The organism is Vreelandella sp. L-25, from assembly GCF_056857535.1.
On the sequence record NZ_JBSXNH010000030.1, the window covers coordinates 1 to 48,692 of the forward strand.

Genomic DNA, 48,692 nt, shown 5'->3' on the forward strand with positions numbered 1-48,692 from the left:
CACCCTTGCTGTTCAGCTAACGGTTCCCGCTATCAGGGTCCGTAGGGGACTTTCACCCCCAAGTCATCCGGCCAACCACCACGGCGGACCGGATAGCGCCTAATTGGCGCTGCGCGCCATGCCTGGCGCACCATAAAAAAACCCCGGCCATGCTTGGCCGGGGTAGTAGTAACTCCTCCGTAATCCTTCTTCACGAGCCTCCAGTTCTCGTGCATCCCTGGTCTTGCAAGCGTTCCGTGCTTGCTCCTGCTCCTTAACACCTCTCCTTGTGTTACTGCCCACCTTGAACCTTATATGTGTCAAATACATTAACCCGAGATAGAAATAGCAGCACTTTGATTATTTTTTTGGTCTGTGCATTTTCAAGGGCTGCGCTGAACCACGCACGCGGATAAAAATGTGCGAAACCGCTAGCCAGCAGCTAGGCTTAAGGCACACTTATTTCTCAGAGGAAGAGAACATGCCGTCTACCACTACCATTGTTGTTGTCGTTGTTGTGATTGCCGTGGCAATTTTTGGCTTTAGCGGTGGGCTACCGTTTTAAAAGTTACCGTTTTAAAGTCAGTAGCTTTACTAACGCGAACGACGCCTTTTCATTCGGTACATTTTCACATCTGCATAATTCAGTAGCGTATCAGCATCTTTGCCGTCTTCTGGGTAGGTGGCCACACCCACACTGCAAGACGGCATGCCGATATCCCGCATATCCGCCCCTGCTACCTCTGCCGCGAGCGGTTCAGAGAGCACCTCCAGTATTTGGGCAGCTTTTTCGATGGCGGCCTCTTTAGAGTGAACGTCGGTTAATATCACCGTAAATTCATCGCCCCCCATACGTGCCACCGTATCAGTCTCACGCACGCAGCCACTCAAACGGCGAGCTACCTCGCAAAGCACCGCATCTCCCACCGCGTGGCCATGCACATCGTTAATTCGTTTGAAGTCGTTTACATCTAAAAACAGCAGCGCAAAACGGTTTTGATAGCGCCTTGCCGTACTTAACGCCGCCTCCAAACGACCGTAAAACAATGAACGATTGGTCAGTTTGGTGAGCGGATCGTGATGTGCAAGAAAGCGCAGGTCGTCTTCCGCTTGCACCTGAGCGGTTACATCTCGAGCAACGCCAATTCTCACCTGCTCTTCATCCGACCAACGGGCCGACCAAAGCACATGCACCACGCTGCCGTTCTTATGTAGGTAGCGGTTACGAAAATCGAGATGGGGCTGCCCATTCATCACCCGCTTAATGGAGGCTTTGGTTATAGCCAAATCTTCCGGGTGCATATAGTGAGTAATTAGCGTGCCTACCAGCTCATCGGCACGGTAGCCCAGCAGCGATTCGCAGGCATCGCTGACAAAAAGAATCTTATGATCCGCATCCACGACGAACACAGCGTCGAGCATCAAATGAATCAGCTTAGGATAAAGTGCCTGCAAATCAACGGACATGGGCAGCCTAGTCGGGTGACTTTTCTCGAGTATAGACGGATCGTGGGTTGTCAGGGCAACTCTTGTGTCGGTGGGGGAGGCATTCTGCACGCTAAGGCATGAGCGCTGTTTGTTTATTCGCGAATAATCTCGGACACAAAGAAAATCTCGGACACAAAAAAGCCCGCTGATTGCTCAGTGGGCTTTTTTAAATTCTGTGGCGGAGAGGGAGGGATTCGAAACCACACTGACCTCCCTTCTACTGCCTAACTGACTGATTCTATTATGACCTATCGCGACTGGCAGCACCAAGGCATTCCCAGTTTGTTCCCGAGCTTTTGGCAGCAACGTCATTATCACGTGCGTGCGCACGTCACATGTGCAGGGTTGGCGGGAATGTTTGGGGGTCTCGGAAAAAGGTAATAAAGGTAATCAACCTCACGAAAAACCCCTAACCTTCTGAAAATAAATGAATTAAAACAGTCGTTCAAAAGGTAATAAAAAGGTGATCAATAGGTAACCACATTACCTTTTATAAAGGTGAATTGTTCATTTATAAAAATCATTAACTATCAACAAGTTACTCAAGAATTACCTTTTACATCACCTTTTATTACCTTTTGGGGGTAATCGATAATCAACATAAAATCAGTGACTTATGATTAAATAAGAGGCAGATCACCCAGGTTACCTTTTTCCGATACCCCCTTGCTTCTATGCCCTACTCCATCTGTGAAATCACACCATCCTCTGTTTGAAGAAATTCGCATGATTCCGCATGAAAATGGGCGTACGGAATTTGGCCGCAGGCCCTAGTAACGGCGCGGTTTAGCGGCATGTGCATGGGTGCATAAAAATACACAGGTTTAGCGCGCAGGCGGGGCGGGGAGTCGACGGCGCGACATCACCATAAATCCCATGAACATCAGTCACTAGCATTATTCCAGGTACCCAAACCGATGCTCGAGCAGGCACACATTTCATGATGGGGATAATTTTGTCTTGAAAAACCACTGAATTGCCTATACAAATGGCAAATCGCAGCACCCATGGCGAAGGCTTGGAGCACCTGAATCCTTCGGATGTGTGGCGAAATGATGCCATTTGGTGTAACGTTAGATATGCAATTCGTTCGTTCAGATCAGATTTTTCGAGATATAGAACAGCGAATTTATAGGCTACACCCCATAGAGAGAGGGAAAAAAATGATTGCAAATATAACTTATTATGCAACCAAGCGAGTCCTAGATGAGAACGATGGCTACTAAAATCTAAATCCGTAGTCGAATCTCTTAATAGTTGACCAACTAATCCCCTCAGACCCTGAAAAGGCGCTTACAGCGCCTTTTCTGCTTTCAATCAAAGGCTTGAGTCGATGGAAGAAGCCGCACAAACTATCTGGACAACACCAGAGGTCGTTCGCACTGGCATAATGCTGTTGGCTGTTTTGGTTGCCGTAATTTCGGTACTAAGCGTGAAAAGCACCGCTAAAAAAAAGCAAACAGCTGATTTGTTATTTGCTATTCGATCAGATGATCGACTAATTCGTGCATCCAGAACTTTGAAAGAACTGCATGAATCTGATAACAACATTCGTTTATGGGCGGCTCCCAGTCATGCATGCAACGTCGATGATAAAGACAGACAGGTAGAAGATATAAGGTATATCCTTAACCACTATGAAAGGCTCAGCGTCGGCCTACAGGCAGGCATATACCACGAAGACATGTTGAAAAAATCACAATTCACTTTGATTACAAAAGCATATGAGCGAGCCAAACCTTTCATGGAAGGCGTAAGAGAACACGGAAGCCCCACCGCTTTCCAAGAATTTGAGTGGCTAGCAAAGCGATGGGAAAGAAAAAGACTTAAAACGAAAACACGTAAATAGATTGAAATCAGGAATCAACCGTCTAGCGGTTGCTGATGATCAGCTCCCCCCGCGGCTCTGTGGCCTTCTGCCCAACAGTGTATCGAATTTCGGTTGTCTGAATGGTTAGCCCTTTGAAGGCGTCGCGCATCTCTGGGGTGTCGTTGACGCTGATCACGAACTGCCCCTGCCCTGTTCGGGCTAGCTCGCCCATCCGGTAGTACTCCTCCAGCGGGAAGTCGCAGCCGTAGCCGGCTGTTCCCCAGTACGGTGGGTCGAGGTAGAACAGCGTGCCTTCCCGATCGTAACGCTTGATGCACTCTGCCCAGTCCAGGTGCTCAACCACTGTACGAGCCAGGCGCAGGTGAGCAGCGCTGAGATCTTCCTCAATTCGCAGCAGGTTCATACGCGGCGGTGACACCGCAGATGTGCCAAACGTCTGGCCGCTGACCTTGCCGCCGAAGGCGAGCTTTTGCAGGTAGAAGAACCGTGCCGCCCGCTGGATATCCGTCAGGTGGCGAGGGTCGATCTCGCGTTGCGTGAGGTACTCTTCCCGGCTGATCAGCCCCCAGCGGAACTGTTTCACCAGCTCATCCGGGTGATGTTTCACTACGCGGTAGAGGTTGACCAGCTCCCCATGGGCGTCGTTGATGACTTCCACTTTGCTGGGGGCTTTCATAAAGAAAAGCGCAGCACCGCCGCAGAAGGGCTCCACGTAAGCGGTGTGCGGTTTGAAGAGCGGTAGGATCTGTTTAGCCAAGCGGCGCTTGCCGCCCATCCAGGGCAAAATCGGTCGATTCATCATCCATGATACCTGTTCAAATATACAGTATTGATATACAGTAGTGGGTATCGCTTGCGGGGCCGGGACGCCTCCACTGCTTTCAGGGATGAAACGAGCGATATGCGCCTGGTCATGCCAGGCGCTTTTTTATTGTGGGTCTAGCGAATACTCCCGAAACCGAATCACCTCCTCCCCCAGTACATCGTTGATCTCACTGAACACCGCCTGCACCGGCTCCAGCTCGTTGGTAACGAACACCTTGGCGGCTTTCTCCACGTCGCCAAAGCCGCCGGTGTTGTTGGGGATGATGCCCATCAGCTGCGGGGGGATGCGGTGGCCTGCCAGCTGGTCGTCGCGGGTGATGTTCTTGATTGCGGCGAAGTCGTCCTTGGCGGCCACCTCAGAGATCGGGATGATCTGGATGCCGTCTTTCTTGCCGTTGGGGCTGTACAGGAACAGGTTGCGGAAGTTGCCCACGCCTTTCGACTCCTTCAGCGCGGTGCGCATGGCGTCGATATCCTCCTGGTTGTGGGCGGCGTCAGAGACGTACATCACAAAGCCCGCGTGGGAACCATTGAGGTAATACTTGCGCCGAAACAGCGTGGCGTTTTCGTTGAGGAAGATCGACTGCAGCGCGCCCAGGTAATCCGGCACGCCGTACACCTCCTGGTTAATGTCCGGTTCTAGCAGGTGAATGATGCTGCCCTCGTCAAACTCGCTGCGCTCCGACCAGTTGGGCACCCAGAAGTAACGCTTCAGATCCGCCCCGCGGCGAACGTACTTCGCCCGCGCAGGCTTCAAGGCCAGCAACCTCCCCAAGCGGCCGAAGATCCGCTCCAGATAACAGTTACCAAACACCAGGTAGTCGGTGGCCAGCGCGCTAAACGCCTGGCGGCTTAACAGCGGGTGGGGAATGAACGAGCGCACCAGAATATTGCGTTTCACCTGAATCGCCGAGCCATGGTGCGCCGTGGCCCGGTAGGTTTGGGCCAGCGCGGGAAAATCCACCGGCGGCTCGTACCACTCATTGCCCAGCATCCAGCAGCCGGTATAGAAAAAATCGTAACCATCAATCACCGGCGTCGGCTCGCCGAAGCTGAACGCCTCCGCTTTGGCAGGCGCGGCGGCGGTCTCGTCGGTGTCTGTCACGTAAGCGGGCACGCGCACCCGTGGCTTTGCTGCCGCGTCGCTCATCCGTACATCTCCATTAGGGAACGGCCCGTGCCATGGTCGGCGGGGCCATCAAGAGGCTCATTGTGTAAGGCGTGCATGGTCGCCCACGCCAGATCAGCGTGGCCGGTCTGGTTATTGCGCCCTGCGGTGTAGGTCATCTGGCGGCCGGAAGCCGTCAGCTCCCGGCGGATCGCCATAAACGACTGGGCGAGATCCACCCAGCCAGCGTCAAATTCAAGCCGCCCCTTGTTGATGATCTGCTGCGCCTGCATCACCAGCCGCGACTTCATTTCCGGGGTATAGCGGTAACGGGTCACGGTGGGGAAGAACTTCGCCACCAGCTGGGCCACGGCTTCACCGAGGCCCGAGGTATCAATGCCGATAAAGGTCACGTTATAGCGGCGGGTCACGCTGCGGATAAATTCCGCCTGGGCTTCATAGTCGCGCCCTTTGAGGCGGTGGCGCTCCAGGATGCGGTGCTTGCTGTCAGCGGTTTTCGGCGGCGCGACCACCACCAACCCTGCCCCATCGCCATCTTCACCATCCCCCGCCGGGTCGTAGCCAATCCACACCGGATGCTCGCCATACGGCCGAGGCGCGAAGGGTTTCAGATCCCGCCAGGCATCCCAGCTATCCACCATGCAGCGCTGCATCATCGCCAGCGGGAAGGCGCTCTGCGTATCGTCCACGAACTCGCACATCAGCAGGTTCGCAAACTCGTCATCGCTGTATTCAAGGCGCAACTGATCGATATCGAACAGGTCACAGCCCCCGGCAATCGCATCCTCAATGGTCACGATCTGCCGCCACTGGCCATCCGGCCCCCGCGCCCCATTCTTCAAGGCCGCGTGGCTGACATCGATCTTCACCCGGTCGGCTTTCTTCTGGCGTTTGTTGAACCGATCACCGGTCCAGAACGGGTACGCCTCATGGGCCACCGAAGAAGGCGTGCTGAAATAGGTCTGCTTCCACTTCTTGTGCATGGCCATACCCGACGTCACCTTGCGGAACGTCTCGAAGCCATGAATCCAGAAGTATTCGTCCAGGTAGGTATCGCCGTGGTAGCCCTGCGCCGTTTTAGCGTTGGTGCCCAGAAAGTGCAGCTCCGCGCCGTTGGCGAGAATGATCGGGTCGCCCTTGAGCTCCACCCCGGTCACTTCCTTCACGAACTGCACGATGTAGTGGCGGAAGATATGCGCCTGGGCCTTACTCGCGCTCATGAAGATCTTGTTCTTACCGGTCTCCATGGCATCGGCAATCGCCTCCCGGGCAAAGTACCAGGTCGCGCCGATCTGGCGGCTTTTGAGCAGGTTACGAATGCGCTCATGCTGCCCCGCCCGGTACCAGCCCCGCTGGTAATCAAACAGCGAGGCCTCGAAGGCCTCGACAATCTGAATCACCCCCTCATCGCCCACATCATTACGGGCGGGCTTCTTCTTCGGCCCCTCGTTGCGGCGCTCGATGTTGGGGTTCAGGTCGGCTTCCTTCCCGCTGCCCTGGTACTTATGCACCCGGGCCAGCCGCTCGATCTGGCGGCCCAGCAGGTCGATCTCCTTAAAATCCTTGCCCTCTTTTTGCTCCTTCCAAATCAGCTGCACCAGGCGCGCTTCCAACGCCCCTTCTACCCGCTGGGTCGGCGTGGCGTCGTCCCAGGCGTCGCGCTTTTTCCAGCTATCAATCGTTGCCCGCGGCAACTCCAGGAACTCGGCAATGCGCGCAATCCGCCACCCCATCCAATAGAGATGGCGGGCAGAAAGGCGGTGCTGGTCGTCGTCAATCGAGGCTTGGGCTGTCATGCCGTCAGCGTACCCGCGCAGGCACGGCCACGATTGCCCCGCCCGATGTAAGTCACGCCACTTACACCCAGCCCTCATTGAGCCACGGCCCCACTGCGGGGAACCTGACCGCAGCCAAACGCCCACCCACTCACCGAGGCCCGCCCATGCCCTGGCACCGTATTGCAAAAGAAGGCGCAACCACCGATGGCCGCACCATCAGCGCCGAATGGCTCACCCAAATGGCCGCCAACTTCGACCCCGCCAAGTACGGCTGCCGGGTCAATATGGAACACATCAAAGGCCTGCTGCCGGATGGCCCCTTCAAAGCCTACGGCGACGTGACCGCGCTCAAAACCGAGGCAGACGACGACGGCAAGCTCGGCCTCTATGCCGAAATCGACCCCACCGACGAACTCAAGGCCATGGTCGAAAAACGCCAGAAGGTCTACACCTCCATGGAGATCGACCTCGACTTTGCCGATACCGGCGAAGCCTACCTGGTCGGGCTGGCAGTCACCGATTCCCCGGCATCGCTGGGCACCTCCATGCTCAAGTTCAGCGCCTCTGAGGGTGAAAACTCCCCGCTGGCCGCCCGCAAACAGCGCCCGGAAAACCTCTTCTCCGAAGCGCTGGAAACCGACCTCTCGTTTAATGATGAACCGCAAGAGCAAGGCCCTTCGCTTGCCGAGCGCGTCAAAGCGCTGTTCAAAAAGCAGGATGCCAAAAGCGCCGCCGGTTTCGAAGCCTTCCGCACCGAGCTGGAAGAGACCCTTGGCCTGTTCGTGGAGAAACACCAAGCACTCAGCGACGCCCTGAAAAAGCGCCCCACGCAAGCCGCCTTCAACGAGCTAAAAAGCGCCCACGAGACCCTGAAAGAAGAGTTCGACGCGCTCTACACCCAGCTCGACGGCACCCCCAACCGCCCGGCCCGCACGCCTGCCACCGGCGGCGACACCGACCTCGAAACCGACTGCTAAGAGACGCCCATGCGCAACGATACCCGCAAGCACTTCAACAACTTCGCCGCCCAGGTGGCGAAGCTTAACGGCGTCCCGGACGCCACCCAGAAATTCGCCGTCGACCCCACCATCCAGCAGCGTCTGGAAAAGCGCATTCAGGAATCCAGCGACTTCCTTTCGCGCATCAACATGGTTGGCGTCGATGAGCTGAAAGGCGAAAAGCTCGCCCTCGGCGTGACCGGCCCCATCGCCGCCCGCACCAACGTCGCCAACCAGGACCGCAAAACCCGCGACCTCACCACGCTGGATGCCCAAGGCTACGAGTGCCGAATGACCGAATTCGACACCCACCTGGGTTACGCCAAGCTGGATGCCTGGGCCAAGTTCCCCAACTTCCAGGCCATGGTGCGCGATGTCATCGTTCGCCAGCAGGCGCTGGACCGCATGATGATCGGCTTCAACGGCACCTCCGCCGCCGCGCAAACCGACCCGGTCGCTAACCCGTACCTGGAAGACGTCAACATCGGCTGGCTGCAGCACTACCGCACCCAGGCTCCCCAGCGAGTAATGAAGGACGGCAAAACCAGCGGCAAGATCCTAATCGACCACACGGCCACAGAAAACGCAGAGGGCAAAAAAACGGGCATCGTCGGTGACTACGCCACCCTCGACGCGCTCGTGCAAGACATGGTCAACAGCCTGATTGACCCCTGGTTCCGCCGCCTGCCCGGTCTAGTGGTCATCCTCGGCCGCAACCTGATGTCGGATAAGTACTTCCCGCTGCTCAACCAGCTACCGCCCAGCGAGCAGCTGGCCGCCGATCTGGTCATCAGCCAGAAGCGCATCGGTGGCCTGCAAGGCATGGATGTGCCCTTCTTCCCCGATAACGCGCTGATGGTCACCACCCTGGATAACCTCTCGGTCTACTGGCAGAACGGCGCCCGCCGCCGCTTCGTCACCGAGAACCCCAAGCGCAACCGCATCGAAAACTACGAATCCTCCAACGACGCCTACGTGGTGGAAGACTTCGGCGCGGGCTGCCTGGTGGAAAACATCGAGCTGTCCCCAGCAGCGCTGAACGGTTAAGGAGACACGATGACCAGCCCAGCCCGCCGCCACTTTGAACGCGTCAGCGCGGCCCTCGCCGCCGCTGACGCGGGCGAAGCCCCCATGCAAGGCGAAGCGTATGAGCTGATGCAAGCCGCGCTGTTTGAAGACTACCGCCTGCTCAAATCCACCCAGTCCATGGAGCGCAAGGCCGAGATCAAGCGCGAGATCCTGCCCAAATACGCCGAGTACGTCTCCGGCGTGCTGGAAGCGGGCCAGGGCGCGCAAGACGACGTGCTGATGCGCGTCATGCTCTGGCGCATCGATGCCGGCGACCTCGCCGGGGCCATTGCCATCGCCAAATATGCCATCAAGCACGGCCTCACCCCGCCGGATCAATTCGAGCGCGGCACCGCCGCCATCATCGCCGAGGAAGTCGCCGACCAGGCGCTGAAACAGTTGGATGAAGAAGGCGCAGACACCACCGCCCTGCTCGTGCACCTAGTGGATGTGGAAGCGCTCACCCGCGGTGCGGATATGCACGACCAGATCCGCGCCAAGCTGCACAAAGCGCTGGGCTACGCCTGCCGAGCCACCGGCCAGCTAGACGACGCCCAGCACCACCTGGAACGCGCCCTCGCGCTCAACGACCGCATTGGCGTGAAGAAAGACCTCGAACGCCTGGAACGCGAACGCAAACAGAACGCTGCCGCTGCGCCCACGGGCTAGCGGCCAACCGAGTCGACCGCCGACGTCAGGGGGCGCGACGTGAGAGCCAGGCGCTTTAACGCCCACGCTCGAACGCCGCCCACCCCCTTTTGATTCATCGCGCCCGACCCCGCGCGAAACACGTTTACCCGCTACCAGGAGCCACGATGAGCAGCTTTATCTCGGCAGGCACACCCAAAAACGGCACCACCGCGCAGCCGCTCGACTGCCCGCTCGAAAACAACGGCTTCTGGCCGGATATCCAGCCCAGCGACTTTCGCGCCACCCACCGGCTAGACAGCACCATTACCCAGCCGCGCATCGAAAGCGCCCTGAAGGCCGCCATGATCACGGTCAACCGCGTGCTGCGCCACTGGCAGCAGGCCAAGGTCGAGGCGGGCTACCCCACCATGGCCTCGCTGCCCATTCCCGTGTGGCAGTCGCCGGAAGTGTTCAACGTGCTCTACCTGCGCGCCGTGTACTCCACCGCCCACGCCAGCCTGCTGGAGCACTACGCCGATTATGACGCCACCAACAGCGCCCGGGAGCGCGGCGAACAGCTCCAAGCCCCCGCCGATGGCTACCGCCGCGACGCCGCCTGGGCCATCAGCGAGATCGAAGGGCGGCCACACAGCACAGTGGAACTGATATGAGCGCGACGACTGTACACGCCCAACAGCACGACACCCTGGATGCCATTTGCTACCGCGTCTACGGCACCACCCGAGGCGTCACCGAGCAGGTGCTGGCCGCCAACCCCGGGCTTGCCGAACTGGGGCCGCTGCTGCCCCACGGCACACCGGTCACGCTGCCTGCGCTGCCCCAGGCCACCCAACGCACCCCCACGGTCAACCTGTGGGATTAACGCTCTAAACCGCCGAGGCCCGAATGAGCCACCACTTTGAAATCACCACCGAAAGCGCCAAAGCCGCGCCCCCGGCCATCGTCTCGCTGCTGCACGTGGGCGGCATGACCCCCGCCGACTGGGTCACGCTGCTCACCCTGCTCTACCTGGCGCTACAAATCGGCCTGCTCGTGCCGCGCTACCTCAAACGCCTACGCGACTACTGGAGATCCCGCCATGGGGCTTAAAACCAAGATCGGCGTCAGCCTGGCCGCCGGGGCCATCAGCATCGCCACCGCCGTCGTCTCCTACTACGAAGGCTACAAGCCCAGTGCCTACCGCGACCCCGTGGGTATCCCCACCATCTGCTACGGCCACACCGCCACGGCACGCATGGGGCAAACCCTTAGCCAGGCCGAATGCACCGCCCTGCTGCAGCAGGATCTCGGCCACGCCTTCGCGGTGGTGGATCGCCGCGCCCAGGTCGAGCTACCCGAACCCACCCGCGCCGCGATGGCCTCGTTCGTTTACAACGTGGGGGAAGGCAACTTCGCCCGCTCCACCCTGCTGCGCAAACTCAACCAGGGCGACCTGCGCGGTGCCTGCCACGAACTCAGCCGCTGGGTTTACGCCGGTGGCCGCAAGTTGAACGGCCTGGTCAGCCGTCGCGCTACCGAGCGGGAACTGTGCCTGGCAGGCTTGGAACAGGAGACCACCCCATGACCCGCCTGCTCGCCGCCCTCGCCATCCTGGTGCTTGTGCTGCTGGTCACCTGGGCGCTGTGGCAGCGCACCCACGCCGCCGAAGCCCGCGCCGAACTGGCCGAACAGCAGCTCGCCCAAGCACAGCAGCGGGAAGCAGAAAGCAAAGTGGTCATCAATGCGCTGTGGGAAAACGCCATGCGCCTGGAGAGCCAGCGCCGCGCCCTCGCTCAGCAGCAGGCCACACTCACCCGCACAGCGGCCAACCGCCTGGCCACCATTGAGGAGTTACACCGTGAAAATGCACAACTTCGCGCCTGGGCTGGCTCTCGCCTGCCTGATGCTGTTATCCGGATGCGCCGCCGCCCCGCCGTCACCGGTGCCGACGCTTATCATCAATCAGTGCGCGACCCCCAGCCCCTGCACGCTCCCCGCGAGTAACCCCGAAACCAACGGCGAACTCGACCTGCAGCTGGAGCGCACCGAAGCCGCCTGGGCACAGTGCGCCGCCGAGGTCGATGCCATCATCGCCTGCCAAGAGGCCCACCATGCAGAAGCTCCATCGGCTACGCGCTCACCTGATTAACGCGGTACCCACCCTGGCGAAAGACCCCGAACGGCTGCTCACCTTCGTGGAAGAAGGCAGCATCGCCTTTCGCCGTGGCCCCAACCTCACCCACGAATACCAGTTCACCGCCCAGCTCGTGCTCACCGACTTCAGCGCGAACCTAGACACCATCATCGTGCCGCTGCTGCAGTGGCTAGCCGAGTACCAGCCCGACGCCGACCCCGCTGAAGCCATCCGCTTCGAAGCTGAGATCCTCAGTCATCAATCGGTGGATGTGGCCCTACGAGTAACGCTCAGCGAACGGGTGCTCGCCAAGGTGGAATGCGCGACTGGGCACATTAAGGTCGACCGCGCCCTGCCCCGGTTTGATGCAACCGGCTGTCCGGATACCCGCTGGCAGCTACTTATCCGCGATAGCGAAGCCCAGGCGGAGTACACCCTGGTAGCTGAATGGGACGGCCCCCATGGCGGATAACATGGAAGCACTAGAGGAGTGGGTCGGCCCGCTGCTCGCCAAGCTGGACGACCAACAGCGCCGCGCCCTGGCCCGCAACGTGGCGCGGGATCTTCGCCGCCGCCAGCGCGAACGCATCCGCGCCCAAACCAACCCAGACGGCACGCCCTACGCCCCGCGTAAGGAACAGCGCCTGCGCGCCCAGCAAGGCAGCATCAAACGCCGCGCCATGTTCAGCAAACTCTCCACCGCCAAATGGCTCAAGGCCACCGCCCAAGGCGACACCGCCGTGGTGGGTTTCTTCGGCAGCGTCGCCCGCATCGCCGCCACCCACCAGCGCGGCCTGAAAGACCGCGTCAGCCGCGACGGCCCCCGCGTGGAGTACGCCCAGCGGGAGTTACTCGGTTTCACCGCGTTGGATCAAGAGCACATTATGGATTCCGTGCTGAGGCACCTCAGCCCCGGCTAAGCGGCTCAGTGTAAACCGCCCCATTCACACCCGCCGCCGCTTCGCCTTCGCTAAACGCCGCCGCAGGATAGCGGCTATGAACATTCCCGAACTCCTCCGCCTGCTGCACAACCTGATCCGCCTCGGCACCATCGCCGAGGTGGACCACCGCGCTGCCCGTGTGCGCGTCAAAACCGGCGAGCTGTTAACCGATTGGCTGCCCTGGTTAGAAGGCCGCGCAGGCACCACGCGAGACTGGGACCCGCCCACCAAAGGCGAGCAAGTCATCCTCTTTTCACCCGGCGGCGACCCTGCCAACGGGGTGGTGCTGTGCGGGCTGTGCTCAAACGCGCACCCCGCCCCGGCGGAGGTCGCCACGCTGTGGCGCAGAATCTTCCCCGATGAAGGGCTGTTCGAGTACGACCACACCAACAGCGTGCTTCGCATTCGCCTGCCCGGTGCCATCGAAATCAGCGCCCCCGGCGGCACCATCTGGCAAGGCAACATCCAGCACACCGGTGAGCTCAACCGGCAAGGCGGCTACCAGCAGCAAGGCGGCGGCCTGACTCACAACGGCAAAAACGTGGGGCACGACCACGCCCATAGCGGAGTACAAGGCGGGCCATCAAACACAGGGGCACCCGTCTAATGTCCGGCATGAACGCACGCACCGGCCGCGCCATGGATTCGCTGGCCCACATCCAGCAATCGGTGGCGGACATTCTCACTACCCCCATCGGCTCCCGCGTCATGCGCCGGGAGTACGGCTCGCTGCTGCCAGAACTGATCGACCAGCCCTTAAACGGCCCCACCGCCCTGCGCGCTTATGCCGCCACGGTGGTGGCCCTAATGAAGTGGGAACCGCGCATTCGCGTGCAGCAAGTCACCCGGCAGGTTTCTACCCAGCGCCCCGGCCGCTTCGATCTCATCATTACTGCTCAGCGCGTGGATAACGGCGAGCGCGTCAGCCTGGCGGTACCGCTCAGGGGGAACCTGTGAACAACGCCATCGACCTCTCCCAACTCCCCGCGCCCAACGTCATTGAGCCGCTGGACTATGAAACCCTGCTGGCCGAGCGAAAAGCCCGGCTAATCGCGCTTCACCCCGAAGAAGAACGGGAAGCCGTGGCCGAGCTGCTCGCGCTGGAATCCGAACCCACGGTCAAGCTGCTGCAGGAGAACGCCTATCGCGAACTGCTGCTACGCCAGCGCATCAATGAAGCCGCCCGCGCGGTGATGATCGCCTTTGCCAACGATGAAGACCTCGACCAGCTCGGGGCCAACCTGAACGTGAAACGCCTGGTGCTGGACGCAGGCGACCCCACCGCCATTCCGCCGGTACCGCCCACCCTGGAAAAAAACCGCGACTACCGCGCTCGTATTCAGCTCGCTTTTGAAGGGTTATCGGTGGCAGGGCCAAGCGGGGCCTATGAATATCAGGCCATCAGCGCCCACCCCAACGTGTTAGATGTCTCGGTCGCCAGCCCAGAGCCGGTAGAGGTCGTGCTCACCATTCTCTCCCGAGAAGCCGGTGGCCAGCCCAGCCAAGCGGTGCTAGAGGCCGTGCGCAAGCGCGTGGATGAACGCCGCCCGTTAACGGATCGCGTCACCGTGCAGGCCGCCACCCTGCTGCCGTTCAACATCACGGCGGTGCTGGCCCTGCGCGCAGGCCCCGATCCCGCCGTGATTCGTGAGCAAGCCCGGCAACAACTTACGGCATACGTGGAAGCCCGCCATCGGCTAGGGGCGTGGATCACCCGCTCAGGCGTTCACGCCGCCCTCACCGTCGAAGGCGTCGAGCGCATCACCCTGGAAGGCTTTAGCGAAATCCTCGCTGCTCAGCACCAGGCCCCACACTGCACCGGCATCACCCTGCAAACGGAGGGCGTATGACCGACCTACTGCCCCCTAACCGCACCGCGCTGGAAACGCGCCTAGCCGCCTCGCACCCGCTCGCGCTGCCGGTACCGCTGCGCACGCTCTGGAACCCGGCCACCTGCCCGGCGCACTGCCTGCCGTTTCTGGCCTGGGCGTTCTCGGTGGACCAGTGGCACGAATCCTGGCCGGAGAGCGTCAAGCGTCGCGTGATCGCCAATAGCGCCGAGCTTCACCGCATCAAAGGCACCCGCCCAGCGGTCGAGCTCGCCATGGAATCCCTCGGGGTAGAAGTCGAGCTCACCGAATGGTTCGAGGCCACGCCCCATCTGCCACGGGGCACCTTCCGCGCCGTGCTCTACGTGAACGAAAACCTCACGCCCGAGGCCCCGGCGCTGCTCAGCGACACGCTCTACACCCAACTACGCCAGGCCATCGACAACGCCAAGAACCAGCGCAGCCACTACACCTTCCAGGTGGGTGCCCGCTACGCGGCGGGCATGGGGGCCGCCAGCGCCGTCAAAAGCGCCGCCGTTCGGCGCGACACCGCCAACGCCATCACACCCCCGCTAAACGCCCAAAGCTCCCTCGGCGCGGCGGCCGTGCAGCGCACGGCGGCCGTCTCCCGCTGGGTGGCCACCGCCACCCAATCCCCCAAATTATCCACCCCGCTTGCCGTGGCCTGCACTTTCCGCGCTACGGCGGTGGCCCGTTACCCCATGGAGGCCCCCGCATGACGGCCCTTGTTCCCACGCTCACCCTCGCCGGGCTAAACGCCGTGTTCAATGCCCAAGGCGATGGCCTGCAAGCCCGCATCACCCATATTGTGCTGGGCGACCAAGGCCGCACGCCCAGCCCATCGCACACCTCACTCGGTAACCAGCGCCGCCGCATCGCCATTGCCGATGGTGAAAAGACCGCCGAGCGGCAGCTTCACGTCACCGGCGTGGTGGATGGCGACGGCCCGGAGTTCTGGGTGCGGGAAGTGGGTTTTGAACTGGAAGACGGCACGCTGCTGGCGATTTGGTCCAACACCCAGCCGCTGGCCTACGTCTCCAACAACGTGCCGTTGCTGCTGGCGTTCGATTTACGCCTGGAGGCGCTACCGGCGGATGCCGTCACCATCGTCACCACCGGGGCCAACCTGTCACTAGCGGCCTGGGGGGAACAGTACACCGCCAACGCGGCGGCCATCGTCGACAACATGGCCCGCCAGGTGGATCTTCTCTACCGCGTTCAAGCCCTAGAGAAGCGCCCATGAGCACCCAGGCCCCCACGATCAGCCTGGTGGCCGGTACCACGTATCGCTTTAGCGCGACCTGGGCCAGCGACGACGCCCACGCCACGCCAATCGACCTCACCGGCTGCGAGGCAGTGTTCGCGGTAGTCAGCTACCAGGGTGAGACACTGCTCACCTGCGAGACGGGTAACGGCATCGACCTGGCACCGGAAGACGGCGGCATCCACCTGCACCTACGCCCTGAGCAAACCGCTGGCCCCGTGGCCCAGCACTGGGCAGGTGCTCGTTACGAGCTGCGCATCACCTTTCCCAATGGCGATGTGTTCAGCCTGCTGCAAGGGCGCTTTCAGCTACAGCCGGGGGTGATTCATGGCTAACGCCACGCGCCTGACTATCACCATGCCCGCCCGCAGCGTCACCGTGCGCTTGCCCGCTTCGCCGCGCTTTCAGGTAGTTAGCCACGGCCTGCAGGGGCCACCCGGCACGCTCTCGGCAGAGATCCTGCAGCAGGTCAGCGAGGCCCGCCACGCCACCCAACAGCTCGGCAGCATGATGGCCGCGCTCACCCAGGAATTTACCTACTACGGCGGCAGCATCAGCGCCCAGGAGGACGACACCCCATGAGTTTTGACAACAACCTCGCCGCGCTACGCCAAGCCGTGACCCACACGCTGGGCGTGATCGACGGCAAGCTGCGCAACAAAGCCAACAAAACCGACGTGATGACGCCGGAACAGGTCGACCAGCGCATTCAAACGCTGATCGGAGCCGCGCCAGAAACCCTCGACACCCTGGCCGAGATCGCCGAGGCGCTGGGCAACAACCCCAACTTCGCCGCCACCATCACCGAGCAGCTAGGCACCAAGGCCACCAAAACCCAACACGCCGCGCTGGAAGCCCAACTCAGCGAGGCCCTCACCGCGCTCACCGACGCCTTCACCCAAGGCGCGGCCACCATCCAAAACGCCACCCAGGAGACACCATGAGCCTAGAAAGCCAAATCGCCGCGCTCGTCAGCGCCGCCAACAGCCTCACCAGCCAGGTGGCTGGGAAGATGGCTCAAATTGACCAGAAAGTGAATCAGGCAACCGCCAGCGTACCAGGCACGCTTCGCGACTTATCCGGTAAGCGTTATCACATCGACAATGAAGTGGGTGACGATAGCAACGACGGCTCAGCAGCTCGCCCATTACGCTCAGCCGAAGAGGCGGCAAAGCGCGCCATACCAGGCGCTTATGTCGAGCTCTATTTTAAAGGTGGTCAGGACCATATTGTCCGATTCAGACAGCGGTGCGGAGTAAGAGTCGTCGGGTGGGAGAACGACACCAGAGGAAAGCCACGCCTCCACCCGGCTGGGTACGATTTCAGCAACGACACGACCCAAAAAATTCTGCAGGGCTTTGTCGATGTCGGCCCGTATATCGTGTTTAGTGGGGTCGATCTGCATTGTGATGATGCCGGTTATAACCCCAATGGCTCTCAATCGGTCAACACATTCTACTCCGCCATGGTGTTTGGTGATGCCTCCATCAAAATATTCATGAATAACGTAGACATTCGGCTGGATCACGTATCACTGACCTCCAACTGGGCAGGATACAGCCAGCGAGACTTGAGCATGAACAACACCACCATCCAACGTGCAGCAGCCTCCGGTGCACGACTGCTGCGTGATCGAAGCGGCTCTACCTCGACACTCCGGCTGGCCTGTAACTCGGTCACGTTGCTGGAAGGGATCACATGGCCTGACCTTATCCCTATCTATAACAACGGTTCCAACGTCTTATCCAACATTGCTATCCAATAAGGAGTACCCATGCTCATTGATAAAGTCGTTCTGGAAAACGAGACGATTTATGGCGTGGATACCGACGCCACGTCGATTCCAGTGAATCGTCTGATCTCCGCTGCGCAATTGCAGCTTTATAACCTCATCGACACCGCCGCCGGTAACGCCCGCGCCTCTTTCGTCTCCCCAGGCAGCTATATCGATCAGGAGTATCTGCTTGCCAAGCAAGAGGCGCAGACCTGGCTGGATGGTGGGAAGGATACGAACGCCATCCCCTCCAGCGTGGAAGACCACATGGCCATGTTTGAGGTAGATGCCGAAGCGGCCGCACAAGAGATCGTCGCCACCGCCGAGGCGTGGGAAACCGCACTGCGCGAAATTCGACAGCTACGGCTGGGGGGCAAAGCGGCGGTGCAGCGAGCGGACACCATCGAGGCGGCGGAGGCAGCGGCCAAGGAAGCGATTGAGCAGTTGAATCGGTATCGGCCGACGGAGGGCTGACCAATCCCACCTAAACGAAGAAGCCCGCCGATAGGCGGGCTTCATTCTGTATTTCTAACTTCACGAACGCAGTCTCAAAAGTAAAAAATTGCCGTGGTGGTGGTTGAAAAGAGTGGAGTAAGACCATTGATACGCCGACCAATCCTCTGGATTGTTTACCGAAGAAAAACGCCAAGCGGTTATCAGTAGCGTTGGCGGTCACGCTAACCACTCTATGCTCTGCAAAATGCTGTCCCCCAAAATGCTTGTAAGCCCCGAAGACTCAACATCTACGCCAAGGTGAAGGACATGGAGGCCTTCATTGAAGCCACGAAGAGTAACATCGACATATCGCTTTACTGATGCCTGAGAAAAAGATGGCCGTTGAAAATATCCTCAACCAAACAGCCTCAGATGCATAGCAAAACGCCCGTGCTTGGTTTTGACGTTTGGCAGCACGCTTACTATCTAAAGCTCCAGAATAGCGCCCCAACTGCATCTGTTTCTTCTTTAGCGTAGTGATAATGGAAAACGTCTAGAGTCGCTAACAAGCCGCAACTGCTTGATTTTTACTCTCGGTGAGGACGGATTAAGCCCTCTACATCGCCTAAAAACGCTTTTTGATCAGGGGGGCGGATTTTTTGTGTCTTCGTACAGCGCTGGGCATGTGCTGTACATAACCTGTGGATGAAAAAATACCATATATGCCTAAATTGATTTTCTCTTGGTCTATATATAGTATGCGTGATGAAATTTTGGATGAGCTAAAAATCTGCCACCAACTTTTCTACAGGCAAGAAAAAGCCCTGGCAAAGACCAGGGCATAAATACGTTACTTTTAAATCACGGGCCTAGCATGCCCATGAACTCCAAAGGAGTAAAGTATGCGCATTCTACACGCCATAATGGCGACGTTCAATCGTTTTTTATCGATGGAGTTATCGTGCTCTATCAGATGGCATTTATCCAAAACACCTATGTGTGTGAGGGACAAATGCCTATGAAAACGATCACCCTCATCTTTGACTTCATAGAAATATCGATCAGGTTTTTAGAACTAGCCTATGCCATATGGCTGAACTGGCCTTTGATCATGTAACACCACAAGCCCGCCTCGGCGGGCTTTTTTGTGCCCGCTCCTGCCCCACCATGTAAACCACCCCACTTACACCCACCACCGCTACCACCCTCCCCCCAGCCCCCGCACGATACCTGCGTGAATTCACCCTTTTCGTTACTCGAACAGTTAACCTGCGCAGGAGCCATCATGGCACTCGATCAATACCACCACGGCGTGCGCGTTGCGGAAGTCAACGACGGCACGCGTACTATCCGCACCGTCTCCACCGCCGTTATTGGCGTGGTTTGCACCGCGCCGGATGCAGACGCCACCACCTTTCCCCTCAACCAGCCCGCGCTGGTCACCAATGTGGATACCGCCATTGGCAAAGCGGGCACCCAAGGCACGCTGAAAGACACCCTCACCGCGATCAGCCAGCAGGCCAAGCCGATCATCGTGGTGGTACGGGTAGAAGAAGGCTTAGACGCCGATGAAACCACTGCCAATGTGATTGGCACCACCACCGAGCTGGGCCAGCGCACCGGGCTGCAGGCGCTACTGACCGCCAAGCAGAAGCTGGGCGTGACGCCGCGCATTATTGGCGTTCCCTACCTGGATACCCAGCCGGTGGCCACCGCCATGGTCTCGGTGCTGCAGCAGTTGCGCGCCTTCGGTTACGTGTACGCCCACGGCTGCGAAACCATTTCCGAGGTCACCGCCTACCGCGACCAGTTCGGCGCTCGTGAGCTGATGGTGATCTGGCCCCAGTGGCAGGCGTTTGATACCGACGACGCTAACACGGTGGATATCAGCCCCGTGGCCATCGCTCTCGGCCTGCGCGCCAAGCTGGACCAAACCGTGGGCTGGCACAAAACCCTGAGTAACGTGGCGGTGAACGGCGTCACCGGCATCAGCAAAGACGTGTTCTGGGATCTGCAAAGCCCCAACACCGATGCCGGGCTGCTCAACGCCGCCGATGTCACCACGCTAGTGAACCAGAACGGCTACCGCTTCTGGGGCTCGCGCACCTGCGCCGGGCCAGAAAGCCTGTTCCCCTTCGAAAACTACACCCGCACCGCCCAGATCCTCGCCGACACCGTGGCCGAAGCGCACCTGTGGGCGGTGGATCTGCCCCTGCACGCCTCCCTAGCGCGAGACATCATCGAAGGCCTGAACGCCAAGTTCCGCGAGCTGAAAACCCTGGGGCTGATTGTCGATGGCAGCGCCTGGCTGAACGAGGAGCTCAACACCCAGACCTCCCTCAAGGGCGGCAAGCTGCGCATCGACTACGACTACACGCCGGTACCGCCGCTGGAAGACCTCGGTTTTCAGCAGCGCATCACCGACTCCTACCTGGCCGACTTCGCCGAGCGCGTCGCGGCCACCGCCTGAACGGATTAGCGAGAGACCCCCATGGCACTCCCCAAAAAGCTCAAAGACCTCAACCTGTTCGGCAACGGCGAAAGCTGGCAGGGCATCGTCCAGTCGATCACCTTGCCGACCCTCACCCGCCAGATCGAAGAGTGGCGCGGCGGCGGCATGGATGGCGCGGTGGGTATCGATATGGGCCAAGACGGCCTGCTCACCGTGCAGTGGACGGTAGGCGGGCTGGTGGAAAGCCTGTTCGACAACTTCGGCACCGCCCGCATCGATGCCGACATGCTGCGCATGACCGGCAGCTATGAGCGCGACGACATCGACGACGCCTCCTCGGTCGAGGTGGTCATGCGCGGCCGCCACACCGAAATCGATATGGGCGACGCCCAAACCGGCGAGAACACCGAGCACCAGGTCACCAGCACGCTCAGCTACTACAAGCTCACCATCGACGGCACCGAGAAAATCGAGATCGACCTGGTGAACGGCGTGTTCAAGGTCAACGGCGTTGACCGCCTGGCAGGCCGCCGCCAGCGCCTGGGTATTTAACACAGGCGCTTAACCCGCTCCTCCTGCTTCCTTTAACCCAACACCAGGAACACCCCCATGACCAAAGCTGCCACCCCCCAAGCTATCGCTGCCACCATCACCCTGGATATGCCGCTCACCCGGGGCGAGACCGAAATCACTGAGCTACGCCTGCGCAAGCCCACCTCCGGCGAGCTGCGCGGCGTCTCGCTGGCCGATGTGCTGCAGATGCAAACCGACGCGCTGATCACCCTGATCCCGCGCCTCTCCACCCCCTCGCTCACCGCCACCGAGGTGCGCCAAATGGACCCGGCCGACCTCGTTCAATGCGGTGGTGAAATCGCCGGTTTTTTGCTGACGAAGCGGGCCAAGGGCGAGAGCGAATAAACCTCCCCAACAAGGTAGAAGACGCGATGGCGGATCTCGCCATCGTCTTCCACTGGACCCCGCAAGACTGCGCCGCCTTCACCCTGCGCGAACTCATGGCCTGGCGAGAACGAGCGCGCAAACGCAGCACCACCACAGACACCAGGAGCCAGCGTGGCAGGTAACAACCTAAAGCTGCAGGTCATTTTAAACGCCGTGGATAGGGCCACCCGCCCGCTGCGGGCCATCGACCGTGCCAGCCAGGCCGCGTCCCAGGCCATGCGTGAAAACCGCGACCGCCTAAAGCAGCTGCAGGCCACGCAGAAGAACGTCAGCTCCTTTCGTACCCTCACCCGGCAATCCTCGGAAACCGCCACCGCCCTGCGGGAACAGCAAGAGCGCATCCGCCGCCTCTCGCAGCAAATGCACACCCACCAGGGCGACACCGCCGCCCTGCGCGCCGAACGGCAAAAGGCCATTACCCAAGCGCGCAGGCTTAGCCAGCGGGTGGATGAAGAACGCCAGCAGCTTCAGCGGCTGCGCAGCACCCTGAACGAAAACGGCGTCAGCACCGCTCACCTCTCCCGCGATCAACGCCGGCTTTCCAGCGACATCCAGCAGGCCAATACCGCCGTGGAAGAGCAGCGGCAGCGGCTCAAGCGGCTGGCCGAACAGCAGCGCAACGCCGCCCAGGCGCGTGGCCGATACGATCGCGCCATGAGCCTGCGCAGCAGCATGGCCGGTACCGGCGCAGGCATGGTAGCCAGCGGCGGTGCCGCGCTGTACGCCGGGGCACGGCTGCTGGCCCCCGGTATTGAATACGGGGAATCGATGTCGCGGGTGCAGGCGCTCACCCGCCTGGAGGGAGACGACGAACGCCTGGCAGCGCTTCGCCAGCAAGCGCGGGAGCTAGGGGCCACCACCGCCTTTAGCGCCGGGCAATCCGCCGATGCCCAAGGCTACCTGGCCATGGCCGGTTTCGACCCCGCCGCCATTCAAGCGGCCATGCCGGATATGCTCAACCTGGCACTGGCCAACCAAACGGATCTCGCCCGCACGGCGGATATCTCCTCCAACATCCTCTCCGGCTTCGGGTTAGACCCCGCCGAGATGGGCCGCGTGGGCGATGTGCTCACCGCCACCACCACGCGGGCCAACGTCGATTTAGAGATGCTCGGCGAATCGATGAAGTACGTCGCCCCGCAAGCGCGGGCGATGAATATGTCGCTGGAGCAATCCGCCGCCATGGCCGGGCTGCTGGGCAACGTGGGTATTCAGGGTAGCCAGGCAGGCACCACCCTGCGCGCCATGGTCACCCGCTTGGCCGCGCCCACCGGAGCCGCCGCCGGGGCGCTGGCCGACCTCGGCGTGAACGCCAAAGACGCCGAAGGCAACCTGCGCGACATTCCCCGTATTCTCACTGATGTGGCAAGAGCCACCGAAGCGATGGGCAACGCCGACCGCGCCGCCTACCTGAAAGACATCTTTGGCGAAGAACCCGGCGCAGGCATGGCCGAACTGATCGCCCAGCAAGGCAGCGAAGGCATCGAGGCGTTTGTCGAGATCCTCGCCAACGCCGCCGGTGAAAACGCCCGGGTGGCGAAAACCATGGCCGACAACATCGGCGGCGACCTCAAATCGCTCAAATCGGCCTGGGATGAAGTGGGCATCTCGATCACCGAGACTAACAACGGCGCGCTGCGCAGCCTGATTCAGAACGTCACGGCCATTACCCGAGGCCTCGGCCGCTGGATCAATGAAAACCCCAAGCTGGCAGGCACCCTTGCCAAAGCCGCCGCCCTGGTCGCGGTGCTGGTCACAGCAGGTGGCGCGCTCACGCTAATGCTCGCCTCCATCCTCGGCCCCTTCGCCATGGTGCGCTTTGGCATGGCAATGCTCGGCCCGCAGGCGCTAATGGTGGGTAAAGCACTTACCTGGTTAGGCGGAGTGATTCGCGCCGTGGGTATGCTGGCCGTGGCTAACCCCATTGGCGCCGCGGTGGCCGCCATTGCCGCCGCCGCGTATCTCATCTATCGCTACTGGGAACCCATCAAAGCCTTTTTCCAAGGCCTGTGGCAGCAGGTGAAAACCGCGTTCGGTGATGGGCTAGGGGCAGTCGCGCAGCTTCTTATGAACTGGTCGCCGTTAGGGCTGTTGTACCGGGGCATCACCACCGCACTTTCCGCGCTGGGCGTCGAGATCCCCGCCCGCTTCACCACGCTAGGCAGCGCGGTAATCGATGGGCTGCTGGCAGGCCTGCGCAACGGTCTTGGCACCGTGCGCCAAGTGATTACCGACCTCGCCAGCAGCATCGCCAACTGGTTCAAAGAGATCCTCGGCATCCACTCCCCCAGCCGCATCTTTTCGGGCTTTGGTATCAACATCATCGAAGGGTTAATCGGCGGGCTGACGGGCAAACTGGCCGACCTGCGCGACCGCGTGATGGGCATTGCCGGCAACGTGCGCAGCTGGTTTGCCGACGTGCTGGATATCAACAGCCCCTCCCGCGTGTTCACCCAGTTAGGCGGCTACACGGTGGACGGCCTGAACCAGGGGCTGGATGCCCAGCGGGATGAACCCGCTAGGCGCGTGCAGGAGATCGCTAGGCGCGTTAATCACGCTGGGCAAAACATCGCCCCGCTGCCAGCAGTGCAGTTAAACACCCCAAGCATGCTCACTATCACTACCGACTTACCTGAGCAGTTTAAAGCGCTGGGTATTGCTATGGCGGAAGGGCTGATTAGTGGGCTAGGCGCTCTCCGCAACGAACCTGCCAGGCGCATTCAACACATAGCCCAACAGGTAGCTCGCGCAGGTGCGGGGTTAACACTGGGTGCCGCGACACTTCCAGCGGTAGCAATGCCCAACATCGAGCAGCAGGCTCCCATTCAGTTCGATAACCGGCCGCCGCTCACTGCTGCCAGTACACAGGCCAGCGGTTTCTCGATGGGCGATATCAATATCAACGTCACACCCGCCCCCGGCATGAACGAACAGCAGCTCGCCCAGTACGTGGCGCAGGAAGTACAGCGCGCCCTACAAAACGCCCAGCGCGACGCCCAGGCGCGGCAGCGTTCGTCATTACGTGATATCGATTAATCCTGATCAGGAAGGCTAAATGCCAGATATGTACCGCAAACCAGTAGCACCATTAAACCGTAAAACATAAGAGCAGCAGAGGTGCCGATTATCAAAAGAATCTCACTGTCCTGCAGCGAGCCTTTCATCCCAGTAAGGAAGAAATCAATCATGGCCATTCCCAAACCAGCAAGAAGCGACATCTGAGCATAACGATGTTTAAAAGGTTGTCCCCTGCTCGTAATGCCTATCACTGCACCAACAAATAAGAATAATCCGTCTAGGTTCGATTCAATGATGATATCCATAGCTAGCGTCCTACTCTCATTCAGAAATGATGCGAGTAATACAAAAATGGCGATACCCACTGTGGCTAAACCGCAGTAATGTCCGAGTGAAAGAGGTCTACTCATGTTAATGGCCCTTGGCATGTTCGTTTTTGAAACCCGTAGCGTGCCTTATCAGGAACTAAAACGCATCACCGAGTGGCGGCACCCCAGCCAATCCCGCGTAGGGCAGCGGCCTGCTTACCAGTTTGCAGGCCCAGGCGCGGACACCATCACCCTAAGCGGCACCCTGTTACCCACCTTCACCGGCGGCCGCTTTAGCCTGGATGAGATCCGCGAGATGGCCGACCAGGGCAACGCCTGGCCGCTGGTCGAAGGCACTGGCCGCCAGTACGGCTTATGGGTGGTCACCCGCGTGGAAGAAACCAGCACGCACTTTTTCCGCGACGGCGCCGCCGAGAAAATCGAGTTCAACCTCACGCTAGAACACGTCGATGATGAGCGCACCGACCTGATTGGCCGCCTAGCACTGCCCGCCGTGGCGCGTTTAGCAGGAGGCTATGTATGAACGCTTACCCCAAGCCCAGCTATCGCATCACGCTGGATGGCACCGACATCACCCCGCGCATCAACGGCCGCCTGATCAGCCTCTCGCTACGCGAACAGCGCGGGCTGGAAGCTGACCAGCTGGATATCACTCTGGCCGACCACGACGGCCAGCTCGCCATTCCCCCACGCGGGGCAGAGCTGCAGGTGGCGTTTGGCTGGCAGGAGGAAGGGCTGGTGGATAAGGGCCGCTTTACGGTGGATGAAGTGCAGCACACCGGCACGCCGGACCAGCTCACCATCCGCGCCCGCTCGGCGGATATGCGCGGCCAACTGCCCGGCAAGCGCACCCAGGGCTGGAACGATGTGACGCTGGGCGAGATCGTCACCACCATTGCAGGCCGCAATAGCCTGGAGCCAGTGGTGGCCGCCGTGCTCAACGGCATCCGCATTGGCCATATCGACCAAACCGACGAATCCGACCTGAATTTTCTCACCCGCCTGGGCGAACGGTACGATGCCATTGCCGCCATCAAAGCCGGGCGCCTGCTGTTCACGGTGGCAGGCCAAGGGCTCACCGCCAGCGGCCGCGCCATGCCCGCCATCACCCTCACCCGCCGCGACGGCGACCAGCACCGCTACAGCGTCACCGACCGCGACGCCTACAGCGGCGTAAAAGCCTACTGGAACGACACCCGAGGCGCCGCGCGCCACACCGTACTGGCAGGCACCGACGAAAACGCCAAACAGCTACGCCCCACCTACGCCACCGAAGACGACGCCCTAGCCGCCGCCCGCGCCGAGTGGCAACGCATCCAACGCGGCCTGGCAGAGTTCGAGCTAACGCTGGCACTAGGCTGCGCCGACCTGCTGCCCGAAACCCCGCTCACGCTCGCGGGCTTCAAGCCCCAGATCGACGCCACGGCTTGGCTGGTGAGCGAGGTCACGCACGCGCTGAATGATGGGGGGTTGGGGACGCAGGTGAGGTGTGAGGTGATGAAAAATTAAGCGGCTATGATTAGATTAGTTGCTTCGAACTGATCAAGCAGGTCTTTATCTATTTTTGCTATTTCTTTCTCAGCATTTGACTTTGAGATGACCTTTTCAAAGGAATCGAAGTACCACATCTGATAACATTTAACTCTATCTTCGTCATGATCACTTAGAAAGATAAAGTTTTTAAAACTGGATTGCTCAAAAAAAACTCGCTTACTGCAGTACGCTTTTGATCGTTCGCAAAGAGGCTCTATTTCTTGCAGCTCTTTATATATTCGCAGCACGACCCTAGCGCCTTCTTTATATCTCACACTCTCCAGATCTTCAATTAATTTTATCTTCTCTTTTACTGAAGAATAAAAAGAAAGCCTGTATTCTTTTTGGAATATCTCAAGACCACTGATCTCTCCAACTTTATGAGTAATTATATTTATATCTCTTTCAACTTCTCCAGTTTTTTCATCCCTCTCCTCTTTGACTATTCGAACATCGACAGTTATATCCTTGCTCACTTTTTTTGACATGCCTTGTAGTTTACGTGAAACCTTAGCTGGCATTGACTTTAAGAATCCAGCAACAAAATGATTCAAATCACTAAGCCGCTCCAACTCAATTCTTAATTTTTCTGATATTCTATCTTTATCTCTAAAGCATTGATTAATATAACTTACTCGCTCAAGGTACCTTTTTTCATTATCGTATTGACTAACTGATTTCCTTAGATCTCCATCAGGATCAAAATCCTTGACACATGTACTGCCCAGTAAAGATTTCTCACCATCTTTTAATTCTACAACATACCCGTTCCTATGACTATGTCTACAAAGCCTCCTCTTTTCTTTCTCACAACAACACTTCAAAGGAGGTTCTGAATCATTCAGATGGTAGTCACCAATTAGCGATAGAAAATTATCAGCATTTACAGCTATGGGGTTTTCGGGACTGACAATTTCTATAACTTCACTTGCTCTTTGATATGAATTAACTTCTGTAATTTTATTCATCTCACCCCCCAGCTAAGGCGTTGCAAGGCTAAAGTCTAAATATAAATCACCACCTAGAATAATTGTATAACAAATTGAAAACCATATGGGGTAAACAAAAACCCCCAGCCATTCCATGGCCGGGGTATCAGTGCCGCAATCTTCTAGCGAAACAATCCTGCAACGCGTGCTTTTAGGCGACACCACCACTATGACAAATCAGCTCAGGCAATGATGTAAGCCATTGACCATAAAGCTTGTAAGCGACCTCCTACAAGGCCCAACACCTCGCCTGCCTGACCACCACCCCACGAAACTGCGTCGCGGTGATGAAGCACCCTTCTCCGCCCGTGGGCGGCAACAAGCGGCAGCGGCTGCCGACGCGCTGGGTTTTGAATAACCGGTACTCGCCCTCTACCTCCGCCACCACCAGATCCGCGTGGCCATACGAGCGCGCTTCGTCTACCACCAGCACGTCGCCTTCCATCCATGGCCCACCGGGGTGCGCCTCTTCACTGATCTCCACCAGAAAGCAGGTCGGCGGAAATTTTCGCCGGTCCATCTCCGCTACCGCCGGGTGCTCCACCCCCACCACGGCAGGCCCCAAGTAGGTCACTCGCATGCTGTTGCCCTGTGCTAGCTCCATATTTAGCGACGTGTCTAAGCATTGGCCGTCGCTTCTCCAACACTTAATACTGTACAAGAAAACAGTATTTAACAAGGGTTATGGAAGGGCACTTTCAGCTAGGTCAGACGGTCGCCATGGACGCCCTGAACGAGAAGATGGGAAAAAGCACGACACGCCTGGGCCTACCATGAAAAGAACGCCTTTTGACACCTATAATCTACACTGAGATGAATTGACAGTGAACAGTAAAACATGCTAGACAACTAAACCCCATTAACTATCGCTTCCGCCTGTAATTATGCTTATGAAACGTTTGCCATTTTCAATCATAGCGAAGCTTTCATTCGCTGCTTTTGCAGCACTCACAAAACTATCAAAAACATCGTTTAACGAATTAAAAAAGGCTGCATTTTGCAACTTATCCAACTCGAAAGCATGCAAACCCACTCTCCCACCTAGAGAAGACACAGCGCTTTCTACTTCATCTATGCCAAAGAGCTCATATTTACTAATTGATTTTTTCAGCGCCACTATATCATCTAACAGCTTAAACCTTAGCCCGGCAGGCAAATCCCCATTAAAGACCTCGCCCCACAATATCTCAACCTTCTCAATCAAGTCATCTAAATATTGATCACCAATTTTACTCTCAATATTACTGGAGCTTGCTTCATAATATGCCTTTCCAAATTCTAGCGAAGTCACTACATCTTTTGAAACCAAACTTTCATAGTTTCGCCACTCACTGCCATAGGGAATCAACGGCGGAATCTTTTTTAACTTCTCAAAGGCCTGACTATACAACCCCAATATCGATTCGTTATCATGACTAACTATAGAGAGAGTGTATTCAACATTTTCTATCAACTTATACAAAGACAAAGAGTATTCGAAAGCTTGAAAAGCATCATTCTTATCAAAACCTAAAACATCTGACCACAACTCTCTTACACTTAAGTTTCGATTTTTAGAACCAGCTAACTCAATTATACTAAGCAACCTAGAAATTGGTGAAAAATCACTCATAAAAAAACTCTCATAGTAGTTAAAATTCTAAAATGGCAGAACGCCGTGCTTCAAAAGCTTATTAAATTCCGTTTCACTAAGCACCGTACAGCCTTGCGCACGCGCCTGCTCTAATTTAGATGAACCTGCACGCGGCCCAGCACAAAGAAAGTCCAGGTTTTGTGTCACGGTTTTACGCACGATCATGCCATACGATTCGGCATCACCTTCCAGCATCTCTCTATCGCTAGCTGAAAACCCTGTAAACAGTATCTCCATAGCGTCTACATCCTGCTTTTTCTGTGCAGGTAAAGGCCCCCTGGATGACAGCAGAAGCTCTCCTTCCAAAAACTCCACAACCCTGTCACGCCGAAAGGTGCGAATGTCCCCAGCTTTGTGGCAGAAGCCCTCTAGATAAACACCGTTATCACGCCAGTTAGAAACTTCACGCGTAGTGATATTTCCCTGCGAGTCCTCGTAAACGAAGCGAAGGTTGTTAGTTGTGGCAGTTGGGCGTGGTGATAAGTACGAAGAGGCACGTTTACCCGTGCGCTGCTGGATGTGAGCACGAACCGCCTGACGGTTATTTTCTAAGGCTTGCTCGAGTGAGTCAGGTGCCACATTAGATTGGGGAGCTTTCGTAGCTGCTTTAGCTGTTTCGTTCGTTACTTTACTGATGGTTTGTCTTTTACTTTTACGCCATGAGAGCCAGAGCGGGATTAGCATAGGCAGAGATACGACTAGCCCCATAGCCGCACCGCTCCAACCGAAGGATTCCCCTTCCTCGTCTGTTACCCCCAGAATGCCTGCAAAAAATAGCGAGAGTCCAGTTGCAGGAAATATGAAAAGCGAAGCACCAACCAAATGTCGTAACCACCACGGTCGACCATTCACTCTCATGCAGCGAACTAGCCAAAACCAGCTAGCAATACCGGTGCCCAGGCCCACTAAAACTGATAAATCATCCATCCCTACCTCCCTGTTTTATCTTTCAGCAGTCTCATAGCTGCCTTTATGTCTTAATGGTTTTACAGTTACACCACCCGCCCAATCCGAACCACACACCGCCCCAAAATCTCCACATCGTGCATATCCTGCGGCTTGATCATCTCCGGCTGGTAGTGGTCGTTATCGCTAATCAGATACAGCGCTCCGCCCGCTAACCGTTGCACCCGTTTAATCCGCCGTTCACCACTCACCAGCAGCAAAAACACCCCTTCCTGCTTCGGATCGCGGTTGCTCCGATCCACCAGCACCCAGTCGCCATCGGCCAGGGTGCCGTCCATCGAATCGCCACGCACTTTGATGCCCACCACCTGGGCAGGGTCTAGCCCCTGCTCGGCCAGCTCGCTGCTGGGAAAGTGCAGGATGGTTTTGACTGGCTCGCCTTCAAAGCTGCGCCCTGCCCCAGCGGCGGCTTCGATGTCGTACATCTTGATGGGTGAAAGCTCTGCCGATGGTTCACTTAACGCAACCCCAAGAGGTTGAGCAGTGGTAGCTCCTGAACGCTGGCCTTTGAGCACGTAAAAGACATCCACGCCCTCATCAGAAACGGCGGAAAGGTAGGAAGAATCAGGGCTGCTAGCACCTTTTTCATATTTGATCTGGGTGGTTTTTCCTACACCCCCAATCTGCGCAAGGGCCGTTTGACTCAACCCAATCCGCTCACGTTCTTCTCTAAGGCGCTCGCCAATGCTCATTTTTATGAACCACCCTTATTGACAGGTTCATTTTTATGAACCATTCTATTCATGTCTTTCACTTCGATACACATGCAAAAGGAGCCACTGCCATGGTCACCGTTATTGCCACGATCTTTGTACCGCCTTCCACAACCACCCTGTTTCGCGGGGTAGAGGTAGAGCTGGACCGTTGTTCGCCACGTACCCGCCGCACCATTGAAACGGCGCTGCGTCAGGGCACGGATAAACCCAACCCGCTGGCCGATCTCGAAGCGCTGGAAGAGCGCACCACCGCCGAAGCCGTGGGCCAACTCGCTGCCACGATGCTGGCCCAAAACGCGCCGTTCGAGCAGGTGGAAGACGCCCTGTGCGAACTGCGCACCCACATGGATGAGCACTTCCTGCAGCGCAAGCTGGTGCGCTTGTACGAGCGCTAATGAGCTGCGGATTAAGTCTTTCACTCTCTAACACATCGTTCGGGAAGCCTAACCCATGACCACGCCCAACGCTATTGCCCCAAAGCCAATTTATGCCCCCAAGGGCTGCAACTGCCCAATCATGGCCCACGTGACCGAAGACGAACGGGAGGAACTCAAGCGCATCGCCGAGCTGGAAATGCGCACCCTCTCGGCCACGGCGCGGATGCTCATGCTGCGCGGCATCGCCGAGTACGACCAAGACACGCTGAATGCCGAATGACCCTGCCTGCATAAGGATGTTTGCCATGTACCAGGACCCCAAACGTGTGCGCACCCGCTACGCCGCTCTCAATTTGGATCAGTACGAGGCCCAACTGATTGATGCACTGGTGGATTACACCGGCATCGAACGGGCATCGCTGCTGCGCCAACTGGTGTTGAAAGAAGCCCTAGAGACGCTGGGCGTTGCGGATCTCTCACTTAGCACTTTGCCCCAGCAGGCGTCGTAAAGGCAGGGCTTTTTGAGGCCCTCAAGGAGCATTGAGGTATGGCTGACCAACCGGCACGCGGCGAATTACGTCTTCCGCTGAACGACCAGCTAGAGGCCGCGCTGCAGCAGGTATGTGAACAGCAGGATTTAACCAGCCTGGACGACGCCGCCGAATGGCTACTGCGACGGCGCTTACGCAAGGGCACCCAAGGGCTCACCGGCCGCGGCCGCGCCCTTTATCCGGTAGGGAGAAACCACTGATGTCGACCGCTTCCAAGCACCGTATGCCCTGCCCCCACTGCGGCCACAACATGCGGGTTCGCAACAGCCAGGGGCTAACGCCGGTGTACCGCGAAGGGGTAGTGGAGTGCCGCAACGTGGAGTGCGGCTTTCGAGGCAAGGCGGGATTTCAGGTGCTGCACACCCTAACCCCGAGCGATATCCCCAACGCCCGGGTGGATCTTCCGTTCGCGCCTCGCCTGATCCAGCAGATGCAATTGGACATCACCCGCCCAGCCGCCAACGACGAACACTATGAGGGTTAAGACGATGCAGAGAGCAGCCCATCACCCAAGGCCCCCACGGCCACCGCGCCCCTTCCTGCCGGTGCGTTATGCCCGGCCGAAAGGGGGCACCCACGGCCCTGTTGGGGCCGTGAGCTAAGCCCAAGCCCAGCCCCATCCATTTGTTGAATAAGGAGGCGAGCGTGAATCCATCGCTGCGCCAGGACATTGTTGCGCGCTTAATCAGCGATTTTGAGGCGATTGAGCGCGGCCCCTACCTGCAACGGGTGCGCTGCCCGGAGTGCGGTAAGCGCGAGGCGTACATCAACGCCGAAGCACCGTGGATGCTGAAATGCGGGCGGGAAAACAACTGTGGCGCGCAGCTCCACGTGAAGGAGCTGTTCCCCGACCTGTTCCGTTCCTGGAGCGAGCGCTACAGCCCGAAAGCCAACGAGAAGCCCAGCTCCACCACGCCGGTGGCCGATGGCTACCTGCGCGATGGCCGGGGCTTCGAGCTTTCCCGCATTCAGGGCTGGTACACCCAGGAGAGCTACTGGAAGCCGGAGATCGGCGGCACCGCCACCGTGCGCTTTCAGCTTCCCGGCGGCGCTTACTGGGAGCGCCTGCTGGATAACCCGGAGCGCTTCGGCAAGCAGAAAGCCAATTTCGTTGGCCGCTACAAAGGCCAGTGGTGGAGCCCGCCTGTCCTCACCCTAAGCGACCTGGTCGCGGCGGGGGAAGTGTGGGTGGTAGAAGGCATCTTCGATGCGATCGCCCTTTACCACTACGGTATTGCGGCGGTTTCCGCCATGAGCTGCGCCAACTACCCCGATGAGGCGTTGAACGCCCTTTCCGATGCCGCGCACCAGGCCGGTACCAGCCGCCCCACGTTGGTGTGGGCACTGGATAACAACCGCGCCGGCCATAACGCTACCCATAAGCACGTGAAGCGCGCCCGGGCGGCGGGCTGGGAGTGCCACGCGGCGCAAATCCCCCAAGGTGGCCACGACTGGAACGATGCCCACCAGCGCGGCGAGCTCACCGAAAAACACCAGGAGACCTACCGCTACCACGGCGACCTGCTGTTGGCCCCTACGGCCATGGCGAAAGCGCTGTTGATCTACAAGCGCCGTGAGCAGCGGGAGTTCTGGTTCGAGTTCAAACGCCAGCTGTGGTGGTGGAAGCTGGATATGGACGCCTTCGACCGCGCCCTGCGCGCCGATGGGCTGGATGGCGAAGACCAGCGGCAGATCGACCCCGCCCTGCGCGATGCGGCGCTGGAGCAATCCGGCAGCGTGAAGCGCATCTGCACCTGTTTCCCCACGGCGCTGTACTACCAGGCCAACGCGGTGACCGATGAGAGCTGGTACTACTACCGCGTGGAGTTTCCCGACGGTCGCCCGCCCATCAAGAACACCTTTAGCGGCGGCCAGTTGGCCTCTGCCTCTGAGTACAAAAAGCGCCTGCTGGGCATTGCCCCCGGCGCGGTATGGACGGGTACCAGCCAGCAGCTCGATAGCCTGCTGCAGGACCAGATCGGCAACATCAAAACCGTCGAGACCATCGATTTCATCGGCTACAGCAAGGAGCACGGCGCGTATGTGTTCGGCGATCTTGCCGTGGCCGGTGGCAAGGTGGTGCCGATCAACAGCGAGGACTTTTTCGAGCTTGGCCCCCGCCGCCAACTGAAAACCCTGAGCCAATCCGTATCGCTGCACATCAACCCCGACCGCAAGGCGTTCAGCACCGAGTGGACGCAGCAACTGCTGGGCGCGTTTGGCTCTCGGGGCGTGGTGGCCCTGGCGTACTGGATGGGCAGCCTGCTGGCCGAGCAGATCCGCGCCGAGATGGGCAGCTTCCCGTTTTTGGAGATCGTTGGCGAAGCGGGCGCGGGTAAATCCACGCTGATCGAGTTCCTCTGGAAGCTGTGCGGCCGCCGCGACTACGAGGGCTTCGACCCCAGCAAGGCCACCATGCCCGCCCGCAGCCGTAACTTTGCCCAGGTGAGCAACCTGCCGGTGGTGCTGATCGAATCCGACCGCGAGCAGGAAGGCGGCGCCAAGCAGAAGCAGTTCGATTGGGATGAGCTGAAAACCGCCTTCAACGGCCGCTCGATCCGCGCCCGTGGTGTGAAGAACAGCGGCAACGACACCTACGAGCCGCCCTTTCGCGGCAGCATCGTGATTAGCCAGAACGCCCCGGTGCAGGCGGGCGAGGCGATTCAAACCCGTATCTGCCACCTGCATTTCACCCGGGAAGGCCAGAACAAAACCACCAAAGCGCTGGCCGAGGCGCTGGAACGTACCGAGCTCGAGCACGTCAGCCAGTTCGCCCTGGCCGTGGCCCAGCGGGAAGCCGCGCTGCTGGCCACCATCACCCAGCGCGCACGCCACTACGCCGACCGCTTGGCCGATGATCCGGATATCAAGGTGCTGCGTATCGCCAAGTGCCACGGCCAGCTAATGGCGTTGGTGGAGTGCCTGGGGCCGGAGGGCTTGGGGCTGTTCGACCAGCAAACCATCGATATGGCCAACGGCATGGTGGAGCAGATGGCCCGCGAGCGTCAGCAATCCATCAACGCCGACCACCCGATGGTGGCCGAGTTTTGGGAAGCCTTCGACTACATCGAAGGCCTGCGCGATGAGCCGCAGCTGAACCACTACGGCAAGGGCAGCGAGCATATCGCGGTGAACCTCAAAGACTTCGAGCGCACCTGCGCCGAATACAAGCTGCGCACCCCCGAAATGCGCGAGCTGAAGCGCTATTTGAAGACCAGCAAGACCCGCAAGTTTATCGAATCCAACCGCACCGTGAACTCCCGCGTCCGCCTGCACGGCGGCAGCGTGAAGTGCTGGGTGTTTCAAGCATGAAGGAGCCTGTGATGACCACTCAATCAAGTATGCCCCGCGTTTCAGAACGACTCAGCCAACGCCTGAGCGAGCGCGACCATGAAGCCCTGGAAGCACTGTTTGCTGACGAGGAAGAGATCAATAAAACGAGCGCCCGCCTCGATGAACAAGGGCCAGACGCCCTGCAGCGGCTTGTGCAGGTCGCCGATGGAGATTCCGGCCAAAGCCACCACTGCCGCCGTGTACTGCTCTCTGTTTACAACGGCACCGCTTGGCCACTCGATCCCACGCGCCTGCGAGTGATTGACCGCGACTTGCAGGCAGCGGCGCTCACGCTGATCGAATGGAGTATCTACGCCTTCGATGAGCCCCACACCTACCTGAACAACGGTGAGCAAGTAATGCAGCGCTTTGCCGCCATCGAGCAACAGAAGGAGCAGTAACCATGGCCGACAACGCCGACATCGCCGCCGACCTGATGGAGCGCCGCATGCAAGCCGCCCTCAGCAGCCGCCTCTCCCTGCGCATTCCCAACCCTGACCCAGAGTGCGAGGACTGTGGCCACGAGATCCCCCAGGCCCGCCGCGATGCCCTGCCCTGGGTGGCCACGTGCATCGAGTGCCAAAGCATCCGCGAACAACGGGGGCGCTATGGCCGCTAACGGTACCAAGGGCGGCAAGCACCACATCAAATTTTAGGAGATCGTTATGCAGTGCCAATGCAAAGAGACGCTAGAAAGCAAGGTAGCAGAAGCCATTCAAAATGATCTACCTGAAGGTTTTTCAGGCTTCAGTGCATCGCTAGCAGGCTACGTCCTCACCTTCACTAACCCGATGCAAACGCGCTTGACCATTCCCTATGAGGGTGACGTCCAGGTACCTAAAAAGAGCGGCAACGGCTTCAAACGACAAAAGATCAAGACCAGCATCCAGGCTAAATACTGCCCGTTCTGTGGAGAGCCCGCTGCAGCAAAACAGGAGCCACACTCCAATGAGTGCTAATGGCACCAAGGGCGGCAAGCTTGCCCGGCAAGCCGCCATGTTGTGCCAGGACGCGCAGTTTCAGCTCTACCTCGACCGTCGCCGGCGCGCCAAGCACGGCATGACCGAGAGCCAACTGCCCGACGGCACCCACAACACCGAAGACGCCCGCGACTGGCTTTGTGCTGCTTGCGAGATCCAGAGCCGGGCGGAATTAGATCACCATGTCACCGCGGCGGCCACGTTCCGCCGCATTCGCCAACGCTTCCTGGATTGGAAGCAGCAAGGAGGTCATCAACCATGACAACACCCACCACAGGTAACCGCCTGCTACGTCGAAAGGAAGTAGAAAACCGCACAGGCAAAAGCCGCTCAGCGATTTACGATGGCATCAGAAAGAACACCTTTCCGGCACCGGTGCTCATCGGTGGCAAAAGTGTCGCTTGGCTGGAGTCTGATATCGAGGAATGGATCGCTGACTGCATAGCGGCCAGGAGTTCTAAACGAGGAGAGTGATAAGTCACAACGCCGCCTAGCGCGGCGTTTTATCCAAGGCTTAAAATAACGGTATAAGAAATCAAAGCGTTTCGCTCTCTTTCAAACTGAAATATACTGTTTATATTTACAGTTTAACAAAGGGGGCTTCATGGCTGATGGGGTTGAAGTTCGCGGCAACGCCGTGCGTATCTATTTCCGCTGGGAGGGGGAGCTGTGCCGCGAGCCGCTGCCTGGTGCAGCGACTGAGAAGAACATCGAACATGCGAAGCGCCTGGCGACCATCATCAACTACGAGATAGAGGCCGGCACGTTCGACTACGCTCGCCACTTTCCTGACTCCAGGCGCCTGGCTGAGAACCGTTTCGGTCACTACCTGGATCTGTGGCTGGCCATCAAGAAAAACGAGCTGGCGTATTCCAGCTATCGCGGTGTGCTTTCCAAGGCTGAAACCCACGTTAGGCCGAAGTGGGGCGAGGCGCAGGCGGATGCGATCGACCACATCGAGCTGCAGTCTTGGATTCAAAAGGAGCTCTCGGCCACGCTAGCCAACAAGACGATCAAAGAGATCGTCAGCATCATGCGGCAAACCTTTCGGCTTTATGCCACGCGCAATAAGAAGTCGTTCGACCCTACCAGCGGCATCACTATTCGCTTGCCGGATGATGAAGATCCCGACCCTTTCACGCGCAGCGAGATCAAGCTGATCCTGGACACGCCAACCACACGCGAGCAGGAACTGAACCTGATCAAGTTCGCCCTGTTCGATGGGCCACGCATTTCAGAGGCGCAGGCGCTTGCCTGGGAAGACATACTGGATGTGGATAAGGGGATTATTCGCTATCGGCGGGCGGTCGTGCGGGGGCGTTTCAAGGTGACGAAAACCAAGCGCTCTACCCGGGTGCATCATCTGCTCAAACCTGCCCGGGAAGCGCTGCAGGCTCAGTATGCCATCACCGGCAAACTGGAGCCGCGCGTTTACGAGGTGGTCGATCGGGATAACCGGACGGTGCGAAAAGAGAAGCTACGCCTGGTGTTTTTGAATTCCCGTAACAATGAGCCGTTCTACGAGAACGCCATTCGTGAGCGCTTCTGGAAAACCCACCTCAAACGCGCTGGCGTTCGCTACCGTGGCCCTAACCAGTGCCGGCACACGTTTATCAGCCAGCTGCTTTCCCTCGGCGTGGTGCCGCTGCACTGGATCTCCAACCACGTTGGCCACGCCACGATCACCATGATTCAGCGCCGCTACGGCAAGTGGATACGCAGCGACGGCCCGGACATCCCAGCGCTCATCGAGAAGCAGCTAGATCTTTAGCATTCCCAGGCTTGTTCCCAAAACCGCTCCCAAAGCCCAGAAACGACGAAGGGGAATCAACATAAGATGTTGATTCCCCTTCTATATTTCGTGGCGGAGAGGGAGGGATTCGAACCCTCGAAGCCTTTCGACTTACACACTTTCCAGGCGTGCTCCTTCGACCACTCGGACACCTCTCCACATTTTAGCTCTGCTGTTAGGCGCTGCCTTTCTCAACAGAACGGCGCATATTCTATGGTCTAAGCCGTGAAATAGCAAGCCTTTTCCTGCCTAGGCGTTTGGCAGCACGGCGTAGCGGCCTATGGCTTCTAGGCAGAGCGAATCTCCGCAGTAGAGCTGATGGGTTAGCTCGATGCTGCCCTTACCTCGTTCACTGAGTTTAGCAGCAAGCTGTGCAGGGCCATCCGGATGGCTAGGGGCACAAGTCATGCGATAATCACCCGTGACCGGGGCAAGAAAGCGTTGGCTGGCTTCAGCAACCACCACATCCTGCGCCCTGCCCTGCTGGCGAAGCCAGAGAGTGACCCAGCACCAGCCTTGTAGCGTGGCTTGTGCGCTCAGCGCGCCGCCAAAGCCGGTGCCTTTGTCGTTGAGGTTAGGTGTGAGCGCCAGTTGCCACGTGAGCGCGCCGTTGGCTTGGCTCATGCGGGTAATGCCAAGTGCCTCCACCATGGGAATGGCCGCTTCCAGCCAGTGCTGAAAGGCGGCCAGGTCCTCCTCGCCTTCCGGTAGCGGTAAGCGGGGATGTGGAATGCCGGGTTGGCGGGGCTGACTCATGGCGACTTCCTTGGCATTACAGGGGCGTAGATTTAATCCCAATGCTCGACAAAATCCGCGCTGTTGTGGGTTGCCACTGGCTTGTGGCGACCCGCTAGGCTGCCCAAATAGATAAAGGCAACGACTTCGTCATCTTCATCCAGACCCAGGCCTTTGCGCACCACGGGATCAAACGCGTATTTTCCGCTGCGCCACATGGCCCCTAGACCTAGCGCGTGGGCCGCCAGCAAAATGCCGTGAGCGGAACAACCTGCTGAAATCACCTGCTCGATTTTCGGCACTTTGGGAAGGTCCGGCGTCACCTTGGCAATCACCGCGATAATCATCGGTGCGCGCAGGGGCTTTTTGCGCGCGGAGTTTAGCGTGTCGTCACTGGCGTGGGGGTCTTCCTGAAATTCGGCTTCAGCAAACAGCTCGCCCAGGCGCTCCCGACCTTCGCCGGAGAACTCGATAAAGCGCCACGGGCGCAGCTCTTTGTGATCAGGGGCACGCAGGGCCGCTTGGTATATGGCGCTGAGCTGGTCGGCGCTGGGGGCAGGCTCAGCGAGCTTGCCCATGGAGCTACGTTCGTGAAGCAGCGTGAGGGCGTCCATGGTGACTCCTTATCCGTTTTGGTGAGCGTTACTGGCGCGCCAGGCGCAGCGGGCTAGGGGGTGCCAAGCCCGGTGTGGCACGCCAAGGGCTGATGTCCAAGCCGCCACGACGCACGTATCGCGCCAACACCAGCAACTCTTCCGGCTTCGCCTGCTGCATTAAATCAGTGAAGATATGCTCGACGCAGTGCTCGTGAAAATCCTGGTGCTGCCGGTAGCCAATCAGGTAGCGCAGTAGCCCTTCTCGGTCGAGCTTGGGGCCTTTATAGCGAATCAAGACGCTTCCCCAATCCGGCTGACCGGTCACCGGGCAGTTGGATTTTAGCAGATGCGAATGCAGCGTCTCTTCGATGATCTCATCACTGGTAGTAAGGTGCGTGGCGCTTGGCGTGTAGTCGCTAACCTCGATATCCAGGTCGTCTAAGCACTCCCCCGGCAGGCGCTGGGGGGCCAGCTCACTATCGTCTACCCCCAGCAGCTCGACGCTTACGCTGGCACCGGCAGCGCCGCTGAGGTCGCGCACTAGCGTCTCCTCTACCTCGTTTTGGCTGGCAAACCGGGTTTGGTTGAGGCTGTTGAGGTAGAGTTTCCAGGATTTGGATTCAATCAAATGCGGGGAGCTGGCTGGCAGACGGAAGCGTGCCACGGCGACAATCGGTTTACCGCGGCCGTTGAGCCAGGACACCTCAAACGCGTGCCACTCGTCTTCGCCGACAAACGGCAGCGCGCCCTCTTCAATACCCAGCGGCGCGCGGTTGGCAGCACGGGGAATCGGATACAACAACCCCGCATCGTACTGCTCTGGGTAAGCGGAATCACGCCCCAAGGGCGCATGTTCTAAGGTATCGGGGCGGTGTACCATGAAAACTCTCTTAGTCGTGCCATCTTATAAGGGTATTTCAATCAAGGCTGTGAAGGCGACCCTAGCTACGTATGCCTTTGCCACGCTCTAGCATGGTCAGTGCAACCATAAACAGTACGACGATAAAGGCGAAAATAGCCGCTAATGCCCAGCCTACCGGAATATCAGAAACGCCCAAAAAGCCGTAGCGGAAGACGTTCACCATATACAGAATCGGGTTGAGCATCGAGACGCCCTGCCAGAAATCCGGCAGCATCGAAATCGAGTAGAACACGCCGCCCAAGTAGGTCAGCGGGGTCAGAATGAACGTCGGCACGATGGAGATATCGTCAAACTTATTCGCCAGCAGCGCGTTGATAAAGCCGCCGATGGAGAATAGCGCCGAGGTCAGCACCACTACCAATATCGTGAGCAGCGGATGCTCGATCGTTAAGCGGGTGAAGAACAGCGACACCAGCGTCACGATCAGCCCCACACCCAAGCCACGAGCCATTCCGCCCAAAATAAAGCCCGAAAGAATGACACCATTCGGCATCGGCGACACCATCATCTCTTCAATGGAGCGCTGAAACTTGTTGGAGAAAAAGCTAGAGGCCACGTTGGAGTAACTGTTGGTGATCACCGACATCATGATCAGCCCTGGCACAATGAAGTCCATATAGCTGAAGCCGTCCATATCACCAATGCGCGAGCCGATCAGGCTGCCGAAAATGATGAAGTACATGGCCATGGTGATCGACGGTGGCAGCAGGGTTTGCGGCCAGATTCGGGTGAAGCGCTTGATCTCTTTAAGCACTAGCGTCCATAAAGCCACGAGGGTTTGCATTGCATTCATGCGCGGGCCTCCTGCTTTTCACGCTGGTCGATGGCCTGCTGACTGCTCTCTACCATGGAAACAAACATCTCCTCTAAGCGGTTGGCACGGTTACGCATCGAGACGACCTGAATGCCCTGCGCGCTTAACGCACTGAATACATCGTTCAACTGCTGGCCACGATGAATCACCAGCGCCAGCTGGGAGGGCTCGATTTGCTGCAGCTCAAAGCCTTCAATGGTGGGCACTTGCGCAACCGGCTCGGCGATATCCAGTAGGAAGGTTTCGGTGTCCAGTTCCGCCAGCAGCTCGCGCATGCTGGTGTTCCGCACAATTTCGCCATGGTTGATGATGGCGATATTGCGGCACAGGCTCTCGGCTTCTTCGAGGTAGTGCGTGGTCAGAATGATCGTGGTGCCTTCATCGCGGTTAATGCGGCGCATGTACTCCCACATGCTGCGGCGCAGTTCGATATCGACCCCGGCAGTGGGCTCGTCGAGAATCAGCAACTTGGGTCGGTGCATCAAGGCACGCGCAATCATTAGGCGGCGCTTCATACCTCCTGAGAGCATTCGCGCACTGCCGTTGCGCTTTTCCCACAGCCCTAAATCGGTCAGCAGCTGCTTGGCGCGAGGCAACGCTTCGCTGCGCTTCATGCCGTAGTAACCTGCCTGGGCCAGCACGATATCCAGCACTTTCTCAAACTGGTTGAAGTTGAATTCCTGCGGCACCACGCCGAGCTGATATTTCGCTTTGGCGAAGTCTTTATCAATGTCGATTCCAAAAATCGACACCTTACCCGCCGTTTTCTGCACTAGCGAGCAAACGACGCCAAGGGTGGTGGACTTTCCTGCGCCGTTGGGGCCCAACAGCGCAAAAAAATCGCCCTGCTGGACGTCTAAATCGATACCTTTTAACGCTTGGAAGCCGTTGCCATACACCTTGGTAAGGCCACGGATCGACAATGCCGGTTCGGCCATGAATATGTCCTGTCAGCAAGTGGGGAGCAAAAAGAGCTAGAAGGGAGGATATCAGGGCATGCATATATTTTTTCAAGTTTGCGGCTTATAACCTCTGAACCACCACTTCCATGCCCCTGATTTTTCTCTATTTAGCACTACATTAGGTGATACTTTGCCACGCTATTGCTGCGATAGCGCCTCGATTAATACTTTAGCATTAGCCTAGCGCCCGCCTGCCCAGGCAGCGGCACTTCAAGGGAACATGCTGACCATATAAGCGAGCCTAACCGATAGGGACGCTGATCTTCCAAACCATTCTGGATAATACGCAGCAAACCGGCAGTGGCTTTTGCGCAGGTCAGCAATGGTGCCGCCTTGGTAGATACCACCAAGCAGCGTATGCAGGATATTGATCAGCGAATTCAGCGCGTAAACGACCTGTTCTCAGACATTACCGCCGCCACCCACGAGCAAACCCGTGGCATTGAGCAAATTAATGTGGCCATCGCCCAGTTAGATCAGGCGGCCCAAGACAACGCCTCAATGGTGCAGCAAACAGCCACCGCCGCCCAAACGGCACGCACACAAAAACACCGCTATTGATCAGCGGCAAATGGCAATAACTAGATTGGGGATCAAGCAGAACTTTAGAAAGGGGGTTTGCATGGAGCGGGAAAAGAGATTCGAACTCTCGACCCTCGCCTTGGCAAGGCGATGCTCTACCACTGAGCTATTCCCGCAACGCAAACAATACAGCGATACTTCATAAAGTGAGTGGCGTCCCATAAGGGGTTCGAACCCTTGTTACCGCCGTGAAAGGGCGGTGTCCTAGACCACTAGACGAATGGGACGTATCTGCTGTTTGGAGCGGGAAAAGAGATTCGAACTCTCGACCCTCGCCTTGGCAAGGCGATGCTCTACCACTGAGCTATTCCCGCTTAACAAGCTTTCACTCTACAAACTTCTCACCATCGGAATGGCGTCCCATAAGGGGTTCGAACCCTTGTTACCGCCGTGAAAGGGCGGTGTCCTAGACCACTAGACGAATGGGACGTACTGGAGCGGGAAAAGAGATTCGAACTCTCGACCCTCGCCTTGGCAAGGCGATGCTCTACCACTGAGCTATTCCCGCAACTCCGATACCTTAACGATTTAAGTGGCGTCCCATAAGGGGTTCGAACCCTTGTTACCGCCGTGAAAGGGCGGTGTCCTAGACCACTAGACGAATGGGACGTTTCATTGCCTCGTCGAGGTGGCGCGTATGTTACCCAGACCTCATCTAGCTGTCAAGCACTCTGATATAGAAACGTTTATTGCCCCCTTGTCTGCGTGGCAACACCCAGGTGCCGCCTGCAGAATACGCCCCTACTCTAGCGATGCGTCTAGGCGATGCGCAAACTTAGTGCCAGAGCACGCCTTTTAGGCTAATTATCGCCTCATCGCGGTGCACGCATGGCTACTCTGCCCGCGTCTCAGGCACTTCTTTCCTATAACGCTCCCCTATCGCGCTCCTTATATACCTCATCGGCACGCTGTTAAGGCCTCACCGCAGGTCTGAAAAGCAACGACAAACCGCCAAAAATCTTTCATTTAAAATAAAATCGATTTTTTGGCACACCCCTTGCAACTTCATTGGTGATCAAACGGCGTGACTCATCTACCAACCCATGCTTACCCCTGACTGCTTGAGGTGCCTTATGTCTTTTACTCGTCGCAAATTCCTCACTACCGCTGCGCTCACCTCCACCGCCGGCTTGGTGCTGGGCGCGCCCTCTATTGCAAAAGCACAGTCTTCCGAACGATTTAACTGGCGCATGACTAACGCCTACAGCCCCGGCTCACCTTTCTATGTAGAAGGCCCTGGCAGCCCCACCGATGTGATTGCCAAAATTAACGCCATGTCTGGCGGGCGTTTAAACATCCAGCATTTTTCAGCGGGTGAACTGATTCCTGCACTGGAAGGCTTTGAAGCCGTACAAAGCGGCACCATTCAAATGAACGCGGCTAACAGCTACTTCTGGTCGGGCACCACGTTCGCTGCCCAGTACTTCACCACCGTGCCCTTTGGCATGAGCTTTATGGGCCACATGGCTTGGCTATACCACGGCGGCGGTTTAGAGCTGTGGGAAGAGGTCTATGCGCCCTACGGCATGATCGCCCTGCCGCTCAACAACACCGGCGTGCAGATGACCGGCTGGTTCCGTGAGCCGATTGAAGACATCGGCCAATTGAACGGCCTACGCATGCGCGTACCCGGTCTAGCGGGCAAGGTGTACTCAGCCCTGGGTGTCGATGCCCGCGTACTGCCCGGCGGTGAAATTTTCCCAGCCCTGGAGCGTGGCGTGATTGACGCCGCTGAATTCGTTGGCCCCTACCAGGACCGCCGTATGGGGCTGCAAAATGCGGCCAAGTTCTACCACACCACCGGCTGGCACGAACCTTCCACCACCGGCGAGCTGCTGATTTCCAAGCAGCACTGGGACGAACTGCCTGATGACTTGAAGATGATCGTGAAGAGCGCCTGTATGGCAGCTTGCCTGGAAAGCGTGACGTGGTCAGAAGCGGTGAACGGCGAAGCGATGACCGACCTTGTTGATAACCACGGCGTGACCGCCAGCATGCTTCCGGAACCCGTAGTGAACGCCCTGCGCGAAGCCACTATGGATACGCTCGCCACCGAAGCCAACGCCGACCCACTAGTGCGCAAAGTACATGATAGCTACATGGCCTTTAAGGCCAACCATGACCGCTGGGCAGGCGCCAGCGAACGTGCCTGGTTAAACGACATTATTGGGGTGTGATATGCAAGCCGTGGAACGTGTTGTCCACGGGATCGAGGCGGTGGTCCGGCTGTTTGGCTGGATCGCCGCTTGGACCTGCGTGGTACTAGTGGCCCTGGTCGCGGGCGATGTGGTGATGCGCTACTTTTTCAGCATTGGCGCCGTATGGCTTCAAGAGCTGCAGTGGCACTTAATCTCCCCCATTGCTCTGTTTGGTATGTCGTATCTGCTGTTTATGGGCGAACAAGTGCGGGTCGACGTGTTTTATGAGCGCTTCCCAGTGGCGCTACAGCGGGTAATTGAAGTGATTGGCGGCCTGCTGCTGCTCGCCATGGGGCTGTATATCGCTTGGCTCACTCTGCCCTGGGTGGAACAGTCCTACCTACGTAACGAAGCTTCTCCCAACCCTGGCGGCCTGCCACTTCGTTGGGTGCTCAAAGCTCTGATCCCCTTTGGCTTTCTCTTATTGGCAATGCAGGGCCTCGCCCACGCGCTGCGCCAAGGGTTTGCCCTATCAAGCCGAGGTGAATAACGCATGTCTCCTAATGAGTGGCTCGCGATCGGTATGATCGCCGCCTTTTTTGTGCTGCTTATCATTGGTATACCGGTGGCCATCAGCATTGCCGTCACCGCCTTTGTGTTTGGCTATTTGGGCTTTGGCCCAATGCTGTTCAACCTGTTGCCGTCACGCATTTATGGGGTAGTGACGAACTACACCTTTATGGCGATACCGCTATTCGTATTTATGGGGGTCATGCTAGAGAAGTCGAAACTGGCCGAAGAGCTGATTGATGTGATTGGCCACTTATTCGGCGGGCTTTCCGGCGGCATGGGCGTGGCGATTATTATTGTTGGCGTACTGCTAGGGGCCGCCACGGGCATTGTGGGCGCCACTATCGTCACTTTGGGCCTACTTACGCTGCCCACCCTGCTACGCCGGGGCTACCCTAAAACCTTAGCCACCGGCATGATTTGTGCCTCAGGCACGCTGGGGCAAATTATTCCCCCTAGCCTGGTACTGATTCTACTGGCCGAAATTCTGGGTGAATCGGTCGGCACGATGTTTGCCGCCGCTATGGTGCCCGGGCTGGCGCTGGCCGGTATCTATATCGTGGCGATTTTAGTGGTGGCCCAGCTTTACCCCGGCATGATGCCTCCCATTCCCGCTGAAGAGCGCGCCCAGCTCAGCAAAAAGCAGTTACTGTTCAAGGTGATCACCGTGGTAGGCCCGCCAGTGGGGCTGGTATTTGCCGTACTGGGCTCCATTATTGGCGGCATTGCCGCCCCCACGGAAGCCGCCGCCATGGGCGCGCTGGGAGCGCTAGTGTTTGTCGCCTGCTCGGGCCGCCTCACCGTGCCGCTGTTGAGTGAAGTGGCTAAAGCCACCCTCGTGATCTCAGCCATGGTGTTCTTTATTTTGATCAGCGCTCAGGTCTTTGGGCTCGCCTTCCGCGGGCTGGGGGGCGAGCATTTGGTCGCACGAATGTTTGAGTGGGTACCCGGTGGCGAGCTTGGCGCCCTGCTGTTTATGCTGCTACTGATGTTTGTGCTTGGTTTCTTCCTGGAGTGGATTGAGATTAGCTATATTGCCCTACCGCTCTTCTTGCCCTTCTTTGTGCAGATGGGCGTGGATATGGTGTGGCTGGGCATTTTGGTGGGGCTGGTGCTGCAAACCTCATTTCTTACCCCGCCATTTGGCTGGTCGCTGTTTTTCTTGAAAGGCGTCGCTCCCAAAGAAGTCACCACACTGGATATCTACAAAGGGGCGCTGCCGTTTATCGGGCTACAGTTTTTAGCCGTGGCGCTAGTGTTTATGTTTCCAAGCATTGCCACGTGGCTACCCAATGCCATTGGCTGGTAACCACAACCAATAACAAAGGACTTTTCAATGCTCCATACCCAACGTAGTTACGGCGGCAGCTGTGTTGCGCCGCACCACCTTGCCGCTAGCGCCGGTCGCGATGTATTAAAACAGGGCGGCAATGCCGTCGAGGCGATGGTCGCGGCAGCAGCGGCCATCGCCGTGGTCTACCCACACATGAACGCCCTGGGGGGCGACGGCTTTTGGCTGATTCATGAGCCCGGTAAAGCGCCGGTGGCCATTGATGCCTGCGGCCCCGCCGCGCAACTCGCCAACGGCGATTTTTATGCCGGTGAATCGCAGATCCCTGAACGCGGCCCGAAAGCCGCGCTTACCATGGCGGGCACCATTAGCGGCTGGCAAGAGGCGCTCAACGTGTCGGCTAGCTGGGGTAACGCGCTACCGCTGACCACGCTGCTGTCGGACGCTATTCGTCACGCCGATGAGGGCATTGCGGTTTCTCAAAGCCAGGAAAACCTAACCGCCAAACACTTGGAACGCCTGAGCCAAAGCCCCGGCTTTAGCGAGGCCCTGCTGCTTAACGGTCAAGTCCCCCGTGAAGGCGAGCGCTTGCGGCAGCCCCGCCTGGCGAAGACGTTGAAACGCCTCGCCAGCGCCGGGCTGGAAGACTTCTACCGGGGTGAACTCGCCGCTAGCATGGCGAAGGATCTGGAGGCACTCGGCAGCCCACTACGCTTAGCCGATTTTCACGCTTACCGCGCTCAGCAAGTCACACCGCTGCACGTGCACCTCAACGACGCAACACTGTATAACCTGCCCGCGCCTACTCAAGGCATGGCGTCGCTGATGATTTTGGGCATTTACGAGCGCATTAAAGCCGCCGAGCCCAACGGCTTTGACCACCTGCACGGGTTAATTGAAGCCACCAAACGCGCCTTTATGCTGCGCGACCACTACGTCACCGACCCACACCGAGTGCCCACGCCGCTGCAGGAGCTGCTCAGCGAAGAGCGTATTGGTGCAGAAGCCGCCGAAATTAACCCTACCCAGGCGCTGCCTTGGCCCTATGAACCCGCTCCCGGCGACACTATTTGGATGGGCACCGTCGACAGCGAAGGCCGCTCGGTGAGCTTTATTCAGAGCATCTACTGGGAGTTTGGTAGCGGCGTGGTGCTGCCTGAAAGCGGCGTGCTGTGGCAAAACCGAGGCATTAGCTTTTCTCTCAACCCAGACGATTTACGCGGCTTAGCCCCTGGTCGCAAACCCTTCCACACGCTTAACCCGGCGCTGGCGCTGTTTAACGATGGGCGCGCGATGGTGTACGGCACCATGGGCGGCGAAGGCCAGCCGCAAACCCAGGCGGCGGTGTTCTCCCGCTACGCGCTGCACGGTATGCCGCTGCAGCAGGCAGTTACCGCTCCACGCTGGCTATTAGGCCGCACCTGGGGAGAGTCCAGCACCAACCTGAAATTAGAAGAGCGCTTTGATGACCGTTTAGTGACCGCACTTGCCACCGCAGGCCACGACGTAGAAGTACTGCCAGAGGCCTTCAGCGACACCATGGGCCACGCAGGCGGCATTGTGCGCCACCCAGACGGGCTGATTGAGAGCGCTCACGACCCACGCAGCAACGGCGGTGCTGCAAGCGTATAAAGCCCACTGGCGGATTTTGTCACTTTCGCACATGCTGAACTTGGGCAGGCAGCCTATTGTCATTAGCCATAAGAAGGCCTAATGGTGATAGGCTAGTCTGCCAAGTAAGCCTCTGATTAACGGTAACCAGAGGGAGAGGAGATTCCCATGGCGAAAATTGAAAAATCCCCCGACGAGTGGCGCAAGCAGCTTACTCCCGAGCAGTACCGGGTTACCCGGGAGAAAGGCACCGAACGGCCGTTTACCGGTGACTACCAAGTGAGCGATGCCCAAGGTATCTATCACTGCGTTTGCTGCCACGCGCCATTGTTCGAGAATGAGCATAAGTTCGATGCGGGCTGCGGCTGGCCAAGCTTTGACCGGCCGCTAGGAACGCGCTGCGTCGAGGAGCACCGCGACACCTCCCACGGCATGATTCGCACCGAAGTGGTCTGCTCGCACTGCGACGCTCATCTGGGCCACGTCTTTCCCGATGGACCTCCTGACACCACCGGTTTGCGCTACTGTATCAACTCGGTCTCGTTAGAGTTTCACCCTGACGAGTAACCCCTGAAAGGACTAGCGTCTCCCCACTTTTCCACAGGTGGTGCTGTAACTGCCTGAATAGCGTTGAAAATTTCAGTGCTATCAACGAGATCGGGGGCTTTCCCGCCGGTATCATGTTGTTACCCCTAACACCATGAACCAAAAGGAAAAC

The 48,692-nt window shown here is 58.3% G+C and carries 64 protein-coding genes and 7 tRNA genes; 49 read left to right on the forward strand and 22 right to left on the reverse strand.

Translation table 11 applies throughout. The features are described from left to right. The first annotated feature begins 397 nt into the window (after positions 1–397). Positions 398–544: a hypothetical protein gene (locus tag AC13CN_RS02045; protein WP_161491533.1), complete on the forward strand. Its 147-nt coding sequence runs from the start codon at positions 398–400 to the stop codon at positions 542–544. Between the two features lie 29 nt (positions 545–573). Here AC13CN_RS02045 and AC13CN_RS02050 read toward each other — a convergent pair whose 3' ends face one another. Continuing rightward, positions 574–1,446, reverse strand: a complete 873-nt coding sequence (locus AC13CN_RS02050; protein WP_062363500.1) for a GGDEF domain-containing protein — start codon at positions 1,444–1,446, stop codon at positions 574–576. A 1,354-nt stretch (positions 1,447–2,800) separates the two neighbouring features. Here AC13CN_RS02050 and AC13CN_RS02055 point away from each other — a divergent pair. After that, on the forward strand, positions 2,801–3,316 hold the full coding sequence (locus tag AC13CN_RS02055) for a DUF4760 domain-containing protein (RefSeq protein WP_253557552.1): 516 nt from the start codon (positions 2,801–2,803) through the stop codon (positions 3,314–3,316). 22 nt (positions 3,317–3,338) lie between these two features. Here the strand turns inward: AC13CN_RS02055 and AC13CN_RS02060 are convergent, their stop codons facing one another. The 3 genes from AC13CN_RS02060 to AC13CN_RS02070 all read right to left on the reverse strand — a co-directional run bounded on the left by AC13CN_RS02060 (position 3,339) and on the right by AC13CN_RS02070 (position 7,048). Then, positions 3,339–4,100, reverse strand: coding sequence for a DNA adenine methylase (locus AC13CN_RS02060; protein WP_253557549.1), 762 nt, complete (start codon positions 4,098–4,100; stop codon positions 3,339–3,341). Between the two features lie 126 nt (positions 4,101–4,226). Next, positions 4,227–5,273, reverse strand: a complete 1,047-nt coding sequence (locus tag AC13CN_RS02065; protein WP_253557545.1) for a phage portal protein — start codon at positions 5,271–5,273, stop codon at positions 4,227–4,229. Beyond that, complete coding sequence (locus tag AC13CN_RS02070; RefSeq protein ID WP_253557543.1) at positions 5,270–7,048, reverse strand: terminase large subunit domain-containing protein; 1,779 nt, start codon at positions 7,046–7,048, stop codon at positions 5,270–5,272. Before AC13CN_RS02070 ends, AC13CN_RS02065 begins: the two co-directional genes overlap by 4 nt. Positions 7,049–7,194: 146 nt before the next feature. Here AC13CN_RS02070 and AC13CN_RS02075 point away from each other — a divergent pair, with 146 nt between their 5' ends. The 27 genes from AC13CN_RS02075 (at position 7,195) to AC13CN_RS02205 (ending at position 24,572) form a co-directional block, all read left to right on the forward strand. After that, on the forward strand, positions 7,195–8,007 hold the full coding sequence (locus AC13CN_RS02075; protein ID WP_253557541.1) for a GPO family capsid scaffolding protein: 813 nt from the start codon (positions 7,195–7,197) through the stop codon (positions 8,005–8,007). A gap of 9 nt (positions 8,008–8,016) precedes the next feature. Beyond that, positions 8,017–9,075 (forward strand): phage major capsid protein, P2 family, encoded by a 1,059-nt coding sequence (locus tag AC13CN_RS02080; RefSeq protein WP_253557538.1) that lies wholly within the window; start codon positions 8,017–8,019, stop codon positions 9,073–9,075. Positions 9,076–9,084: 9 nt separating this feature from the next. Next, entirely contained in the window at positions 9,085–9,765 is a 681-nt protein-coding gene (gene gpM, locus AC13CN_RS02085) for a phage terminase small subunit (protein ID WP_253557537.1), read from the forward strand. Between the two features lie 146 nt (positions 9,766–9,911). Continuing rightward, positions 9,912–10,397 (forward strand): head completion/stabilization protein, encoded by a 486-nt coding sequence (locus AC13CN_RS02090; RefSeq protein ID WP_253557535.1) that lies wholly within the window; start codon positions 9,912–9,914, stop codon positions 10,395–10,397. Continuing rightward, entirely contained in the window at positions 10,394–10,609 is a 216-nt protein-coding gene (locus AC13CN_RS02095) for a tail protein X (protein WP_253557534.1), read from the forward strand. Before AC13CN_RS02090 ends, AC13CN_RS02095 begins: the two co-directional genes overlap by 4 nt. A gap of 23 nt (positions 10,610–10,632) precedes the next feature. Beyond that, positions 10,633–10,836 (forward strand): hypothetical protein, encoded by a 204-nt coding sequence (locus tag AC13CN_RS02100; RefSeq protein WP_253557533.1) that lies wholly within the window; start codon positions 10,633–10,635, stop codon positions 10,834–10,836. Continuing rightward, positions 10,826–11,311 carry a lysozyme gene (locus AC13CN_RS02105; RefSeq protein WP_253557531.1) on the forward strand — a complete coding sequence of 162 codons (486 nt, stop codon included), beginning with the start codon at positions 10,826–10,828 and terminating at the stop codon, positions 11,309–11,311. Before AC13CN_RS02100 ends, AC13CN_RS02105 begins: the two co-directional genes overlap by 11 nt. After that, positions 11,308–11,730, forward strand: coding sequence for an Rz-like lysis system protein LysB (gene lysB / locus AC13CN_RS02110; RefSeq protein ID WP_253557529.1), 423 nt, complete (start codon positions 11,308–11,310; stop codon positions 11,728–11,730). The genes AC13CN_RS02105 and lysB overlap by 4 nt, the downstream gene beginning before the upstream one ends. Beyond that, positions 11,630–11,875, forward strand: coding sequence for an Rz1-like lysis system protein LysC (gene lysC, locus AC13CN_RS02115; RefSeq protein ID WP_367399285.1), 246 nt, complete (start codon positions 11,630–11,632; stop codon positions 11,873–11,875). Before lysB ends, lysC begins: the two co-directional genes overlap by 101 nt. Next, a complete protein-coding gene (locus AC13CN_RS02120) occupies positions 11,838–12,332 on the forward strand; it encodes a phage tail protein (protein WP_253557525.1) in 495 nt (164 codons plus the stop codon). The genes lysC and AC13CN_RS02120 overlap by 38 nt, the downstream gene beginning before the upstream one ends. Continuing rightward, positions 12,322–12,780, forward strand: a complete 459-nt coding sequence (locus tag AC13CN_RS02125) for a phage virion morphogenesis protein (RefSeq protein WP_253557524.1) — start codon at positions 12,322–12,324, stop codon at positions 12,778–12,780. The genes AC13CN_RS02120 and AC13CN_RS02125 overlap by 11 nt, the downstream gene beginning before the upstream one ends. A gap of 76 nt (positions 12,781–12,856) precedes the next feature. Then, positions 12,857–13,408, forward strand: a complete 552-nt coding sequence (locus AC13CN_RS02130) for a phage baseplate assembly protein V (protein ID WP_253557522.1) — start codon at positions 12,857–12,859, stop codon at positions 13,406–13,408. After that, positions 13,408–13,758 (forward strand): GPW/gp25 family protein, encoded by a 351-nt coding sequence (locus AC13CN_RS02135; protein WP_253557519.1) that lies wholly within the window; start codon positions 13,408–13,410, stop codon positions 13,756–13,758. Before AC13CN_RS02130 ends, AC13CN_RS02135 begins: the two co-directional genes overlap by 1 nt. After that, positions 13,755–14,651 carry a baseplate assembly protein gene (locus tag AC13CN_RS02140; protein WP_253557518.1) on the forward strand — a complete coding sequence of 299 codons (897 nt, stop codon included), beginning with the start codon at positions 13,755–13,757 and terminating at the stop codon, positions 14,649–14,651. Before AC13CN_RS02135 ends, AC13CN_RS02140 begins: the two co-directional genes overlap by 4 nt. Then, positions 14,648–15,370: a phage tail protein I gene (locus AC13CN_RS02145; RefSeq protein WP_253557517.1), complete on the forward strand. Its 723-nt coding sequence runs from the start codon at positions 14,648–14,650 to the stop codon at positions 15,368–15,370. Before AC13CN_RS02140 ends, AC13CN_RS02145 begins: the two co-directional genes overlap by 4 nt. Beyond that, on the forward strand, positions 15,367–15,894 hold the full coding sequence (locus AC13CN_RS02150; RefSeq protein ID WP_253557516.1) for a phage tail-collar fiber domain-containing protein: 528 nt from the start codon (positions 15,367–15,369) through the stop codon (positions 15,892–15,894). Before AC13CN_RS02145 ends, AC13CN_RS02150 begins: the two co-directional genes overlap by 4 nt. After that, positions 15,891–16,250 (forward strand): hypothetical protein, encoded by a 360-nt coding sequence (locus AC13CN_RS02155; RefSeq protein ID WP_253557515.1) that lies wholly within the window; start codon positions 15,891–15,893, stop codon positions 16,248–16,250. Before AC13CN_RS02150 ends, AC13CN_RS02155 begins: the two co-directional genes overlap by 4 nt. Further along, positions 16,243–16,497, forward strand: coding sequence for a hypothetical protein (locus AC13CN_RS02160; protein ID WP_253557513.1), 255 nt, complete (start codon positions 16,243–16,245; stop codon positions 16,495–16,497). The genes AC13CN_RS02155 and AC13CN_RS02160 overlap by 8 nt, the downstream gene beginning before the upstream one ends. After that, positions 16,494–16,859: a hypothetical protein gene (locus AC13CN_RS02165; RefSeq protein ID WP_253557512.1), complete on the forward strand. Its 366-nt coding sequence runs from the start codon at positions 16,494–16,496 to the stop codon at positions 16,857–16,859. The genes AC13CN_RS02160 and AC13CN_RS02165 overlap by 4 nt, the downstream gene beginning before the upstream one ends. Next, on the forward strand, positions 16,856–17,680 hold the full coding sequence (locus AC13CN_RS02170) for a hypothetical protein (protein WP_253557510.1): 825 nt from the start codon (positions 16,856–16,858) through the stop codon (positions 17,678–17,680). The genes AC13CN_RS02165 and AC13CN_RS02170 overlap by 4 nt, the downstream gene beginning before the upstream one ends. A 9-nt stretch (positions 17,681–17,689) precedes the next feature. Then, positions 17,690–18,163: a hypothetical protein gene (locus tag AC13CN_RS02175; RefSeq protein WP_253557507.1), complete on the forward strand. Its 474-nt coding sequence runs from the start codon at positions 17,690–17,692 to the stop codon at positions 18,161–18,163. 363 nt (positions 18,164–18,526) lie between these two features. Continuing rightward, positions 18,527–18,661 carry a Fe-Mn family superoxide dismutase gene (locus AC13CN_RS02180; protein WP_483052980.1) on the forward strand — a complete coding sequence of 45 codons (135 nt, stop codon included), beginning with the start codon at positions 18,527–18,529 and terminating at the stop codon, positions 18,659–18,661. A gap of 748 nt (positions 18,662–19,409) precedes the next feature. Then, entirely contained in the window at positions 19,410–20,594 is a 1,185-nt protein-coding gene (locus AC13CN_RS02185; protein ID WP_253558065.1) for a phage tail sheath protein, read from the forward strand. Positions 20,595–20,615: 21 nt separating this feature from the next. Beyond that, positions 20,616–21,128, forward strand: a complete 513-nt coding sequence (locus tag AC13CN_RS02190) for a phage major tail tube protein (RefSeq protein WP_253558067.1) — start codon at positions 20,616–20,618, stop codon at positions 21,126–21,128. Between the two features lie 57 nt (positions 21,129–21,185). Further along, positions 21,186–21,494, forward strand: coding sequence for a phage tail assembly protein (locus AC13CN_RS02195; RefSeq protein WP_253558069.1), 309 nt, complete (start codon positions 21,186–21,188; stop codon positions 21,492–21,494). Positions 21,495–21,520: 26 nt separating this feature from the next. Beyond that, positions 21,521–21,658, forward strand: a complete 138-nt coding sequence (locus AC13CN_RS02200) for a GpE family phage tail protein (RefSeq protein ID WP_082051383.1) — start codon at positions 21,521–21,523, stop codon at positions 21,656–21,658. After that, a complete protein-coding gene (locus AC13CN_RS02205; protein WP_253561264.1) occupies positions 21,648–24,572 on the forward strand; it encodes a phage tail tape measure protein in 2,925 nt (974 codons plus the stop codon). Before AC13CN_RS02200 ends, AC13CN_RS02205 begins: the two co-directional genes overlap by 11 nt. Here the strand turns inward: AC13CN_RS02205 and AC13CN_RS02210 are convergent. Further along, on the reverse strand, positions 24,569–24,859 hold the full coding sequence (locus AC13CN_RS02210) for a hypothetical protein (RefSeq protein WP_253557219.1): 291 nt from the start codon (positions 24,857–24,859) through the stop codon (positions 24,569–24,571). The two genes, AC13CN_RS02205 and AC13CN_RS02210, sit on opposite strands and share 4 nt — an antisense overlap. A 103-nt stretch (positions 24,860–24,962) precedes the next feature. On the opposite strand from AC13CN_RS02210, the gene AC13CN_RS02215 reads away from it, so the two are divergent. Both AC13CN_RS02215 and AC13CN_RS02220 read left to right on the forward strand, forming a co-directional pair. Then, a complete protein-coding gene (locus tag AC13CN_RS02215; protein ID WP_253017141.1) occupies positions 24,963–25,406 on the forward strand; it encodes a phage tail protein in 444 nt (147 codons plus the stop codon). Continuing rightward, entirely contained in the window at positions 25,403–26,392 is a 990-nt protein-coding gene (locus AC13CN_RS02220) for a phage late control D family protein (RefSeq protein ID WP_483052981.1), read from the forward strand. Before AC13CN_RS02215 ends, AC13CN_RS02220 begins: the two co-directional genes overlap by 4 nt. On the opposite strand, the gene AC13CN_RS02225 is transcribed toward AC13CN_RS02220, so the two are convergent. The 5 genes from AC13CN_RS02225 to AC13CN_RS02245 form a co-directional block, all read right to left on the reverse strand. Next, positions 26,389–27,384, reverse strand: a complete 996-nt coding sequence (locus AC13CN_RS02225) for a hypothetical protein (protein ID WP_253557217.1) — start codon at positions 27,382–27,384, stop codon at positions 26,389–26,391. The two genes, AC13CN_RS02220 and AC13CN_RS02225, sit on opposite strands and share 4 nt — an antisense overlap. 250 nt (positions 27,385–27,634) lie before the next feature. Next, a complete protein-coding gene (locus tag AC13CN_RS02230) occupies positions 27,635–27,985 on the reverse strand; it encodes a hypothetical protein (protein WP_253557216.1) in 351 nt (116 codons plus the stop codon). A gap of 279 nt (positions 27,986–28,264) precedes the next feature. After that, positions 28,265–29,017: a hypothetical protein gene (locus AC13CN_RS02235; RefSeq protein WP_253557215.1), complete on the reverse strand. Its 753-nt coding sequence runs from the start codon at positions 29,015–29,017 to the stop codon at positions 28,265–28,267. Between the two features lie 27 nt (positions 29,018–29,044). Further along, entirely contained in the window at positions 29,045–29,965 is a 921-nt protein-coding gene (locus AC13CN_RS02240; protein ID WP_253557214.1) for a WYL domain-containing protein, read from the reverse strand. A gap of 65 nt (positions 29,966–30,030) precedes the next feature. After that, positions 30,031–30,696: an XRE family transcriptional regulator gene (locus AC13CN_RS02245; RefSeq protein ID WP_253557213.1), complete on the reverse strand. Its 666-nt coding sequence runs from the start codon at positions 30,694–30,696 to the stop codon at positions 30,031–30,033. Positions 30,697–30,731: 35 nt separating this feature from the next. Between AC13CN_RS02245 and AC13CN_RS02250 the strand changes: the two genes are divergently transcribed. The 12 genes from AC13CN_RS02250 to AC13CN_RS02305 all read left to right on the forward strand — a co-directional run bounded on the left by AC13CN_RS02250 (position 30,732) and on the right by AC13CN_RS02305 (position 37,732). Further along, positions 30,732–31,115 (forward strand): hypothetical protein, encoded by a 384-nt coding sequence (locus tag AC13CN_RS02250; RefSeq protein ID WP_253557212.1) that lies wholly within the window; start codon positions 30,732–30,734, stop codon positions 31,113–31,115. Between the two features lie 55 nt (positions 31,116–31,170). Continuing rightward, positions 31,171–31,377 carry a hypothetical protein gene (locus tag AC13CN_RS02255; RefSeq protein WP_044627874.1) on the forward strand — a complete coding sequence of 69 codons (207 nt, stop codon included), beginning with the start codon at positions 31,171–31,173 and terminating at the stop codon, positions 31,375–31,377. Positions 31,378–31,402: 25 nt separating this feature from the next. Then, positions 31,403–31,606, forward strand: coding sequence for a hypothetical protein (locus tag AC13CN_RS02260; RefSeq protein ID WP_137094438.1), 204 nt, complete (start codon positions 31,403–31,405; stop codon positions 31,604–31,606). Between the two features lie 38 nt (positions 31,607–31,644). Continuing rightward, positions 31,645–31,848, forward strand: a complete 204-nt coding sequence (locus AC13CN_RS02265; protein WP_137094437.1) for a hypothetical protein — start codon at positions 31,645–31,647, stop codon at positions 31,846–31,848. Next, a complete protein-coding gene (locus AC13CN_RS02270; RefSeq protein WP_170968114.1) occupies positions 31,848–32,132 on the forward strand; it encodes an Ogr/Delta-like zinc finger protein in 285 nt (94 codons plus the stop codon). Before AC13CN_RS02265 ends, AC13CN_RS02270 begins: the two co-directional genes overlap by 1 nt. 161 nt (positions 32,133–32,293) lie before the next feature. Next, entirely contained in the window at positions 32,294–34,960 is a 2,667-nt protein-coding gene (locus tag AC13CN_RS02275) for a toprim domain-containing protein (protein WP_253557211.1), read from the forward strand. An 11-nt stretch (positions 34,961–34,971) separates the two neighbouring features. Continuing rightward, a complete protein-coding gene (locus AC13CN_RS02280) occupies positions 34,972–35,382 on the forward strand; it encodes a DUF7673 family protein (RefSeq protein ID WP_253557210.1) in 411 nt (136 codons plus the stop codon). Positions 35,383–35,384: 2 nt separating this feature from the next. Next, positions 35,385–35,600, forward strand: coding sequence for a TraR/DksA family transcriptional regulator (locus tag AC13CN_RS02285; protein ID WP_193460760.1), 216 nt, complete (start codon positions 35,385–35,387; stop codon positions 35,598–35,600). A 46-nt stretch (positions 35,601–35,646) separates the two neighbouring features. Then, complete coding sequence (locus AC13CN_RS02290; RefSeq protein WP_253557209.1) at positions 35,647–35,940, forward strand: hypothetical protein; 294 nt, start codon at positions 35,647–35,649, stop codon at positions 35,938–35,940. Then, entirely contained in the window at positions 35,930–36,223 is a 294-nt protein-coding gene (locus AC13CN_RS02295; RefSeq protein WP_253557208.1) for a hypothetical protein, read from the forward strand. Before AC13CN_RS02290 ends, AC13CN_RS02295 begins: the two co-directional genes overlap by 11 nt. Continuing rightward, a complete protein-coding gene (locus AC13CN_RS02300; protein WP_253557206.1) occupies positions 36,220–36,435 on the forward strand; it encodes a helix-turn-helix transcriptional regulator in 216 nt (71 codons plus the stop codon). The genes AC13CN_RS02295 and AC13CN_RS02300 overlap by 4 nt, the downstream gene beginning before the upstream one ends. Positions 36,436–36,565: 130 nt before the next feature. Then, a complete protein-coding gene (locus AC13CN_RS02305; RefSeq protein WP_239296070.1) occupies positions 36,566–37,732 on the forward strand; it encodes an Arm DNA-binding domain-containing protein in 1,167 nt (388 codons plus the stop codon). A gap of 91 nt (positions 37,733–37,823) precedes the next feature. Here the strand turns inward: AC13CN_RS02305 and AC13CN_RS02310 are convergent. The 6 genes from AC13CN_RS02310 to AC13CN_RS02335 form a co-directional block, all read right to left on the reverse strand. Further along, a tRNA-Ser gene (locus AC13CN_RS02310) sits at positions 37,824–37,911 on the reverse strand. A gap of 91 nt (positions 37,912–38,002) precedes the next feature. Beyond that, positions 38,003–38,509 carry a YiiD C-terminal domain-containing protein gene (locus AC13CN_RS02315; RefSeq protein ID WP_062363503.1) on the reverse strand — a complete coding sequence of 169 codons (507 nt, stop codon included), beginning with the start codon at positions 38,507–38,509 and terminating at the stop codon, positions 38,003–38,005. Between the two features lie 32 nt (positions 38,510–38,541). Continuing rightward, complete coding sequence (locus AC13CN_RS02320) at positions 38,542–39,102, reverse strand: nitroreductase family protein (RefSeq protein WP_062363508.1); 561 nt, start codon at positions 39,100–39,102, stop codon at positions 38,542–38,544. Between the two features lie 28 nt (positions 39,103–39,130). Then, positions 39,131–39,964, reverse strand: a complete 834-nt coding sequence (queF, locus tag AC13CN_RS02325; RefSeq protein WP_062363511.1) for an NADPH-dependent 7-cyano-7-deazaguanine reductase QueF — start codon at positions 39,962–39,964, stop codon at positions 39,131–39,133. A 61-nt stretch (positions 39,965–40,025) separates the two neighbouring features. Next, a complete protein-coding gene (locus AC13CN_RS02330) occupies positions 40,026–40,799 on the reverse strand; it encodes an ABC transporter permease (RefSeq protein ID WP_054645284.1) in 774 nt (257 codons plus the stop codon). Then, the gene (locus tag AC13CN_RS02335) at positions 40,796–41,758 is read right to left on the reverse strand and encodes an ABC transporter ATP-binding protein (RefSeq protein ID WP_062363514.1); all 963 of its coding nucleotides are present in this window, start codon (positions 41,756–41,758) and stop codon (positions 40,796–40,798) included. Before AC13CN_RS02335 ends, AC13CN_RS02330 begins: the two co-directional genes overlap by 4 nt. A gap of 324 nt (positions 41,759–42,082) precedes the next feature. Here AC13CN_RS02335 and AC13CN_RS02340 point away from each other — a divergent pair, with 324 nt between their 5' ends. Further along, the gene (locus tag AC13CN_RS02340; protein ID WP_062363517.1) at positions 42,083–42,343 is read left to right on the forward strand and encodes a methyl-accepting chemotaxis protein; all 261 of its coding nucleotides are present in this window, start codon (positions 42,083–42,085) and stop codon (positions 42,341–42,343) included. A gap of 62 nt (positions 42,344–42,405) precedes the next feature. Here AC13CN_RS02340 and AC13CN_RS02345 read toward each other — a convergent pair. From AC13CN_RS02345 to AC13CN_RS02370, 6 genes are all read right to left on the reverse strand, one after another. After that, a tRNA-Gly gene (locus AC13CN_RS02345) sits at positions 42,406–42,480 on the reverse strand. 35 nt (positions 42,481–42,515) lie between these two features. Further along, positions 42,516–42,591 (reverse strand) — tRNA-Glu (locus AC13CN_RS02350). Positions 42,592–42,603: 12 nt separating this feature from the next. Next, positions 42,604–42,678, reverse strand: a tRNA-Gly gene (locus AC13CN_RS02355). Positions 42,679–42,717: 39 nt separating this feature from the next. Then, a tRNA-Glu gene (locus tag AC13CN_RS02360) sits at positions 42,718–42,793 on the reverse strand. 4 nt (positions 42,794–42,797) lie between these two features. After that, positions 42,798–42,872: transfer RNA gene (locus AC13CN_RS02365), tRNA-Gly, on the reverse strand. Between the two features lie 25 nt (positions 42,873–42,897). Then, positions 42,898–42,973: transfer RNA gene (locus AC13CN_RS02370), tRNA-Glu, on the reverse strand. A 464-nt stretch (positions 42,974–43,437) separates the two neighbouring features. Here AC13CN_RS02370 and AC13CN_RS02375 point away from each other — a divergent pair. The 5 genes from AC13CN_RS02375 (at position 43,438) to msrB (ending at position 48,541) form a co-directional block, all read left to right on the forward strand. Further along, positions 43,438–44,541 carry a TRAP transporter substrate-binding protein gene (locus tag AC13CN_RS02375; RefSeq protein WP_058576901.1) on the forward strand — a complete coding sequence of 368 codons (1,104 nt, stop codon included), beginning with the start codon at positions 43,438–43,440 and terminating at the stop codon, positions 44,539–44,541. A gap of 1 nt (position 44,542) precedes the next feature. Beyond that, positions 44,543–45,052, forward strand: coding sequence for a TRAP transporter small permease subunit (locus AC13CN_RS02380; RefSeq protein ID WP_062363644.1), 510 nt, complete (start codon positions 44,543–44,545; stop codon positions 45,050–45,052). A 3-nt stretch (positions 45,053–45,055) separates the two neighbouring features. Further along, a complete protein-coding gene (locus AC13CN_RS02385; protein WP_483052982.1) occupies positions 45,056–46,381 on the forward strand; it encodes a TRAP transporter large permease in 1,326 nt (441 codons plus the stop codon). A 27-nt stretch (positions 46,382–46,408) separates the two neighbouring features. Further along, entirely contained in the window at positions 46,409–47,995 is a 1,587-nt protein-coding gene (locus tag AC13CN_RS02390; RefSeq protein ID WP_483052983.1) for a gamma-glutamyltransferase family protein, read from the forward strand. A gap of 147 nt (positions 47,996–48,142) precedes the next feature. Further along, positions 48,143–48,541, forward strand: a complete 399-nt coding sequence (gene msrB, locus AC13CN_RS02395; RefSeq protein ID WP_289123686.1) for a peptide-methionine (R)-S-oxide reductase MsrB — start codon at positions 48,143–48,145, stop codon at positions 48,539–48,541. Positions 48,542–48,692: the final 151 nt, after the last annotated feature.

Coding starts and splice junctions, on each gene's coding strand:
- AC13CN_RS02165 (WP_253557512.1), top strand. CDS start 16,494: ATGAGTTTTGACAACAACCTCGCCGCGCTACGCCAAGCCGTGACCCAC.
- AC13CN_RS02150 (WP_253557516.1), top strand. CDS start 15,367: ATGACGGCCCTTGTTCCCACGCTCACCCTCGCCGGGCTAAACGCCGTG.
- AC13CN_RS02060 (WP_253557549.1), bottom strand. CDS start 4,100: ATGATGAATCGACCGATTTTGCCCTGGATGGGCGGCAAGCGCCGCTTG.
- msrB (WP_289123686.1), top strand. CDS start 48,143: ATGGCGAAAATTGAAAAATCCCCCGACGAGTGGCGCAAGCAGCTTACT.
- AC13CN_RS02120 (WP_253557525.1), top strand. CDS start 11,838: ATGCAGAAGCTCCATCGGCTACGCGCTCACCTGATTAACGCGGTACCC.
- AC13CN_RS02125 (WP_253557524.1), top strand. CDS start 12,322: ATGGCGGATAACATGGAAGCACTAGAGGAGTGGGTCGGCCCGCTGCTC.
- AC13CN_RS02230 (WP_253557216.1), bottom strand. CDS start 27,985: ATGCGAGTGACCTACTTGGGGCCTGCCGTGGTGGGGGTGGAGCACCCG.
- AC13CN_RS02225 (WP_253557217.1), bottom strand. CDS start 27,384: ATGAATAAAATTACAGAAGTTAATTCATATCAAAGAGCAAGTGAAGTT.
- AC13CN_RS02065 (WP_253557545.1), bottom strand. CDS start 5,273: ATGAGCGACGCGGCAGCAAAGCCACGGGTGCGCGTGCCCGCTTACGTG.
- gpM (WP_253557537.1), top strand. CDS start 9,085: ATGACCAGCCCAGCCCGCCGCCACTTTGAACGCGTCAGCGCGGCCCTC.
- AC13CN_RS02095 (WP_253557534.1), top strand. CDS start 10,394: ATGAGCGCGACGACTGTACACGCCCAACAGCACGACACCCTGGATGCC.
- AC13CN_RS02290 (WP_253557209.1), top strand. CDS start 35,647: ATGCAGTGCCAATGCAAAGAGACGCTAGAAAGCAAGGTAGCAGAAGCC.
- AC13CN_RS02390 (WP_483052983.1), top strand. CDS start 46,409: ATGCTCCATACCCAACGTAGTTACGGCGGCAGCTGTGTTGCGCCGCAC.
- AC13CN_RS02380 (WP_062363644.1), top strand. CDS start 44,543: ATGCAAGCCGTGGAACGTGTTGTCCACGGGATCGAGGCGGTGGTCCGG.
- AC13CN_RS02260 (WP_137094438.1), top strand. CDS start 31,403: ATGTACCAGGACCCCAAACGTGTGCGCACCCGCTACGCCGCTCTCAAT.
- AC13CN_RS02220 (WP_483052981.1), top strand. CDS start 25,403: ATGAACGCTTACCCCAAGCCCAGCTATCGCATCACGCTGGATGGCACC.
- AC13CN_RS02080 (WP_253557538.1), top strand. CDS start 8,017: ATGCGCAACGATACCCGCAAGCACTTCAACAACTTCGCCGCCCAGGTG.
- AC13CN_RS02055 (WP_253557552.1), top strand. CDS start 2,801: ATGGAAGAAGCCGCACAAACTATCTGGACAACACCAGAGGTCGTTCGC.
- AC13CN_RS02335 (WP_062363514.1), bottom strand. CDS start 41,758: ATGGCCGAACCGGCATTGTCGATCCGTGGCCTTACCAAGGTGTATGGC.
- AC13CN_RS02285 (WP_193460760.1), top strand. CDS start 35,385: ATGGCCGACAACGCCGACATCGCCGCCGACCTGATGGAGCGCCGCATG.
- AC13CN_RS02300 (WP_253557206.1), top strand. CDS start 36,220: ATGACAACACCCACCACAGGTAACCGCCTGCTACGTCGAAAGGAAGTA.
- AC13CN_RS02265 (WP_137094437.1), top strand. CDS start 31,645: ATGGCTGACCAACCGGCACGCGGCGAATTACGTCTTCCGCTGAACGAC.
- AC13CN_RS02090 (WP_253557535.1), top strand. CDS start 9,912: ATGAGCAGCTTTATCTCGGCAGGCACACCCAAAAACGGCACCACCGCG.
- AC13CN_RS02185 (WP_253558065.1), top strand. CDS start 19,410: ATGGCACTCGATCAATACCACCACGGCGTGCGCGTTGCGGAAGTCAAC.
- AC13CN_RS02075 (WP_253557541.1), top strand. CDS start 7,195: ATGCCCTGGCACCGTATTGCAAAAGAAGGCGCAACCACCGATGGCCGC.
- lysB (WP_253557529.1), top strand. CDS start 11,308: ATGACCCGCCTGCTCGCCGCCCTCGCCATCCTGGTGCTTGTGCTGCTG.
- AC13CN_RS02130 (WP_253557522.1), top strand. CDS start 12,857: ATGAACATTCCCGAACTCCTCCGCCTGCTGCACAACCTGATCCGCCTC.
- queF (WP_062363511.1), bottom strand. CDS start 39,964: ATGGTACACCGCCCCGATACCTTAGAACATGCGCCCTTGGGGCGTGAT.
- AC13CN_RS02155 (WP_253557515.1), top strand. CDS start 15,891: ATGAGCACCCAGGCCCCCACGATCAGCCTGGTGGCCGGTACCACGTAT.
- AC13CN_RS02145 (WP_253557517.1), top strand. CDS start 14,648: ATGACCGACCTACTGCCCCCTAACCGCACCGCGCTGGAAACGCGCCTA.
- AC13CN_RS02385 (WP_483052982.1), top strand. CDS start 45,056: ATGTCTCCTAATGAGTGGCTCGCGATCGGTATGATCGCCGCCTTTTTT.
- AC13CN_RS02190 (WP_253558067.1), top strand. CDS start 20,616: ATGGCACTCCCCAAAAAGCTCAAAGACCTCAACCTGTTCGGCAACGGC.
- AC13CN_RS02305 (WP_239296070.1), top strand. CDS start 36,566: ATGGCTGATGGGGTTGAAGTTCGCGGCAACGCCGTGCGTATCTATTTC.
- AC13CN_RS02315 (WP_062363503.1), bottom strand. CDS start 38,509: ATGAGTCAGCCCCGCCAACCCGGCATTCCACATCCCCGCTTACCGCTA.
- AC13CN_RS02160 (WP_253557513.1), top strand. CDS start 16,243: ATGGCTAACGCCACGCGCCTGACTATCACCATGCCCGCCCGCAGCGTC.
- AC13CN_RS02170 (WP_253557510.1), top strand. CDS start 16,856: ATGAGCCTAGAAAGCCAAATCGCCGCGCTCGTCAGCGCCGCCAACAGC.
- AC13CN_RS02240 (WP_253557214.1), bottom strand. CDS start 29,965: ATGGATGATTTATCAGTTTTAGTGGGCCTGGGCACCGGTATTGCTAGC.
- AC13CN_RS02105 (WP_253557531.1), top strand. CDS start 10,826: ATGGGGCTTAAAACCAAGATCGGCGTCAGCCTGGCCGCCGGGGCCATC.
- AC13CN_RS02330 (WP_054645284.1), bottom strand. CDS start 40,799: ATGAATGCAATGCAAACCCTCGTGGCTTTATGGACGCTAGTGCTTAAA.
- AC13CN_RS02215 (WP_253017141.1), top strand. CDS start 24,963: ATGTTAATGGCCCTTGGCATGTTCGTTTTTGAAACCCGTAGCGTGCCT.
- AC13CN_RS02320 (WP_062363508.1), bottom strand. CDS start 39,102: ATGGACGCCCTCACGCTGCTTCACGAACGTAGCTCCATGGGCAAGCTC.
- AC13CN_RS02195 (WP_253558069.1), top strand. CDS start 21,186: ATGACCAAAGCTGCCACCCCCCAAGCTATCGCTGCCACCATCACCCTG.
- lysC (WP_367399285.1), top strand. CDS start 11,630: ATGCTGTTATCCGGATGCGCCGCCGCCCCGCCGTCACCGGTGCCGACG.
- AC13CN_RS02255 (WP_044627874.1), top strand. CDS start 31,171: ATGACCACGCCCAACGCTATTGCCCCAAAGCCAATTTATGCCCCCAAG.
- AC13CN_RS02235 (WP_253557215.1), bottom strand. CDS start 29,017: ATGAGTGATTTTTCACCAATTTCTAGGTTGCTTAGTATAATTGAGTTA.
- AC13CN_RS02280 (WP_253557210.1), top strand. CDS start 34,972: ATGACCACTCAATCAAGTATGCCCCGCGTTTCAGAACGACTCAGCCAA.
- AC13CN_RS02250 (WP_253557212.1), top strand. CDS start 30,732: ATGAACCATTCTATTCATGTCTTTCACTTCGATACACATGCAAAAGGA.
- AC13CN_RS02210 (WP_253557219.1), bottom strand. CDS start 24,859: ATGGATATCATCATTGAATCGAACCTAGACGGATTATTCTTATTTGTT.
- AC13CN_RS02135 (WP_253557519.1), top strand. CDS start 13,408: ATGTCCGGCATGAACGCACGCACCGGCCGCGCCATGGATTCGCTGGCC.
- AC13CN_RS02245 (WP_253557213.1), bottom strand. CDS start 30,696: ATGAGCATTGGCGAGCGCCTTAGAGAAGAACGTGAGCGGATTGGGTTG.
- AC13CN_RS02100 (WP_253557533.1), top strand. CDS start 10,633: ATGAGCCACCACTTTGAAATCACCACCGAAAGCGCCAAAGCCGCGCCC.
- AC13CN_RS02045 (WP_161491533.1), top strand. CDS start 398: ATGTGCGAAACCGCTAGCCAGCAGCTAGGCTTAAGGCACACTTATTTC.
- AC13CN_RS02175 (WP_253557507.1), top strand. CDS start 17,690: ATGCTCATTGATAAAGTCGTTCTGGAAAACGAGACGATTTATGGCGTG.
- AC13CN_RS02270 (WP_170968114.1), top strand. CDS start 31,848: ATGTCGACCGCTTCCAAGCACCGTATGCCCTGCCCCCACTGCGGCCAC.
- AC13CN_RS02200 (WP_082051383.1), top strand. CDS start 21,521: ATGGCGGATCTCGCCATCGTCTTCCACTGGACCCCGCAAGACTGCGCC.
- AC13CN_RS02070 (WP_253557543.1), bottom strand. CDS start 7,048: ATGACAGCCCAAGCCTCGATTGACGACGACCAGCACCGCCTTTCTGCC.
- AC13CN_RS02050 (WP_062363500.1), bottom strand. CDS start 1,446: ATGTCCGTTGATTTGCAGGCACTTTATCCTAAGCTGATTCATTTGATG.
- AC13CN_RS02375 (WP_058576901.1), top strand. CDS start 43,438: ATGTCTTTTACTCGTCGCAAATTCCTCACTACCGCTGCGCTCACCTCC.
- AC13CN_RS02295 (WP_253557208.1), top strand. CDS start 35,930: ATGAGTGCTAATGGCACCAAGGGCGGCAAGCTTGCCCGGCAAGCCGCC.